General features: G+C 37.6%; 43 protein-coding genes. 17 read left to right on the top strand and 26 right to left on the bottom strand.

The features are described from left to right. Positions 1 to 163: 163 nt before the first annotated feature. The 3 genes from PN497_RS23585 to PN497_RS23575 form a co-directional block, all read right to left on the bottom strand. The gene (locus PN497_RS23585) at positions 164 to 694 is read right to left on the bottom strand and encodes a helix-hairpin-helix domain-containing protein (protein WP_096571860.1); all 531 of its coding nucleotides are present in this window, start codon (positions 692 to 694) and stop codon (positions 164 to 166) included. Between the two features lie 45 nt (positions 695 to 739). Continuing rightward, positions 740 to 1,114, bottom strand: a complete 375-nt coding sequence (locus PN497_RS23580; RefSeq protein ID WP_096572842.1) for an NINE protein — start codon at positions 1,112 to 1,114, stop codon at positions 740 to 742. Positions 1,115 to 1,338: 224 nt separating this feature from the next. Continuing rightward, the gene (locus tag PN497_RS23575; protein ID WP_096571859.1) at positions 1,339 to 3,819 is read right to left on the bottom strand and encodes a vWA domain-containing protein; all 2,481 of its coding nucleotides are present in this window, start codon (positions 3,817 to 3,819) and stop codon (positions 1,339 to 1,341) included. A 396-nt stretch (positions 3,820 to 4,215) separates the two neighbouring features. Here PN497_RS23575 and PN497_RS23570 point away from each other — a divergent pair, with 396 nt between their 5' ends. The 3 genes from PN497_RS23570 (at position 4,216) to PN497_RS23560 (ending at position 6,293) form a co-directional block, all read left to right on the top strand. After that, entirely contained in the window at positions 4,216 to 4,476 is a 261-nt protein-coding gene (locus PN497_RS23570; RefSeq protein ID WP_334310692.1) for a type II toxin-antitoxin system HicB family antitoxin, read from the top strand. Further along, positions 4,374 to 4,667 carry a type II toxin-antitoxin system HicA family toxin gene (locus PN497_RS25815; RefSeq protein WP_322743424.1) on the top strand — a complete coding sequence of 98 codons (294 nt, stop codon included), beginning with the start codon at positions 4,374 to 4,376 and terminating at the stop codon, positions 4,665 to 4,667. The genes PN497_RS23570 and PN497_RS25815 overlap by 103 nt, the downstream gene beginning before the upstream one ends. A 117-nt stretch (positions 4,668 to 4,784) precedes the next feature. Next, positions 4,785 to 6,293 (top strand): UbiD family decarboxylase, encoded by a 1,509-nt coding sequence (locus PN497_RS23560; RefSeq protein WP_096571858.1) that lies wholly within the window; start codon positions 4,785 to 4,787, stop codon positions 6,291 to 6,293. Between the two features lie 87 nt (positions 6,294 to 6,380). Here the strand turns inward: PN497_RS23560 and PN497_RS23555 are convergent, their stop codons facing one another. The 6 genes from PN497_RS23555 to PN497_RS23530 all read right to left on the bottom strand — a co-directional run bounded on the left by PN497_RS23555 (position 6,381) and on the right by PN497_RS23530 (position 13,480). After that, on the bottom strand, positions 6,381 to 7,373 hold the full coding sequence (locus tag PN497_RS23555; protein WP_096571857.1) for a hypothetical protein: 993 nt from the start codon (positions 7,371 to 7,373) through the stop codon (positions 6,381 to 6,383). A 10-nt stretch (positions 7,374 to 7,383) separates the two neighbouring features. Then, complete coding sequence (locus PN497_RS23550; RefSeq protein ID WP_096571856.1) at positions 7,384 to 7,629, bottom strand: hypothetical protein; 246 nt, start codon at positions 7,627 to 7,629, stop codon at positions 7,384 to 7,386. Between the two features lie 629 nt (positions 7,630 to 8,258). Then, entirely contained in the window at positions 8,259 to 10,160 is a 1,902-nt protein-coding gene (dnaK, locus tag PN497_RS23545; protein ID WP_096571855.1) for a molecular chaperone DnaK, read from the bottom strand. A gap of 280 nt (positions 10,161 to 10,440) precedes the next feature. Then, the gene (locus tag PN497_RS23540; protein WP_096571854.1) at positions 10,441 to 10,935 is read right to left on the bottom strand and encodes an Hsp20/alpha crystallin family protein; all 495 of its coding nucleotides are present in this window, start codon (positions 10,933 to 10,935) and stop codon (positions 10,441 to 10,443) included. A 522-nt stretch (positions 10,936 to 11,457) separates the two neighbouring features. Further along, positions 11,458 to 12,186: a thioesterase II family protein gene (locus tag PN497_RS23535; RefSeq protein WP_096571853.1), complete on the bottom strand. Its 729-nt coding sequence runs from the start codon at positions 12,184 to 12,186 to the stop codon at positions 11,458 to 11,460. 157 nt (positions 12,187 to 12,343) lie between these two features. Then, positions 12,344 to 13,480 carry a cob(I)yrinic acid a,c-diamide adenosyltransferase gene (locus PN497_RS23530; RefSeq protein WP_096571852.1) on the bottom strand — a complete coding sequence of 379 codons (1,137 nt, stop codon included), beginning with the start codon at positions 13,478 to 13,480 and terminating at the stop codon, positions 12,344 to 12,346. A gap of 360 nt (positions 13,481 to 13,840) precedes the next feature. Here PN497_RS23530 and fraC point away from each other — a divergent pair, with 360 nt between their 5' ends. The 3 genes from fraC (at position 13,841) to PN497_RS23515 (ending at position 16,285) form a co-directional block, all read left to right on the top strand. Next, positions 13,841 to 14,389, top strand: a complete 549-nt coding sequence (gene fraC, locus PN497_RS23525; protein WP_096571851.1) for a filament integrity protein FraC — start codon at positions 13,841 to 13,843, stop codon at positions 14,387 to 14,389. A 66-nt stretch (positions 14,390 to 14,455) separates the two neighbouring features. After that, the gene (gene fraD, locus PN497_RS23520; protein WP_096571850.1) at positions 14,456 to 15,466 is read left to right on the top strand and encodes a septal junction protein FraD; all 1,011 of its coding nucleotides are present in this window, start codon (positions 14,456 to 14,458) and stop codon (positions 15,464 to 15,466) included. Positions 15,467 to 15,505: 39 nt separating this feature from the next. Further along, on the top strand, positions 15,506 to 16,285 hold the full coding sequence (locus tag PN497_RS23515; protein ID WP_096571849.1) for an ABC transporter permease: 780 nt from the start codon (positions 15,506 to 15,508) through the stop codon (positions 16,283 to 16,285). A gap of 132 nt (positions 16,286 to 16,417) precedes the next feature. Here the strand turns inward: PN497_RS23515 and PN497_RS23510 are convergent, their stop codons facing one another. After that, a complete protein-coding gene (locus tag PN497_RS23510; RefSeq protein WP_096571848.1) occupies positions 16,418 to 17,305 on the bottom strand; it encodes a carbohydrate ABC transporter permease in 888 nt (295 codons plus the stop codon). 46 nt (positions 17,306 to 17,351) lie between these two features. Between PN497_RS23510 and purN the strand changes: the two genes are divergently transcribed. From purN to rdgB, 3 genes are all read left to right on the top strand, one after another. Next, complete coding sequence (gene purN, locus PN497_RS23505) at positions 17,352 to 17,999, top strand: phosphoribosylglycinamide formyltransferase (protein WP_096571847.1); 648 nt, start codon at positions 17,352 to 17,354, stop codon at positions 17,997 to 17,999. A gap of 123 nt (positions 18,000 to 18,122) precedes the next feature. Continuing rightward, positions 18,123 to 19,574: a phosphoglucomutase/phosphomannomutase family protein gene (locus PN497_RS23500; RefSeq protein ID WP_096571846.1), complete on the top strand. Its 1,452-nt coding sequence runs from the start codon at positions 18,123 to 18,125 to the stop codon at positions 19,572 to 19,574. 136 nt (positions 19,575 to 19,710) lie between these two features. Beyond that, the gene (gene rdgB, locus PN497_RS23495; protein WP_096571845.1) at positions 19,711 to 20,289 is read left to right on the top strand and encodes an RdgB/HAM1 family non-canonical purine NTP pyrophosphatase; all 579 of its coding nucleotides are present in this window, start codon (positions 19,711 to 19,713) and stop codon (positions 20,287 to 20,289) included. A 186-nt stretch (positions 20,290 to 20,475) separates the two neighbouring features. Here rdgB and PN497_RS23490 read toward each other — a convergent pair whose 3' ends face one another. The 4 genes from PN497_RS23490 to hetF all read right to left on the bottom strand — a co-directional run bounded on the left by PN497_RS23490 (position 20,476) and on the right by hetF (position 24,289). Further along, positions 20,476 to 20,787 (bottom strand): HigA family addiction module antitoxin, encoded by a 312-nt coding sequence (locus PN497_RS23490; RefSeq protein ID WP_096571844.1) that lies wholly within the window; start codon positions 20,785 to 20,787, stop codon positions 20,476 to 20,478. 11 nt (positions 20,788 to 20,798) lie between these two features. Then, positions 20,799 to 21,098, bottom strand: a complete 300-nt coding sequence (locus PN497_RS23485) for a type II toxin-antitoxin system RelE/ParE family toxin (protein WP_096571843.1) — start codon at positions 21,096 to 21,098, stop codon at positions 20,799 to 20,801. A gap of 137 nt (positions 21,099 to 21,235) precedes the next feature. Continuing rightward, positions 21,236 to 21,574 carry a P-II family nitrogen regulator gene (locus PN497_RS23480; RefSeq protein WP_096571842.1) on the bottom strand — a complete coding sequence of 113 codons (339 nt, stop codon included), beginning with the start codon at positions 21,572 to 21,574 and terminating at the stop codon, positions 21,236 to 21,238. Between the two features lie 222 nt (positions 21,575 to 21,796). After that, positions 21,797 to 24,289 carry a cell division protein HetF gene (hetF, locus tag PN497_RS23475; RefSeq protein ID WP_096571841.1) on the bottom strand — a complete coding sequence of 831 codons (2,493 nt, stop codon included), beginning with the start codon at positions 24,287 to 24,289 and terminating at the stop codon, positions 21,797 to 21,799. A gap of 1,586 nt (positions 24,290 to 25,875) precedes the next feature. Here hetF and PN497_RS23470 point away from each other — a divergent pair. Continuing rightward, entirely contained in the window at positions 25,876 to 26,199 is a 324-nt protein-coding gene (locus PN497_RS23470; RefSeq protein ID WP_096571840.1) for a thioredoxin domain-containing protein, read from the top strand. Here PN497_RS23470 and PN497_RS23465 read toward each other — a convergent pair. Together PN497_RS23465 and PN497_RS23460 are read right to left on the bottom strand one after the other, a co-directional pair. Next, positions 26,186 to 26,416 carry a hypothetical protein gene (locus tag PN497_RS23465; protein WP_096571839.1) on the bottom strand — a complete coding sequence of 77 codons (231 nt, stop codon included), beginning with the start codon at positions 26,414 to 26,416 and terminating at the stop codon, positions 26,186 to 26,188. The genes PN497_RS23470 and PN497_RS23465 overlap by 14 nt on opposite strands. Positions 26,417 to 26,567: 151 nt before the next feature. Then, on the bottom strand, positions 26,568 to 28,418 hold the full coding sequence (locus PN497_RS23460) for a S8 family peptidase (RefSeq protein WP_096571838.1): 1,851 nt from the start codon (positions 28,416 to 28,418) through the stop codon (positions 26,568 to 26,570). 123 nt (positions 28,419 to 28,541) lie between these two features. Here PN497_RS23460 and PN497_RS23455 point away from each other — a divergent pair, with 123 nt between their 5' ends. The 3 genes from PN497_RS23455 (at position 28,542) to PN497_RS23445 (ending at position 30,821) form a co-directional block, all read left to right on the top strand. After that, positions 28,542 to 28,973: a hypothetical protein gene (locus PN497_RS23455; protein WP_096571837.1), complete on the top strand. Its 432-nt coding sequence runs from the start codon at positions 28,542 to 28,544 to the stop codon at positions 28,971 to 28,973. 136 nt (positions 28,974 to 29,109) lie between these two features. Beyond that, a complete protein-coding gene (gene thiD, locus PN497_RS23450; RefSeq protein WP_096571836.1) occupies positions 29,110 to 29,943 on the top strand; it encodes a bifunctional hydroxymethylpyrimidine kinase/phosphomethylpyrimidine kinase in 834 nt (277 codons plus the stop codon). An 89-nt stretch (positions 29,944 to 30,032) separates the two neighbouring features. Further along, positions 30,033 to 30,821, top strand: coding sequence for an FtsB/FtsL family cell division protein (locus tag PN497_RS23445; RefSeq protein ID WP_096571835.1), 789 nt, complete (start codon positions 30,033 to 30,035; stop codon positions 30,819 to 30,821). A gap of 29 nt (positions 30,822 to 30,850) precedes the next feature. On the opposite strand, the gene PN497_RS23440 is transcribed toward PN497_RS23445, so the two are convergent. The 3 genes from PN497_RS23440 to PN497_RS23430 all read right to left on the bottom strand — a co-directional run bounded on the left by PN497_RS23440 (position 30,851) and on the right by PN497_RS23430 (position 32,502). Further along, a complete protein-coding gene (locus PN497_RS23440) occupies positions 30,851 to 31,654 on the bottom strand; it encodes a type 1 glutamine amidotransferase (protein ID WP_096571834.1) in 804 nt (267 codons plus the stop codon). A 156-nt stretch (positions 31,655 to 31,810) separates the two neighbouring features. Continuing rightward, a complete protein-coding gene (locus tag PN497_RS23435; protein WP_096571833.1) occupies positions 31,811 to 32,239 on the bottom strand; it encodes a putative toxin-antitoxin system toxin component, PIN family in 429 nt (142 codons plus the stop codon). Beyond that, positions 32,236 to 32,502 (bottom strand): AbrB/MazE/SpoVT family DNA-binding domain-containing protein, encoded by a 267-nt coding sequence (locus PN497_RS23430; protein WP_096571832.1) that lies wholly within the window; start codon positions 32,500 to 32,502, stop codon positions 32,236 to 32,238. Before PN497_RS23430 ends, PN497_RS23435 begins: the two co-directional genes overlap by 4 nt. Before the next feature lie 406 nt (positions 32,503 to 32,908). Between PN497_RS23430 and PN497_RS23425 the strand changes: the two genes are divergently transcribed. After that, the gene (locus tag PN497_RS23425; RefSeq protein ID WP_096571831.1) at positions 32,909 to 33,688 is read left to right on the top strand and encodes a hypothetical protein; all 780 of its coding nucleotides are present in this window, start codon (positions 32,909 to 32,911) and stop codon (positions 33,686 to 33,688) included. Between the two features lie 90 nt (positions 33,689 to 33,778). Here the strand turns inward: PN497_RS23425 and PN497_RS23420 are convergent, their stop codons facing one another. Then, on the bottom strand, positions 33,779 to 35,116 hold the full coding sequence (locus PN497_RS23420; RefSeq protein ID WP_096571830.1) for a Mur ligase family protein: 1,338 nt from the start codon (positions 35,114 to 35,116) through the stop codon (positions 33,779 to 33,781). Between the two features lie 306 nt (positions 35,117 to 35,422). Here PN497_RS23420 and PN497_RS23415 point away from each other — a divergent pair, with 306 nt between their 5' ends. Both PN497_RS23415 and PN497_RS23410 read left to right on the top strand, forming a co-directional pair. After that, complete coding sequence (locus PN497_RS23415; RefSeq protein ID WP_096571829.1) at positions 35,423 to 36,013, top strand: thylakoid membrane photosystem I accumulation factor; 591 nt, start codon at positions 35,423 to 35,425, stop codon at positions 36,011 to 36,013. 223 nt (positions 36,014 to 36,236) lie between these two features. Further along, positions 36,237 to 36,845 carry a hypothetical protein gene (locus PN497_RS23410; protein WP_096571828.1) on the top strand — a complete coding sequence of 203 codons (609 nt, stop codon included), beginning with the start codon at positions 36,237 to 36,239 and terminating at the stop codon, positions 36,843 to 36,845. A 65-nt stretch (positions 36,846 to 36,910) separates the two neighbouring features. Here the strand turns inward: PN497_RS23410 and PN497_RS23405 are convergent, their stop codons facing one another. Further along, on the bottom strand, positions 36,911 to 37,753 hold the full coding sequence (locus tag PN497_RS23405) for a lysophospholipid acyltransferase family protein (RefSeq protein WP_096571827.1): 843 nt from the start codon (positions 37,751 to 37,753) through the stop codon (positions 36,911 to 36,913). A 91-nt stretch (positions 37,754 to 37,844) separates the two neighbouring features. Then, the gene (locus tag PN497_RS23400; RefSeq protein WP_096571826.1) at positions 37,845 to 39,284 is read right to left on the bottom strand and encodes a carotenoid oxygenase family protein; all 1,440 of its coding nucleotides are present in this window, start codon (positions 39,282 to 39,284) and stop codon (positions 37,845 to 37,847) included. Between the two features lie 341 nt (positions 39,285 to 39,625). Between PN497_RS23400 and PN497_RS23395 the strand changes: the two genes are divergently transcribed. Further along, a complete protein-coding gene (locus tag PN497_RS23395) occupies positions 39,626 to 40,966 on the top strand; it encodes an alkaline phosphatase (protein ID WP_096571825.1) in 1,341 nt (446 codons plus the stop codon). A 97-nt stretch (positions 40,967 to 41,063) separates the two neighbouring features. Here the strand turns inward: PN497_RS23395 and PN497_RS23390 are convergent, their stop codons facing one another. The 4 genes from PN497_RS23390 to PN497_RS23375 all read right to left on the bottom strand — a co-directional run bounded on the left by PN497_RS23390 (position 41,064) and on the right by PN497_RS23375 (position 46,804). After that, on the bottom strand, positions 41,064 to 41,741 hold the full coding sequence (locus PN497_RS23390; RefSeq protein ID WP_272110935.1) for an Eco29kI family restriction endonuclease: 678 nt from the start codon (positions 41,739 to 41,741) through the stop codon (positions 41,064 to 41,066). Then, positions 41,725 to 42,933 (bottom strand): DNA cytosine methyltransferase, encoded by a 1,209-nt coding sequence (locus tag PN497_RS23385; RefSeq protein WP_096571823.1) that lies wholly within the window; start codon positions 42,931 to 42,933, stop codon positions 41,725 to 41,727. The genes PN497_RS23390 and PN497_RS23385 overlap by 17 nt, the downstream gene beginning before the upstream one ends. A gap of 84 nt (positions 42,934 to 43,017) precedes the next feature. Then, positions 43,018 to 45,477, bottom strand: a complete 2,460-nt coding sequence (locus PN497_RS23380) for an NACHT domain-containing protein (protein WP_096571822.1) — start codon at positions 45,475 to 45,477, stop codon at positions 43,018 to 43,020. Then, positions 45,467 to 46,804: a S8 family peptidase gene (locus PN497_RS23375; RefSeq protein WP_096571821.1), complete on the bottom strand. Its 1,338-nt coding sequence runs from the start codon at positions 46,802 to 46,804 to the stop codon at positions 45,467 to 45,469. The genes PN497_RS23380 and PN497_RS23375 overlap by 11 nt, the downstream gene beginning before the upstream one ends. Positions 46,805 to 47,876 lie beyond the last annotated feature (1,072 nt).

Raw genomic sequence — 47,876 nt, 5'->3', positions numbered from 1 at the left:
GGTGACTGGTGACTGGGGACTGGGGACTGGGGACTGGTGACTGGGGAAGAAAATTTTAGATTTTAGATTTTAGATTTTAGATTGGAGATCACAAAAACAATCCAAAATCCAAAATCCAAAATCCAAAATCCAAAATAAAAAACTCCTGCCTCCTACCTCCTACCTAAAACCGCAGATAATACATTAATTGAGCGATCGCCTCACCTGACAGTCCTAACCGTTGCTGAAAATCAACCAAGTTACGGTAATAACCAGCAGTGAGGCGATTTTGCACTACCGCTTCAGCTAGAGACAAATCTATCAATGGAATTTTCGCCAGACTCTCTACCGTTGCGGTATTGGGATTTACTTGCGTAGTATTAGCGAGAGATCCATCATCATAGTAGCTAAAATTTAACAGTGGTTTCAGTGGTTCTAGCCTTTGTACAGGAACACTTAAAGCCGCTGCCATATCTTCAATACAATAAAATTTAACACCTGAACGTGATAGTTCTACGAGCGATCGCCCTTGATGAATAGATAACCCTGGCAAACGTAGCCAATCATCTACAGTCGCTTGATTAGCATCAATACGCATCCCCAGTTGTGCGGCCATCTGAATTTCTGCCCCAGATTGTAGACGATAATAGGGATCATTGAGCAGTTTAGCTCGGAGTTTTTGTAATTTGAGATTTAAAGGTAGCCAGTTTATCATGGTATTGTAAAACTTCGCCGAATTTATAGACAAATATTAATTACATCAAGAAATCTGGTCTAACATCTGACGGCGCTTTTGCTCAAATTCATACTCAGAAATTAAGCCATCTTGGCGCAAAGCATCTAACTCACGTAAGGCATTAGCTACCGATTCTACTTGATTACTGACCTGTGGTGAAACTTTAACTGCCGACTTCCCAAAATTAAAGTTTCGGTCAAAAGCTTCTTCATCTTGCGCTAAATACCAAACCCCTTCTATAGCACTAGCTACTTTGGGAATTGGTGTCCAAGATAACAATACATACAAAATTCCCCATAATGGCTGTCCCAAGTAAAATTTATGTAAACCTGAAATTGTTAGTGTGCCAGAAAAAGCTAAAATAGCAGCAATGCTTCTACTCTTCCGTTTCGTTAATATCATCCTTCTCAAGCTCCAACTACTAAAATTATAAAAATCAGACATCTATAATAGTAAATTACTAAATTCCTGGAATCAATTGATCAAGTTATCTGTGAGGGTCCAGAAGTATGGTTACGCATCCTCAATCCCTTGATTTTTTTCAGATTTATTCAACAACCCCTAATTAGCGATCGCTCTCCCGTTGGAGTCATCCCAGAAAATCGCATTGCTACCGAAATTACCTAACTCACACTCACAGGTTTTTTACTGTAATATTCATTTTCTGCATACACACTAATTACAGTATCACCAACTACGAAAAATGTCCCTTCTTGCTCAGATTTAGAAAACTGCAAATCAGGATATTTACTACTAATTTCATCCGCAGTCATCGCTTGAGTGTTCATGTCATCAGGTAACAAACCCGTCGCACCAATATAAAATACTAAAGGTGAAATTTTCTCTCGATAAACTTTTTCTGTATAACTCTCTAACTTCTGTTTTGCTGTTGTCATCGCGTCGATAATTTCCTGTTTATCCACAGGTGTACCTGCGTGTTTGGCTTGTAGTAATAAAGCCAAAATTCCAGCACCAACCAAGTTTAAAATTTCTGCAAATTTACCCGTTGTTTCTATTCCCAGAAAATCATCAAAAACAGCTTTCATTAAATCATCTGCTTTTGTAAATTTATTCCTAGAAGCAACAGCTTTACTACGAACAGCAATATTTTCCTGAAAAGCTAATTCAAAAGTTGGTTTCTTGAAAATTTCCCCAGTTTCTGAATCATAAACTTCATATCTTTTATCAAGAAATTGATTAGCAGAAGACAATTTATTAAAATTCACAATTTCTAAACTGCCAATATCAATCTTATAACTCACCCTTGAATCTACACTACCATCAGATAAAGCTGCTTTCAAATCTGTATATTCGTTAGTGGTGGGAAAATTCAGATACAGACTTTTAGAAAGATAATGTTTTTTCAATTCTTCAATTTGTGCAGGAATAAATACATCTGACTCTTCCCGTAAATGAGCAGATAAAATACTCGTTAAAGTTTTAATTTCTGCCAGTTGAGTAAATAAACCTTCCACACTGCTATAATTACCTTCAAAACTGACTAAAGGTAAATCTGCTAATTGCAAAGTATATTCTTTTTGAAAATCAAATTCCTCCCTATCAATAACCCCTACCGCTTGCAATTCATCAAATGCTTTTTTACTGCTAATTTTCACTTTTAAAGTCTTAACATTAATTTCTCCATCACTGACAATGGTATAATTATTAAAAGTCGTTAAATCATTTAATAACACACCTGCAACTTCAGTAATAGGGGTTTTATCTTCCGCTTTTACCAGCTTCACTTTTTGCGTAAGCAGCATATTAATAGTTGCGGTATTGCGGTTAATATCAAAAGTTCCCATCTGCACATAATCACCTGGTTCAATATATTCTATTTCTAACCAAGGTTTGATTAATTCTCCATTTTCTCCCCTTGTACCATTAACCCGCTTAATACCCTTTCTTTGATAAGTTTCTTTCAGATGTTTGAGGTTAATAATGATATGTTGATGATGTTTTGATAAAATATCAATCAATGCCAAAATTGAGATTTTATCATTAACTTTGACATAATCTAAAATTTCATGTTCAGCTAAAACATGAGGATAAAAAATGGCAATTTCTAAATCTTTGGTAAAATCAGCAATGTCTTCATTAGTTAAAGCTTTTGCGTGTCTTGCGGTTAAGGTTGCATTGAAGGTACTCGCAAGCGCGTATTTCGCAGTATTCAAATTTCCATCAGCTAAATTTGCTTTGGCAAAAATATAAACAGATGGATCATTTTGTGCCACCGGAACATCTGTTAATTGTTCATAAGCTGCTTTGGTAATTTGCTTATATTTATAGATGTAAGCTTCGTCTTCTGGTTTTAAACCAAAAACTTTTAATGTTTGGTTTGTACCATTAATTTTTTCAGCAGTGGGAGAAAAGAAAACTTGATAACTGTAGTCACTAGCTAAGGTTTCTTCTATGACTATTCCCGTCGCTTCTTTTAACACATTTCCAGTGTTATAAAGAGCATCATAAACTTCCTTAATATTCCCAGCTTGGATACAAACACCAGAAACAGAATTAGCGATTTTAGCGAGGAATTTAAAATCAGAAGAGGAAGAATAAGCAATGGTGTTAACAAAAACTTCCTTGTTTTTCAAATCATTACAAATTTCCTCTATTGCCTTAGATTCAGAATTGAAACTGCTATCATTAGCATAGCCGTCACTGTGTAAAGTAATTGCAGTTAATTCATCAGGATGAATCAATTCATTAGCTAATTTCAAAGATTGAGAAATACAAGTTAAATAAGTAGCACGAATAGCTTTGATATCAGCCATGTAATCTAAATCTGGCTGCATTACCTCCTGAATCGGTACACGCTGAAAATGACAAGTCAAGTCACCTTTGGAAGAATAGGAAATCAGCGTTACCACTAATTCTGAGTTGCTGTATTCATCCAGTGTCAAAAGTTTGATTAATGTTTCTTTTAAAGCCTCAATATCATAATACATTGAACCGGAACGATCAACAATCATGATACTATGAGCAATCATTTTTTTAGGAATTGCATCTGGCTTAATTTCCAGTTTTATTTTCTCAGTTAAATAAAAAGCTTTTTCCTTACCCGCGAGATTATAAACAGCAAACTTGGTTTTTTGACTTGTCATAATTTTCCCGATGGTAATTTTACAAGGAATATTGTCCAGGATCAATCACAGGATAAATTAATTTATACCTGATTGGGGTGATGTTGTAATATGTTGTAAAGAATCTAATTAGAGATGTTTTGATTGTTTCTATCTCATATATAGTACATAAATACTATAAAAATGTCAAGGTCAGGGTAAAAATCTTTATATTTCTTAATTTTTGCTTGTCAGCAAAGTGAGAAATGTTTTACTAAATATCTCAAATGTAATGATGCTAACTAAAACTGCATTTAGATACCCGACTTCTTTGATAAATTAACATTCTTTACCAAAGATTCAATTAGGAAGTCGGGTATCTTTCGTTTGTGTTATAATAAAAATCCGACATAATTAACCTGCCAGAAAACTATAGCAATGACAAACAAAACCATGAAAAATAAAGAATTTTATGTAGTAATTAAAAGAGATGAAGATGGTATGTATATTGGTGAAGTGCCTCAACTGAAAGCCTGTTATAGTCAAGGAGAAACCATTGATGAATTGATCACTAATATTAAAGAAGTAATTAAAATGTGTTTAGAGGAATTAGGAGAAGAGTCAATAACAGAATTTATAGGAGTAAGCAAAGTAGTTTTATCATCACTAAATTACCAGCAATTACAGGAGAAGAATTAATTACCGCATTACAAAAAATAGGTTTTTATATAGTGAGACAAAAAGGTAGTCATGTCAGAATGAAACATCAAGATGATCGAGTTGTTTCTATTCCTCGTCATAGTGGTAAAACCATTGGTAAAGGTCTATTATTAAAAATAATGCGAGATGCAGATTTAACAAAAGATGAACTAATCGAACTTTTAGACTGACACCTAATTAAAGTATCTGCGTTTAATTTTGCCAATCCTAATTTATTCAGTACAAACAAACTACCCAAATATCAAGTTAAGATCAAGGAGACTTTACACTTCTTAACTCTGAGGGATATGGCGCGAGATTTACGGGGATTTATTAAAATTCTGGAAGAAAGAGGACAATTAAAGCGAATTTCGGCTTTAGTAGACTCTGAACTAGAAATTGCGGAAATTTCTAACCGAATGCTGCAAAAAGGTGGTCCAGGTTTAATCTTTGAAAATGTCAAAGGTGCATCTTTCCCCGTTGCAGTAAATTTAATGGGGACGGTAGAAAGGATATGCTGGGCTATGAACATGGAAAAACCAGAGGAGTTGGAAACCTTGGGTAAGAAGTTAAGTATGCTTCAGCAACCTAAACCCCCGAAAAAGATTTCCCAAGCGATAGACTTTGGTAAGGTGCTGTTTGATGTTGTCAAAGCGAAACCGGGAAGGGATTTTTTCCCCGCTTGTCAACAGGTGGTTGTGGAAGGTGATGATTTAGATTTAACTAAGTTACCTTTAATACGTCCTTATCCGGGAGATGCCGGAAAGATAATTACACTGGGATTGGTAATTACCAAAGATTGTGAAACAGGTACGCCAAATGTAGGTGTGTATCGTCTGCAACTGCAATCTAGTAATACTATGACCGTACACTGGTTATCGGTGCGGGGGGGTGCGAGACATTTACGCAAAGCGGCGGAACGTGGTAAAAAATTAGAAGTGGCGATCGCCCTTGGAGTCGATCCTTTAATCATTATGGCAGCAGCCACACCCATTCCCGTAGATTTATCAGAATGGTTATTTGCGGGACTTTATGGCGGTTCTGGGGTACAATTAGCCAAGTGTAAAACAGTAGATTTAGAAGTACCCGCAGATTCAGAATTTGTTTTAGAAGGAACTATCACCCCAGGGGAAGTTTTACCCGACGGTCCCTTTGGCGATCACATGGGATATTATGGCGGTGTGGAAGATTCGCCTTTAGTGCGGTTTCAGTGTATGACACACCGCAAAGACCCGATTTATCTTACCACCTTTAGCGGTCGTCCACCCAAAGAAGAAGCAATGATGGCGATCGCCCTTAACCGCATCTATACCCCAATTTTACGGCAACAAGTATCAGAAATAGTTGACTTCTTCCTGCCAATGGAAGCATTAAGTTACAAAGCAGCAATTATTTCTATTGATAAAGCATACCCTGGACAAGCAAGACGAGCAGCTTTAGCTTTTTGGAGTGCCTTACCCCAATTCACATATACTAAATTTGTGATAGTTGTGGATAAAGATATCAACATTCGTGATCCGCGTCAAGTTGTCTGGGCAATTAGTTCTAAAGTTGACCCAACCCGGGATGTATTTATATTACCAAATACCCCCTTTGACACCTTAGATTTTGCGAGTGAAAAACTCGGTTTAGGGGGGAGAATGGGCATAGATGCAACCACCAAAATTCCCCCAGAAACAGAACATGAATGGGGCGCACCTTTAGAGTCAGATCCTGATATTGCCGCAATGGTAGAAAGACGCTGGGCAGAATACGGATTAGCAGATTTAAAACTAGGAGAAGTTGACCCCAATTTGTTTGGTTACGATATGAGATAGCTGACTGGGGACAGAAGGCAGGAGGCAGGAGGCAGGAGGCAGGGGAAGATGAATAACCCCAATGCCCAATGCCCAATGCCCAATGCCCTACATCCTTCTGGATATCATCCTTGCATCCCAGGTATAGAAACCAATTTGGTTAGGAACTCTAGAAAATCTACCTGTGCGATGACCTCTAGATAATTCATTGAGAACCTTATTTTTTACCTCTCTCATGTCCCGATCATCAAGTTCTCCATAGATACCATTAATGACTTCATTCACACCAAAAACCCGCCCTCTATGTTCACCTAAAAAAGATGTCAAAGCATCAATTAAAAATTGACCCTCATATTTTTTGAGCATGGGAATATCATTGGAGTGTGTTACAGCCACAGGCTTTTTTCTTCTACTTTTACTACGAGTAGATGAGCCATTATGATGATTGGGATCTAACAAACTTAAAGCCAGAGTATAACAACCAGGTTCGTTAGGAATAGCCGACCAATAACCCCTTTCTCTACCTTGAGTCAGAGAAGATTGAACCCTACCTTTGACGATTTTAAAGATAGTAGATTCTAACTCACCATAGAGCGATCGCACAATAAAATCTATATGGCATACAGTACCAGCATATTCATGCAATAAAATTCTCAAAGCTTCCATCCGAGTCAGAGATTGATATTCAGGAAGCATGGGAATTTCCGCCCCCTTCGTAAAATGTTCATAACTATCCAAAGAGGTATTTCTCGCATGAGAAACTGCTGCTTTTGTAGACGCAGCACTTGAACCATTTGTTTTCCATTCTTGAGAGTGAGAAGGTTCTGACTCTACAGACTCCAACAAGTCTAAATCAGACTGATGATCTGATGCCAAAAACAAACGGGAACCTTGTGGATCACCAGTTGCTAATTCTGAAACTTCATGTTCATCAGGACAGGACCAAGGAGACAACAAAGCTTCCACATGATCCAATTGCGATCGCGCTTCAATAAATAGCCGTTGGTACTCTTGTGCCAGACCAGCATAATAGTCTCGTAATTCCAACAATGGTCTAATAAATACCTCTGAAGGAGGTTGTAATTGTTCTTGGGTGTTCATATTACTTCAATTATTCTAATTCAATGTCACTTTTGTAATTCATCGCATGAGGCTTCAGTTTTCTAGGATCATGAGCAGATTTTTTCGGAGGTTGAGGAGGACGGCAACTTTCACAATATAAAGGTCTAGGTCCAAAGGTTTCCCGTTTTGTTGCTTGATTACATTCTTTACAAACAAAATGAAAAACACGAGTGTGAATCTGTCTTTTATGCGCTCTAACAGTATATTCTCTCACATCAATGATCTTGGTAGCCATAATTTAAGAATTGCCCAGTTCTGTACTCTTAATATAGCTATTCAAGCAAACAAAACAATTTCAGTGTGTGTTTTACTGCAAGTTTTATTCAAATCCTTAAAATAAAGTCAAATAGGATAAACATTTGTATAGTTAAGAATAAACAGCAAAGCCATCTCAACTTCTGAGATTTTGCCGCTAATCTCCCCTTTCCTGAAGATGACATTTGATATTTAATTTAAATCTTTCTATTTGTTCATCTCTATCTACTGATCATCTGGATAACTTTGCATAAATTTGATAGTCAAACCATCCTCCTCATGGATGAAATCACCTAATGAATTTGTTCATCTGTTGTAATTTATGATTCATTATTTAGGGCTTGCTGAATAAATGTGAAAATATTACAAGTAAAGGGTCTTAGCCTGCTGGAAGTTAAAAAAGTGCAAGACTTTACGAGGTGGGATCTCAAAAACCTTGCATTTAATTTCTACACAAAGGAAAAATCGCTCTCATCGAACTCTTCAAACTGTTCCCTGTCTCCGCGACAAGACTTTTTCAGCAAACCCTATTTATTTTGTTTGAGAAATAGATCCCTGACTTGTGGTCGGGGATCTCCTTGATCTTCTGACTCCTGACTCCTTGATATCCTATGATTGGGACTCCACAAAATCAGCATCAATCACATCTTCACCCCGACCACCTTGTGCTTCTCGACTGCTTCCATCAGGACTTACATCTGGTCTTCCCGCTTGGGCATAAACTGCACTACCAATTTGCATCAAAGTTTGCTGTAAGTCACTGCTAAGAGACTTGATCCGATCAAAATTATCTTGATTGATAGCTTCCCGCAAATCTTTGACTAACTCATCAACTCGACTTCTATCACCAGCACTGACTTTATCACCCAAGTCTCTGAGTTCTTTTTCAGCTTGATAAACTAAAGAATCAGCTAAATTCTTAGTATCAATTTGTTCACGTCTTTTTCTATCTTCCTGTGCATGAGCTTCCGCATCCCGCACCATTTTTTCTACATCTCGTTTATCAAGAGTAGAAGCACCAGTAATAGAAATTGACTGCTGTTTATTAGTGGCTTTATCCTTAGCAGTCACGGAAAGAATACCATTAGCATCAATATCAAAGGTAACTTCAATTTGTGGTACACCTCTGGGTGCTGGAGGAATACCATCTAAACGGAAAGTACCCAAACTTTTATTATCTTTTGCTAACTCTCTTTCACCTTGTAAAACGTGAATTTCCACATTACTTTGACCATCAGCCGCAGTAGAAAAAATCTCCGATTTCTTCACAGGAATAGTTGTATTACGGCCAATGATTTTAGTCATCACACCGCCCAGAGTTTCCACGCCTAAAGATAAAGGAGTGACATCAAGCAGTAAAATATCTTTAACTTCACCTGATAAAACACCCGCTTGAATAGCAGCACCTACCGCTACAACTTCATCAGGATTCACACCTTGACAGGGGTCTTTTCCTGTTATTCTTCTCACTAATTCTTGCACAGCGGGAATACGAGTAGAACCACCAACTAAAACAATTTCATCAAGTTGGGCATTTGTCAGTTTTGCGTCTTGCAATGCTTGTTGTACTGGTTTACGACAACGATCTAAAAGATCCGCCGTCATCTCCTCAAACTTAGCCCTTGTTAATGTCATATCCAAATGTTTAGGACCTGCTTGGGTAGCCGTAATAAAGGGCAAATTGATATTAGTTTGAGTGGCGCTAGAAAGTTCAATTTTTGCCTTTTCTGCTGCTTCCGTTAATCTTTGTAATGCCTGTTTATCTTTCCTTAAATCAATACCTTCATTAGTTTGAAATTCATGTGCTAACCAATCAACAATCTTTTTATCAAAGTCATCACCACCTAAATGAGTATCCCCACTGGTAGATTTAACTTCAAACACACCATCCCCAACTTCCAAAATAGAAACATCAAAAGTACCGCCACCAAGGTCAAATACTAAAATAGTTTCATTTTGTTTTTTATCCAAACCATAAGCCAATGCTGCTGCTGTTGGTTCATTGATAATGCGGAGAACTTCTAAACCAGCAATTTTACCTGCATCTTTAGTAGCTTGGCGTTGGGAATCATTAAAATAAGCAGGAACAGTAATTACTGCTTGAGTAACTTTTTCTCCTAAATATTTACTAGCATCATCAACTAACTTTCTCAGAACTTGGGCAGAAATTTCTTCTGGTGCAAATTGTTTATTAACTGCGGGACAACTGAGTTTTACATTACCATTACTATCACGCAGTGTCCTATAGGAAACTTCCGTTGCTTCATGGGTAATTTCTTCATGTTTGCGACCAATGAACCTTTTCACAGAATAAAAAGTATTTTCTGGGTTCATTACCGCTTGTCGTCTAGCAATTTGACCTACCAAACGTTCACCAGTTTTAGTGTAAGCTACCACAGAAGGAGTGATGCGTTGACCTTCAGAATTAGCTATTACTAAAGGTTGCCCACCTTCCATCACAGCAACACAAGAATTAGTAGTTCCTAAATCAATTCCTACTACCTTTGCCATATCTTCCCCCTGGACTTGAGTAGAAGTTTTTCAGAAGTGCTATTCTCTCGTTCCCAGTCTCAGTCTGGGAATACTATTACAGAGTCTCTGACTCTGCTATCACTAAAGGCAGAAATTTCAATAATTCATTCCCATACAGAGTATGGGAACGAGAAAATGAGATGTAAACTGAATGTGGGATGGGCATCTTGCCAGTCACAGGCTAGAAGCCTGTGCCACAGGTGTTCATATCTCAAATGAAAATGCTATAGCTGACGGCTGATAGCTAATAGCTTAAAAATTAACCGAGATTAACTTTGAAAGCTTTTTGTTTTTCTGGTTCTGTTTTCGGCAAGTTCAACCGCAAAATACCATCTTTATATTCAGCCTGAACTTGTTCATGTTGCACAGTAGAAGGTAAAGGAATTATCCTTTGAAACTTACCATAACGAAATTCTGAACGAGTGTAACCTTCTCTTTCAGTTGTGGTTTCAGACTTCCTTTCACCAGTAATAGAAACAGCTTCAGGAGTGACTTCAACATTCACATCTTTGGCTTCTAAACCAGGTAGTTCTAATTTCAATTTATAGGCATCATCAGTTTCTTCGAGTTCAGCAGCAGGGATAAAAGTTAACCCTGCTCTTTCACCTCCATCACCTGGTATCATTCTTTCAAACAAACGATTCATCCGCCTTTGTAAAGTATCAATTTCGCGGAAAGGGTCCCAACGTTCAAGTTCGCGGAAAGGTTCTAAGCGTTCAAGATCGCGGATAGGGTCCCAACGAACTAATGCCATAACTATCTCCTATACAATGCTGTATTTGGCTTGCGGAGGCTTAATTTTCAGCTTCACATATGGCAAACAATACTCGTATATTTTTTAAATTTTTTATTGCGTGAAGCTTTATCTTTTGCTTCCTAATTCAACAATAACACCAAGATTTAAATTTAGTAGGTTCGGTTTTATAGCTATAGAAATCGCAATAGCCGTACCTGCTACATTGTTTCACACTTTGTTACAAGTATGGCTATAAAAAATGCACCTTATGTTAGTTGTAAATATCTCAACATTACCCTCAGTTATCAATGGACAATTGACAATTGATAATTGATAATTAATTGTTTAATTCCAGCTTTAAAACCTCTCTTTTCCAGGGAAAAAGCCAAAAATGCCGCTTTTTTAAGCCTCTTCCTTAAAGGAAGAGGTAATTGTCCATTATTGAAGGCTATGCAGCAGTGAAATTTCTATCAAAAAAACAAAAAATAAAAATCCCTCTTAGGTAGAGTTATAAAGTAAAAAAAATATATTTATTCTAACTTATGAGATATATTGAGATATATATTGTAGTAAAACTTTTTCATGTTCACGAATAAAAAAGTGATTACCAGAAAACTTATGTAAAGAAAAAGCTGCTGTCGTCTGTTCTTGCCATGCTTCTAATTCATAATCAGTAAATGCGGGATCTTGCAGTCCACCAAAAACACTAATGGGAAAATCAAAAGGTGGTTGATGGGTGTAAACATAAGTTTCTAAAACTGTAAAATCAGCCCGGAGAATAGGCAGAAAAATTTGGATCAGTTCTTCATTTCCTATGACACCATCAGGAGTACCATTAAAATTGCAAATTGCTTGCCAAAATTCATCATCTGGTAAATTGTAAATTTTTCTTTTTGTGGGTGTAACTTGGGGAGCATTGCGAGCAGAAACAAATAAATGTAATGGTGTTAAATTATAATCTGAGCGCAGTAAACGAGCTAATTCAAAACCAACGAGTCCACCCATACTATGTCCAAAAATAGCAAAGGGTTTATCTAAAAATGGGATGAGATTTTTCGCTATTTCTTCAACTAAAGGCTGCATTTTTGTGTAGGGAGGAAATTTCATTTGTTTTCCCCTACCAGGAATTTCTATAGGACAGACTTCAATGGTTGGGGGTAAATGACTAGGCCAGGTACGAAATATCATGGCGCTACCTCCTGCGTAGGGTAAGCAAAATAGGCGCATTTTTGCTTGGGGGTTGGGTTGGGGAAAGGTTGTTGTTCCCATTTTCCTGTATTGTTATTTTTCTCGGTTTTAGGATATCAGGAAAGGGATGTTTTTTCTCACGCAGAGGCGCAGAGGCGCTGAGGAGGAGGAAAAATACACAAAAATATAATTTTATGTAGGGGTAATTCATGAATTATCCCTACATGAATAAAACTTCTTAAAAATCAACCCCCCGCTTCAATTCCACACCTTGATTAGCGTAATGTTTATGACAATAAACCTCAGAATGAATACTTGCTAAATCAAAATAAGCAGGTTGATTTTGACAACGACCAGTAATAATAACTTCCGTATCTTTTGGTTTACGCAGCAAAGCCTGTACAATCGGTTCAACAGGCAATAATTCTAAATCAACGGTGGGGTTCAGTTCATCGAGGATGATAGTTTTATACACACCAGAAGCGATCGCTGTTTTGGCAATTTCCCAACCTCTTTCCGCTTCTACATAATCTAATTCTTGCCGAGAATTACGCCACACGATCGCATCCCTTCCACAGCGTAAATGATCCACTACTTCAGGATAAGACTGCTGCAAAGCGGCGATCGCTGCATCTTCAGTATATCCACTACCGCCCTTCAACCACTGCATAATTAATACACGGGTAGAACCAGGATGATTAATCCCCCTACCTATTGCCTGTAAAGCCTTGCCTAAAGCACTAGTAGATTTACCTTTGCCAGCGCCAGTATAAATTTCTATACCTTCAATCAATAATTCTTTGGCTGTGGGGTGGTGTTGGGGTTTCATTTCCGAGTGCAGATCGGCAATATCCAGTAATTGTTGCGGTGCTGCCCGACCTGTGGTAATAATTTCTAATTCCTGGGGTTTAGATTTTAAAGTGTTTACCACCTCATCCACAGGAAGCAAACCCAAATCTAAAACCGGGTTAATTTCATCTAAAACCACAACAGAATATAAACCAGAGGCGATCGCACCTTTAGCTACATCCCAACCCCGTGCTGCTTCTGCGCGATCAAAAGGGGTAATTTCATCATGGCCGAAATATTCCGCTCTACCAGTGCGAACCTGATCAATTAAATGGGGAAAACCACGCTGCAAAGCGGCGATCGCTCCATCCTCATCATAATCACGTTCTGGACCCTTCAAAAACCGCAACAGTAACACACGATCAAAATTACTCTCAGCATTGATACCTAGCCCAATAGAGCGCAGAACCACCCCTAAAGCCGCTTGGGACTTACCTTTACCCACACCATCATAAACATGAATTTGACCCGTGAGGCGTTCAGAACGCGCTTGTGCTGTGCGAATACCGATGCCATTTCTTGTCATTTTTGGAAAACTTTAGAAAAGCTGTAACGTGGCTGTTTCTGATCTTACCGAACCTCAGGAAGTATTACCAACTAATTCACCAACAGTCAGCAGTCAGTACTCAAAACCTAAAACCCACGTAGGTAAATTTTGTCTGTGTAGCCATGACTTCGACTCCCTGGCACAATTAGAGAAAAAATGGTCAAAAAAATGAGATAATTTCCCCCATCATCCGTATAATCTCAGTTATCTTTCATGGTACATCAAGAAATTGATTCATTCAATGTTATACTCAATCCTACGTTTTTAAACGTGGTTTCCTCCTGCCTCCTATCTCCTGCGTCCTGAAAAATTTCAAACTTTATCATTTATAGAAGCTTTATGTCAGACGAATTAACATTACCGAGAATTTTACCCCTTGGGGCAATTTTGTTTGAAACTTTATTTTTACTAATTGCCATTCCCCTAGAAGGGTACGTTCTCAATAGATCACTCAAATTTGACAAAAAAACCAGCATTTTTTACGCCATAGCTATGAACGTTTTTTCCAGTGTCATTGGCTGGAATGTATTTTTTATGGTCGAACCAATATTAGCTGTAGGTATCAAGTCAGAATTGATTAGTTATATATTTTTTAATACCTTTAAAAGCGCCAGCATACAGAATTCTCTAATTCTCATTGGCTTTCTGGTTTTCTTTGGTACATTTTTAGTCAAGTTTGCATTGTTAAAACTGTTGATTATTACCTTAGATGAAGGGGGTAAAAAACAAGAAAGCACAGACACTACTCAGCGCCAAAAAATCCTTATTAGCGAAAGAATTAAATTACAAAATACCAGCTTAATTACTACTACTTTAATCGCCAATTCCTTGAGTTATACCGCTATTTCATTAATTTTAGTCATTCGTGGTTTTGTGATTAGGAATTAAATTGAGAAATTGAGAAACTAAGTGAAAACATCAGCCAGGTAAAAATAGCTAAAAATAGGTGCAAATATGAATTCATCATTGTTTAAAGAAGTAATACAGCTATTTAAATTTGTTCAAGATTTATTTTTGGGCATTCAAAAACTTGTCATGCCTCCCAAAGCTTTTTCTTGGCAGACATTTATCTATTTAAGCCTTTTCGCGTGGGTAAATTCATATTTTGCCACAGGACTAATCAAAGATATAATTGCCTTAACAGGTTGGGGATTTTTAATTGCAGGTACAGCTTGGTATACCACCGATGGTCCTGCAAGAGTTCCAGGAACTTTTATGCCAGTAGGTGCATTAATCACTGGGTTTTTAGTCAGTATATTTGCTTTTGGACATCAGGAAAATGTAGTTACACCTAGAACTATAGTTCTTTGTCCGACAATTGCAGCTATAATTACCGCCATCCCAGAATTTTTCTCAGGAACAGGTACATCAACAAAAGCTACCCTTCCCAAGTTAGAAGCACGCCAAAAAATCATTATTTTACTTGCTTGGTCGATGTTGATAAGTTGCTGGATTCAGTTTTACTTTGTTATAGATAAATGGTTAAAAGAATATCCCAGTTTATCCGCAGATAATTTTCAACGCAGCGCCTTTGTAATTAAACTAGAACCAAAATCAAAAAGACCAGAAAACGGTAATATGATTTTAAATAAAATTCAACCGCTAATAGAAGAACAAATATCCAGAAGAACTTGGTCAGAAGTAGAAAGATGGTTACTAGAAGCTAACCAACAAGTAGGCAATTTGGGTAAAAGAATGATTAACCAAAACCTCGGCGAATACGAAGAAAAAGGACTATGGAAAATAGAACCGCGTGTAGTCAATATCAAATCTGGTTATAGATTAGATATCCTCAGTATTTGGCAAGGACCAACTGCTAATGGTAGGGGATTTTATCTGCAAAAATCTTGTCAAATTCAGCCAGTATCAACTGTTAAAAGTCTAGAAAATAAAAATGCGGTAGCAGCAATTAAATGCGAACGCAACAGCAGATTTTTCCTTGGTTCACCACCACCACAACAGTAGATTTAGTTATCACTTACCAATTACCAATTACCAAAAAATATGAACGCAGTCAGAACATTTGTAATGGCAAAAAACGTATTTCAGGAAGTGATACGCGATCGCATCCTCTACATTATCGGTTTTTATGCAATTATCCTTGCTGTTGCTAACCGGGCAATTTTTGAATTTGCAGCTACAACCCAAGACAAAATCTTTTTAGATGTGGGTTTAGCAGTAATGAATATCATTGGTTTAATTGTTGCAGTCTTTATTGGCACAGGACTTGTCAACAAAGAAATTGAAAAACGGACTATTTTCATGTTAATTGCTAAACCTATCAGCCGCAGTGAATTTATCACCAGTAAATACTTAGGTTTATCAGGTGTGTTGGGTGTACTTCTAGCATCCATGACATTTATTTATTTGGTATTTTTGCAACTTGGTAAAATGTCCTATCCCCTACCCAGCATTCTTTTAGCCATACTTTTCTTATTTTTACAATTAACTTTAATTACGGCTGTAGCTGTCACATTAGGAGTTTTTACCAGTTCCTTAATAGCCACAGCTTTAACATTTGCCGTCTATTTAATGGGCAATATTACCAAAGATTTAGTCGCATTAGGTCGCCTCAGTGAAAACCCTGCGGTAGAAAGAATTACCCAAGGTTTATATCTCATACTCCCAGATTTATCTCGCTTAGATTTAAAAAATGATGCCGTTTATGGACTGCAAGCAATACCGGATACTATAACACTATTAAGTAATGCTGGTTATGGCTTACTTTACAGTTTCATGTTGTTGGCGATCGCCATTTTGATCTTCTTGAAAAAAGAGTTTTAAAGGTGACTGGTGATTGGTGACTGGTGATTGGTGATTGGTGATTGGTGATTGGGTAGTAATTGATAATCATGAATTATGAATCATCAATTATCAATTGTCAATTGTCAATTGTCAATTGTCAATTATCAATTATCAATTATCTCCCCAGGTTTGTAACTGCAAATAAACTAACACCAAAGTCACCACTAATAACACAGTAGCAACTGCGGCGGCGTAACCAAAATCAAATTGACCAAAAGCTTCTTGATAAGTGTAATAAACTAACAAATTAGTAGAATTTAAAGGACCGCCTCCTGTAATCACATAAACAGGTTCAAAACTTCGTAATGTAAAAATTCCCGTGGTGACAGTCGCAAAGATTAAAGTAGGTCTTAATCCTGGTAAAGTAATATGCCAAAATTTCTGCCAACCATTTGCACCATCTAATTCTGCTGCTTCATAAAGACTGGGAGGAATAGCTTGCAACCCAGCCAAAAAAACCACCATATTAAACCCGATTTGTTTCCAAATACTAAATAAAATTATCACAGGCATTGCCCAAAAAGTATCACCTAACCAAGATATGGGTGCAACACCAAAAAAATCTAAAAATCCATTCACAGGACCAGTATTTTGAAACAACCAACGAAAACCTAAACCAGCCGCAACCAGTGAGATAATAGAAGGGAGAAAATAGGCACTTCGCAAAAGTCCCCGCAAAGCTAAAGAACGATCTAATAATACCGCTAATCCCAAAGGAATCACCAAACTGGGAATAAGACTACCAAAAGTAAAATAAACGGTATTAAACAGAACTTGCCAAAAATCAGAGTTTAGCAACAACCGCCAATAATTTTTAAAACCTACCCAATAAATACCAGATGAAGTAAAACTACCAGCAGTAAAACTGAGATAAAACAAATAGGCAATAGGCCAAATTATAAATAAACCTAACAAAATCAGTGCTGGTGTGAGAAAAACCCAAGCCGCAGCAGTATCATTATCTAGTAGTTCCGAAGGAGAAAAACGGGATGGTTTCATGATAATCTTAGACATTCACAGTATATTCATAATTTTATGAGAGTTTATGAGTCAATATTACCCCATTTATGGCACACCTAGTCTAGTTTCTCCTGATATTTCTCTGGAAAATTCACAACCTAGCAACGTTTTGAAACTGGGAGTAATGGCTTCAGGAAATGGTAGCAATTTTGAAGTAGTTGCCCAAGCTATCCAAGCAGGGAAACTCAACGCCCAAATTCAAGTTTTAATTTACAATAATCCCACAGCAAAAGCCGCAGAAAGGGCAGCAAATCACGGAGTAAAGGCTGTATTATTAAATCATCGTGACTATAAAAAGCGCGAAGATTTAGACAGAGAAATTGTCAAAACTTTTAATCAACATGATGTAGAATTAGTGATTATGGCTGGCTGGATGCGTTTGGTAACACAGGAATTAATTGACGCTTTTCCTGATAAAATTATTAATATTCATCCCAGCTTGTTACCGAGTTTCAAAGGTGTGCGGGCTGTAGAACAAGCATTAGAAACCGGAGTGAAAATAACTGGTTGTACTGTACATTTACTGCGTTTAGAAATGGATAGCGGACCAATTATCATGCAGGCCGCAGTCCCAGTATTACCAGATGATACAGCAGAAACCCTACACGCCAGAATCCAAATTCAGGAACACCGTATTTTACCATTAGCTATAGCTTCCCTCGCTGACAGGTGACAGGTGACAGTTGACAGTTGACAGTTGACAGGTGACAGGGGGAATTATATTTTACCAATTACCAATCACCAATCACCGCTATAAATGCTACAATCCTCTGTTAGAAATTTTTAGGATATATCCATGCCCATTTTAACTAACCCCATAAAGTTTGGTACTGATGGCTGGCGGGGTGTTATCGGTGATGAATTTACCTTTGAACGCCTAGCTATAGTTGCCCCAGTCGCAGCTAAAGTATTATATAATACCTACTATTCCACAGTCAGTAGCCGTACCATCATTGTCGGTTACGATCGCCGTTTTATGGCAGAAAATTTTGCCCGTGTTGTCGCTGATGCTGTCAAATCCGTTGGTTTTGATGTCCTGTTTAGCGAAACCTACGCACCCACTCCCGCTTTTAGTTGGGCTGCAAAAGACCTCAATGCTTTAGGCGCTTTAGTCATCACCGCTAGTCATAATCCTGGTGCATATTTAGGTTTAAAAGTCAAGAGTGCTTTTGGTGGTTCTGTGCCTCCAGAAGTTACCAAAGAAATAGAAGCACTATTAACAGAAGCAGTACCAACCGCAACAACTCCGGGCAAAGAAGAGACATTTGATCCCTGGCCTAGTTATTGTCAAGCATTAGAAAAAAAAGTAAATATTGACAAAATTCGTCAAGCAATATCATCAGGTAAATTAACATTATTTGCCGATGTCATGCACGGTGCGGCTGCTAGTGGTTTGGGTAGATTATTAGGTGAAAAAGTTAAAGAAATTAACAGCAACCGAGATCCTTTATTTGCAGGAGGTGCGCCCGAACCTTTACCAAAATATCTTTCCCTTTTATTTACAGAAATCAAAAATCATGGGGAAGAAAATAACAATAATAACTCAGGTTTAACAGTAGGTTTAGTATTTGATGGAGATTGCGATCGCATTGCCGCAGTAGATAAAAATGCTAATTTCCTCAGTTCGCAAATCTTAATTCCCATCTTAATAGATCACCTCAAAACCAGACGCAATTTTACAGGGGAAATCGTTAAAACCGTTAGCGGTTCTGATTTAATTCCCCGTGTTGCGAACTTATTGAATTTACCTGTATTTGAAACCGCCGTTGGTTATAAATACATTGCCGATAGAATGTTAGCCACAGAAGTATTATTAGGTGGTGAAGAATCAGGTGGTATTGGTTATGGTAGCCATATTCCTGAAAGAGATGCTTTACTATCAGCATTGTATGTATTAGAAGCAGTAGTAGAATCGGGTTTAGATTTAGGTGATTATTATCAACAATTGCAGAAAAGAACTAATTTTTCCTCAGCTTATGATCGGATAGATTTACCCTTAGCGAGTATGGAAGTAAGAGGAAAATTATTACAACAATTACAAACCCAACCTTTAACAGAAATAGCAGGTAAAAAAGTCATTGATTGTAATACAATAGATGGTTATAAATTCCGTCTTGCTGATCAAAGTTGGTTAATGATTAGGTTTAGTGGCACTGAACCAGTATTACGCCTTTATTGCGAAGCACCAACTTTAGAACAAGTCCATCAAACCCTAAATTGGGCTAAAACTTGGGCAGAATCAAATTAGGGGACTGGGGACTGGGGACTGGTGACTGGGAAGAATCAAGTCAAAAGTCAAAAGTCAAAAACTCTGTTCCCTATTCCCTATTCCCTATTCCCTATTCCCCATTCCCTATTCCCCATTCCCTATTCCCTAATAACCAATGACTAAAACACTCGTAGTAGCTACAGGAAACCCCGGTAAATTGCGGGAAATGCAAGCTTATTTAGCTGATTCTGGTTGGGAATTAACCTTAAAACCAGCAGATTTAGATGTTGATGAAACTGGAGAAACTTTTGCAGAAAATGCTTGTTTAAAAGCTTCAGAAATTGCCAAAGCTACAGGAAAATGGGCGATCGCTGATGATTCTGGTTTAGCTGTAGATACACTCAATGGCGCACCCGGTGTATATTCTGCCCGTTATGGTAATAGTGACGCAGAAAGAATTGGGCGATTATTACGGGAATTAGGAGATACCAAAAATCGTCAAGCTCAGTTTATCTGTGCAATAGCAGTTGCGAATCCTCAAGGAGAAATAGTTTTACAATCTGAGGGTATTTGTAAAGGTGAAATTCTCTATGAAATTCGTGGAGAAGGTGGTTTTGGTTATGATCCGATTTTTTATGTCCCAGAAAAACAGTTGACTTTTGCCGAAATGTCACCAGAATTAAAAAAGTCAATTAGTCATCGGGGTAATGCTTTGAAAAATTTAGTTCCTCAGTTGATGAAGTTGGTCGAGTAAGGATTTTTTTGGGTTATTCGTTTTCTATTGAGGATAATTTTAACGAACCACGTTCACTAAAGGTGTTCCCGTTCGCGTAACTTGCCGAAGGCATAGGGTAGAAACGAAGGAAGCGAAGACAAGAGATTTTCAGAGAGTTTTTGGTGTTGCTGCGGTTATTGTTTCAAAATTGGAATGTTCCAAGTTTTACGCTATAACTTGCATACTCCCAGTGGATATCCAAGGAGAAATAGTTGCTTTAATTTCTTGACCAATTTTTTGTTCAGCTAGTTTGAGTTCATAATTTTTCTGCAAATTCATCCAAAATTCAGCACTCATCCCAAAAAATTGTCCTAAGCGTAAAGCGGTATCAGCAGTAATTGATCTTTTACCATTAATTATTTCGGTAATTCTATTTTTTGGGACATGAAGCAAACGAGCTAATTCACTTGCACTTATTCCTAATTCATGCAGTTCGTCAGCTAAAATTTCTCCAGGATGAATGGGTGGACGTGCCATATAATTCTCCTTCAGTGATAATCTGTAATTTCTATATTGAAAGGTTTTGGTTCATCGTCTGGCCAGTTAAAACAAATTCGCCATTGGTTATTAATGCGAATACTGTATTGACCTTTTCTATCACCTTCTAAGGACTCAAAATGATTACTGGTTAGTAACATTAGATCCTTTTTGCTAGTTGCTGCCTCTAAAATATCAAGCCGTTTATATGCTTGTTTAGCAAAAGCTTGAAACTCTTTTACCCTTTCACCCAAAACAAATTGTTCCGTCTTTTTATCTCGATATTTAGGATAATTTTCTGACGGAGACATATTGTAAACAAAGGTAGATGTTATGCGTTACGTAATCTATAACTTTCTCAGTATAGCACAACCAAACAATAAAAGGCAATAAAAGGCGCTGCTGAACAATAAAATTCAACAACGCCCAATTTATACACCTTCAAAACTTACACAGCTTCGGTGTTCTTTTCCCCAGTCCGAATCCGTACAACCTGTTCAACAGGGGAAATGAAGATTTTACCATCACCGATTTCACCAGTACGGGCGGCGGAGATAATTTTATCAACCACCATATCGACTTGGTTATCTTCTACAACAATTTCCAACTTCAGTTTTTGTAAGAACTCAACGGTATATTCCGAACCCCGATAGCGTTCAGTTTGACCTTTTTGCCGTCCAAAACCACGGACTTCCGAAATTGTCATTCCCACAATTCCCGCATTAACCAAGGCAATTTTGACCTCATCCAGCTTAAATGGACGAATAATGGCTTCTACTTTTTTCATTTTTTTCAATTCCTAACTTCTCAGAGCGTTGTTTATATATCTAACCAGATTCGTTGTCTAAAGCTGTAAATCAAGCTCTACTTGTTTCCGATGAGTATTATGTATTTTATAGCAACGGACAAGACGGTAGTTCACTAACTGTTAGGGCAGCTTGACGCAAGCTACTTATCAAACTTAGACACCAAAAAGCCTTCTGTCCTATCACCAATCACCAATCACCAATCACCTCTTTTCCTGTTCTTGCAGCAGCGATCGCCAATCTGCGATCGCCTGATCTGTCCACAGCCAATTTTGCGCTAATTTATCCACTGTAAACTTAACAGGTTCATTCTGAATTACCATTTGACGCAGTTTAATTGCTTCTTTAATATATTGTCCTTGTTTATCAGCAGATTGATTATTTGCAGATTTATATAAACCCAAAGCTAATCCTGCATAAGCTGTTAAAGCCTCTGAAGGCATGACAGTATTAGCGTCTGGAGTTGCAATCAAGGTTGTATTCTGATCTTTAAGTGCTAAATTCACAGACTTAAACCACGCATCATTAGCCCGATTCAAATTTCCCTCTGCATAGTAAGCAAATCCCAAAGCATTGTTATACAGAACCGAATCAGGGCGATCCCGCACAGCAATTTCCCAATAACGACGGGCATCATCAATACTGTATTTTGTATTTCTCGTTTGGGCAAATTGCCAAGCCAATCGTCCACGGAAAAAATTCACAGACGGATCTTCGCTTTGTTTAGTAGGAATCAGTGCTAAAGCCATATCTGCTGATTCTAAAGCCCCACGATGGAGTAATTCTGCCACAGCGTCTAGCCCAGCCTGTAAATTACCTTGGCTCAATTCTGCTGTAGCTTTAGCAGTAACAATACCTGTTGATGATTTTTTTAAATCAAAGGGTGTTGTTTTTGGCTCAAGAACAGTCGGAGTAGGAATAACTGGAATTTTAGGAACTACAGACTGGCGCTGATTCCACCACCAACTTAAACCAATGATCACAGCCAAAGCACTTGCGCCCAAAATGCCTAAAATTGGCCATGGCCGACGGCGACGTGGTTGCCGAAAAGATGGTAAAGGTATCTGTTGATAATTTACCTGATTACCTTCAACATTATTGGGCGCATTATTGGGCGCATTATTGGGCGTTGTTGGAGTTGGTTTATCTCCCCAAAAATCAAATTCCTCTTCCTCTTTTGCAGGTTGCTGTTCATGAAGATGATTTTCGGAGACTGGTGTCTCTAGTTCCGCCTTCATGGGCGTTTCGTCAGTTGGCGCTTGTTGATTCCCCAACTGGCGAAATAAATCCGCAACAATCGTTGAATCCTCATCATAACCGGGGTGATCATAATCTATTTCATCCATGAGATCCCCCCAAGTATCATCCTCCAGCCAATCTAACTCAGAAGGCTCTCTTGCCAACTCAGAGGACATCATCTCTTCCAGAGTTAAAGGTATTTCCAAATCATCTATCGCCGCCGCATACATGGCATTAGTAGATGCTCCCACAGGAGGCTGATAGTCGTTGAGGAACTCCGAACTAGCAGATAAACCTAGTTGCGGTCTCAGAAAACCCTCAAATTCCCGATGCAAATACAACATCGGTAATACCCAGTACATCTGGTGAGAACCATAGGCAGAAATTAAGCCCTGACGCACCCGACTCACACACAGATCCAAAGGATAGCCTTGGCTTAAGTTGCGGTAAAACAACTGTGTCAGCGTCAGCGCCACTTCATCGGGAATCCGTTCTGACATTGCCAAAACGCTACTAATCCCTCTTTTCACCAAACTTTCCGTTAAGTTACGTTCTCCTGTATCCCCAGAACCATCAGACTTTGCTCTATATGCTCCCAAACAAGAGTTAAACACTGCCATTTGGATATTATTATTCACCAGCAACCCGGCTAAATCATCACCACTGAGAGTTTCTGTTAACCCAGTTCTGCGACTAACTAAATATATTTCCCCCCCATTAGCACCCACATTACTATGACCAGAGTAGTGAAGAACATGATATCTTCCCTGTTCTAAAGCTTGGGTTAACTCTTCTCTTCCTGGTTGATCCAAGACAGTCAATTCAATTTCTGGCAGATAAATACCATTTTCCACAGAGCGGGGGACTTGGCGATGCATTTCTTCTTGTAGTTTGATTGCTTCTTGTTTGAGCAAATCCAGACGGACTTGATCTGTAGGAGAAGAAATCACCATTAACACTCTTATTCCGCTTTCGTCCTGTGGTGTGGGTAGGTTGCGTGTTGGTAATCTTGATGTGGAAGGAATTCCACTTTGATAACGGGAAAAAGCGATATAAGGACCGGTGGCTAAGGGGCGATCGCCTGCGTGCATCACTTCCCACGGCAACCGCGCTAACCGAGTATCTTTTAATCCCAAACGCAAGCGCAGTACCTGTTGTTGGTTCTGGGCAATGCCTTGGGCAGTAATCCAACTATCTCTGAGAGTGCCTTGAAACAGTGCATTATATAATTGTTGACCCAGTGCCACCAAGTTTACAGAGTTTCTGGCTATAGCATCCCCCTGTAGCACTGACTGTAAAGGGTCATTCATTAAATGTCCTGCGGCCGCTAACCACTCAGCCACAGGCCAACTCACCAGTTCTTCTGCCAATGGCACCCCAGGTGCGACTTGTTCCGTCCGCACCAAGTAGTCATTTTGCCCTACTGGAGTCACGGAAATGTGAAATTCCTGGGTCACAACTTCTCCTGTTTGCCTCCTAAAATCCGGTTTTCACCGTAAAAGTTTCTAGTGTTTTCTCTCTAACTGATACTTTAGAAGCATCTTGCCGAGCAATGTTTCTGTTTTCGGGTTGTTTCGCCTTAAAGTGCTGGTACAACTTTATCCGGATTGGATTACTTCCAACTAGAACACTTTATTGGTAGATGCACCTTGATCTTCAACTCCCCTGGTAGGTTAACACCTACTGGGGGTTTTCTTTTCAATTTTGGCAAAAAAAGCAATGTTTGACCCAAGAATTTCTGCTCAACTGTATAGAAAATCAAATCCTGATAACTAACTCCCCTACCCAGCTACTAGCCTTATGGATTTTTTCGGTAAGTGACAAGCACCTACATTTGTTGAAATTTATCCGGAGCATAGTGCATTAAATGAGAACGTTTAGATGGTAGATGCACCCTGATAATTAATCTCCCCTATTTGGTTCACACCAATGGGGGTTTTTTATTTGGTTGACAAGGATCAATCATGTAAATACAACCCAATTTTCCGGAAATAATATTAAAACCAATGAACATTTAACCAGTAGATGCACCCTGATAACTAATCTCCCCTGGTTGGCTAACACCGCTAGGGGTTTTTTATTTAATTACCAAATATCAATCATGAAAAACCAACCAAATTTTCCGGAGTCTGACATGAAAACCAAGAAGATACAAATTAGTAGATGCACCCTGATAACTAATTTCCCCTGGTTGGCTAACATCAATTGGGGGTTTTTTATTGGTTTCACAACCCATCAAACCAGAATTTATAAACAATAATAATGATGCACTTCAATTGTTCCGGAGGGTGGTGTGAAAACCAAGAAGAACCAAATTAGTAGATGCACCCTGATAAATAATCTCCCCTAGTTGGCTAACACCACTGGGGGTTTTTTATTCAAAAATAAAAACAAACTTCCAGGAACAAATTTATCCGGACGATGGTTCTGTACCTGGGAACATTAAATTGGTAGATGCACCCTGATAACTAATCGCCCCTAGTTGGTTAACACCGATTGGGGGTTTTTTGTAGACAAAAGCGAGTTGGCCGCCACAAGTGCTTTTCTCTTCTTTTGTCTACTCAGTGTTGGCTTCCAGTTTACTCCTGTTTGCTGCCAAATGCCAAGCCTAATTTTGTAATTCCTGTGATTTTATTTTCAGCTTCAGCCCAAGTTCAGAATGATTATAGCGATATATAATAGGAATCTTAATAATTTTTATATAATTCATGCCTGTGTGATTTTCTAGATATCTGTTAACATTTTATGACATAAGAGCAATCCGGTTTGATTGCCAACATGATCGGTAGAGGCAGTGAACAGGGAACAGGGAACAGGGAACAGTTGTACTGATTTTCTTCAAACATCAAATGGGACAAGTTTTGCCCAAAATAACCAAGCTTGACGAAAAACCTGATTCATACTGTATTCTAAGATCTCATTAAGTTGTACTTATAGCAAGATTCAGTAGGGGCAAACCCCCGGTGGTTGCCCTCTTTCATGATAAATTGATGTCCTAACCACTCTGTCCACGGCTATAACATTAAGAAAATCCCAGAGACCAATGAGTTTAGCAGTGATTAAGTTCTCTTCTGAAGATTGCGGCATCTGCCACAAAATGTCTTTTTATGACAAAAAGGTGTCAGAGGAACTAGGTTTGCAATTTATTGATGTGAAAATGCAGGATACGGCAACTTATCGTAAATATCGGAAAATTCTCCTCACCCAGTATCCTGATAAATCGGAGATGGGATGGCCTACCTATATTATATGCAATTCTCCCGAAGGTGAATTTCAAATAGTTGGTGAAGTCAAAGGTGGACATCCCAAAGGCGAGTTTAGAAGTCGTCTTCAGGCGGTTTTGGACACAGCAGCTAGTCAGAATTAATTATTTCAAAAGATTCTACCTGTAAAACAGAACCAATCATAGCGGTGGTCATGATGTCATCGCGTATTTTTCCTGTAATTGAAACTTTTTGACCTGACTTGAGCAAATTTTTGTCAGCACTTTTAGGAATTTCGTAAGTAACACCATCATCTGTAACAAAAGCCCAAGCGCCGAGACCAATATTTCGGCGTTCTATTTTGCCTGTAATTGTGATCATAGGAGTCAGGAGATCAAGGAGTCAGGAGATCAAGGAGTCAGGAGATCAAGGAGTCAGGAGATCAAGGAGTCAGGAGTCAGAAATCATAGAAAGTTTTTCTTCACTGTCACCTGTCACCTGTCACCTGTCACCTGTCACCTGTCACCTCTTCCTAAGCTGGTTGTTCGTCGTTTTTCAATGCTAAACGGGCTAGTCCGTAGCACAGTAGGGCATTGACAAGTAAGAAAATGCGGGCTAATGTACCATCTCCTAGACCCCAAACTGCGGGGTCATAAATGGCACTGACTATTAAACAGGCTGCTACACCAAGGCTAGAACCTATGGCAAACCATTTCCAGTTGGGATGTCCTAATAGCAATGCTATTAAAAGCATGGGAATTAATACACTGGCAAAGAGGGGATTTAAAGCACCTGTTCCTTGTATACTGTTGCCTAGTTCGGGAATAGAACTACCCAAAACCCGGAATAGCCACTGGGGAAGGTCAAAGATATAAATTCCTTTGAGGAAGAATAAACCAGAACTACCAAATATTAAACCACTGGATAAAGACCAACTCCAGGTGAAGGGGAAGTAAACCCGTAAAAACCAAGCGAGGAGATAAGAACCTACTACCATTAAAATTTTCGGTACTAGGGCAACAACGCCACCATCTATCCAAAAGCCGGGGTTGATGTAGCCGTTATCCCTTAACCACCGGAAAAAGTCGTTAAAGCTAATTTGTCCTTCACTAGCAAGTTTAACTGCGGCTTCGGCGTTAAGTTGTCCAGCGCCATAATAGTTTAATGCGTCCTCTGGTATGACTCTAGCTGACTGTTTGAGGACTTTTAAAATTTCCTCTGGGTCTGTAACTCCGGCTGCTTTGACTAATGCTGCTACCCCTGCGACGTGGGGGGCGGCCATACTTGTACCTTGCAGTCCTAAAAATACGCCTTCGCCATTTTCGTTGATGGTTTCTTGGAGTATTGCACCTGCATCACTGCCACCAGGGGCGGAAATGTCTACTCCTGCACCAAAGTTAGAATAGTCTGCTTTTTCCCCGTCGGGTCCAAAGGCGGAAACACCAATGACGTGAGGATAACGGGCGGGATAACTAGAACCGTCGGTGCTTTCGTTACCTGCGGCGGCAACGATTACCACACCTTTTCTGTGGGCGTATTCGATGGCTTCTTTCATTAACTGGCTTTCGCCACCACCACCTAAGCTCATGTTAATGACATCTGCGCCGTTGTTGGCGGCAAATTTGATGGCTTCGGCAATGTCGGCTACTGTTCCACCACCATCAGCACCTAATACTTTTAAGGGCATGAGACTTGCTTCGTAGGCAACTCCAGCTACACCATATTTATTGTTGGTGGCTTGGGCGACTGTACCGGCTACATGAGTTCCATGTCCGTTGTCGTCTTGGGCGGTTTCGGTGTCGTTTACAAAGTCGTAACCTTTGACTATTTTGGTTTCATACAAGTCCCGGACTTTGGTGATACCTGTGTCAATGACTGCAACTGTTACACCGCTGCCTTTGGTGCGTGTCCATGCACCTTCTACGCCAATTTTGTGCAAATTCCATTGTTTGCTGTAATATTGGTCGTTGGGACCTGTTAAGGAGGTGCTTGGTTCTTCATCGCCATCTTGAGGACGGAGAAAGTCTCCTAACCAGGCTGTTTCACCAATGGGAACTGCTTGATAAATATAGTTAGGCTCGATAAATTCTGTGTTTTGGGCATAAGCTGATTTTCTCAGGTCTTTTAACCGTTGGCGATCGCCTTTGATAATATACACATTATCAGCCTCTGAAAATTGGTTATCCAGTTGGGGTGTAACGTTATATTGTTGAGCGATCGCTTGTAAGTCTTGCTTTATGACTGTTGCTGGTAAATCTTCCCGAAAATCCAGTAATATTGTCTCAAATTCACCTTTGGTTGCCAATCCCTGAAAATTCAGGTATCCGAATACGGCAGCAACCAAGCCGATGACAAACAAGCACAATAATATAAGTCTTCTCATATCAACTCATCGCTTTTTGTCAGTTTGCACACTACGATAACTCATATAGTGGTATTTTTGGGACAGTGGAGACTAGAAAAAATCTAGAAAAAATTACGAATTACTAATTACCAATTACGAATTATGGAACGTGGTCTTTTATGGTTGCCTTTGTTAGGCGCATTTTTCTGGTTAGCCTGGCAAGGTTCCCAGGAATATCAGAAACTAGAAGCTTATAAAATTTGGGCAGAACAGTTTGAACGGGCTAAGTATGATATTTATGCTGTACTCGCTCAAAAAGGTAATGATATCACTTGGGGAAAACCTACTACTAAAGGACCTATTCAACTGCAAACTTTTAGTTTATTAGATGTTGAAAAAATCAGCTTGTTGGTAAATGATAAACAAGTGGAAATGGAAAATCCTCCCTTAAAAGGTCGTGTGATTGAGTTAGAATTTGTATTTTCTGAATCTGCTAAATCAGTACGAGTTCCCTTTACAGAAATTCCTTTAGCAGCAGAATGGGCTAAATTTTTGCAGGGATTTCTGGGAAATTTACATTCTGCAAATGAGTAAATTTTTATATTGTTAATAGACTTGTCCGAAAAAGATGTAGGGACAATTCATGAGTTGTCCCTACGAATGGGTTTCAGGTTATGTATATTTAATTTCCGGAGATGTCTAATGTTGTTAAAATTGAGAGTTAATGTTAATGACTACCAATAAAAAAACAAATCAAAAATTTATACCTGTAGCTTTAACTATAGCTGGTTCGGATAGTGGTGGTGGTGCGGGTATTCAAACAGATTTAAGAACTTTTGCTTTTCACTGTGTTCACGGTACAAGTGCTATTACTTGTATTACAGCCCAAAATACTCTAGATGTGATCCGGGTTGATGCCATGCCTTCAGAGGCTGTTATAGCACAAATTCGGGCGGTAGTTGAAGATATTGGTGTGCAAGCTGCAAAAACAGGAATGTTGCTAAATCAAGAAATTATTTCAACTGTAGCGCAGGAAGTCAGAACTTTACAAATTAATAATTTGGTGGTAGATCCTGTCATGGTATCACGGACAGGAGCGCAGTTGATTGATGATGATGCGGTGAAAACTTTACGTGATGAATTGATTCCCCAAGCGGCTATTATTACACCAAATCGTTATGAAGCGCAGATTTTAAGCGGGTTGGAAATTGTTTCTTTGGAGGATATGCAAACTGCTGCCGAAATTATACATAAAAATTTAGGTACAAAAGCGGTTTTAGTCAAGGGTGGGGGAATGTCTGGAGAGTTGAGAGGGGTGGATGTTTGGTTTGATGGGGAAAGGTTGGAAGTTTTGAGGACGAAACAGGTAGAAACGAAAAATACTCATGGTACTGGTTGTACTTTATCTGCTGCGATTACTGCTAATTTAGCTTTGGGTAAAGATTTATGGAATGCAGTACAAGAAGCTAAGGAATATGTGACAACTGCACTTACTTATTCTTTGGATATTGGGAAGGGAAGTGGACCTGTGGGACATTTTTTCCCGTTGTTGGAAAAACGTTAAAAATTGGTTGAAACTTCCTCTCCGGGATAACTTTACTCTGATAGTATATTTTGTGAATCTAAAAACCTAATTTTTATACCAATATGCAGATGAGAGCAACTACCCCTAATGTTCATACTAAACCACCGACTCCCAGATATTCCCCGTCTGTACCTGTTTCGGTATACCGGGAATTAGTTGCAGAGTTACAAGCAGTACAAGCTAAGTTAGATGTAGTCACTAACCACAATCAAAAATTATCTCAGGAAAATCAACAACTGCGTCAAGAAATTAACAAACTTGTTCAGTCTTGTTTAGAACTGCAAAAGTTAATTGACTCTTCTGCACCAAGTTCTCATGCACCAAGTTCTCATGCACCAAGTTCTCATGCACCAAGTTCTCATGCACCAAGTTCTCAAACTCAACCTAGTACACCAATTTCTCACTCTACTCCTCAAAATCATGCTTATGTAAACAATACACAAAATAATGCACAAAACAATAAACCAAATAATCAAACTATACCTATAGCTAATGCAAATGTAAAAAATACTTCTAAACCTCAACCCAAAGGCCGTAAAAAAATTGAGGGAAAATTACCTAAAAAGAAGATGGTGAAAACAGCACCTTCCCCACGTCAACCAACTCCTAAACCACCGAAAAAAGTCCGTCGTGAAGTTATTTCTGTACCTGTGATGGATATGAATTTTCCGGTATCAGAACCAATGTATATAGAAGAACAAGAAGTACATTATTATTTACCCCTAGAGTCTGAGTCTAGGGGGTTGAATGGTTGGTGGTTGTTTTTTACTATTGTGTTTATTATGATTGGTGGGTTTAGTGCGGGTTATTTGATTGTGCGTCCTTTGTTACAAAACCAAACCCAAAACAACCGTTAGTAGTCTTTAATCATTAGTCATTAATGATATTAAACTTTAAGTTTAGCAACAGTTGGTAAATTTACTTTCAACCGATTAAACATTGCTTCTCTACCTTGCATTGCTAAGGTATCATTTAAAGGTGTCAGTGTAATTTCTTGTTGATATTTCAACTTTAACGCTGTTTGAATTAACCAATCTGCAACAAAAGGATTTTTTGGTAATAAAGGACCATGTGAATAGGTAGCGATCGCATTTTTATAAAATGCTCCTTCTGTACCATCTTCTCCATTATTACCTAAACCATAAACTACTTTTCCTAAAGCTTCTACTTTCCCTAATTTTGTTCTTCCTCCGTGGTTTTCAAACCCGACTAAATAAGGTTTTGTCCCTATCATTGCTTCTAGTTCTTGCGCGAGTCGGGAAGCGGTAACTTCTATAACTAAGTTACCTATACAACGTTTAGTATTTTCTCCTGGATGAATGGAAACTAAGTCTAATATTCCTAAACCTTCTATTCTTTGTCCAAAACCAGGTTCGTAATAATGTCCTAAAAGTTGGGGAGAACCACAGGTGAAAACTCCTGGTGTACCGTTTTCAATTTGATCTCGCATTGCGTCAGCTTTTGCACCTTGTAAGTCACGCATGACTATTTCTTGTTGACGATCTTGCGCTCCTCCACCAACAATTATATCTACTGATTTTATATCATCTGCGGTAGCATTTTGATCTAATGGTAATACTTTAACATCATATCCCCGCCATTGAGCGCGTTTTTCTATGGTAATGACGTTTCCTCTGTCTCCGTAGGTACTCATTAATTTGGGATATAACCAACCAATTATTATTTCCATTGTTTTACAGTTATGTTTATTTTGCGTTTTATGTTAACTCATTTTTGGGAGTTTTCAATATTTTTTAGATAATTTGTTTGGTGTTTATAGGGTATGATAGGAACGAACCGATCCAGACGCAGAGGAGGCAGAGGAATTAAGTTTGATTTTTCTTATTCATGAAGATGTGAAATAAGTATTTAGAAAATCCGCAGGTGTCATAATTAATATTTCTGCAAATTTATTCAATACTAATAAGTCTTGATCACCTGTAATTAAAACTTCAGCTTGAGCAGATACAGCAGCAGATAAGATATGATAGTCTTTCATATCTCTTAGTTGGGATATATCTATATCTAGGGAAATATTAGGACACGTTTGTAAAACCTCTGTAGTAGCATCTAATATATCTTCTACAGTTAATCCCAGTGATTTTATTTTGGCTTGAAATTTAGTCCGTTTTAAAGTAGTTTCTAATTCTTGAAACAAGTCTGGAGACGCAAAAATTGAAATTTGATTATTTTGTGCTAAAATAAGAGTTTTGCGAGGTGTTCCTCCCCATAATAAAGCTGATATCAAAACATTAACATCTACGACGACTTTCATTTTTTACCCCACAGTTCTTTTCTCACCTCTTTAACTATTTCACTAATTTCTTCTAAGGTTGGTTGTTCTGGATCAGGTTCAGATTCATCAACTATTTGAAATAACTCATCTAGTGTTAGCTTTTTCTGGGTTTTTATCAACTTAATTTCATTTTCTGTGACAGAAATTTCATATTCTGAATTAGGTTGCAACTGCTGTAAGATTTCTGGGGGAATTTCTAGTTTTCCTTCTGAGGTGACTTTTGCAATAAGTTTAGTAGTCATTATTTACTCCTTTGCTTTTATTTTGTTTAGCTTCTATTTTGATTAATAATATTATTGTTCTAGACTTGAAAAATTATAACATAAATATTGCATGATTGGGTAAAAATTCATATTCAGTGGTTAATTTAATTTACAATATGACCTTTTTTATTGTTTTACACCCTGTCATAATTAGTATTTGGGTGAATTTAGTATTTTACGTAACAGTTTTTTTGAGCATTTTGTCACCATAATCACAAATCATCTTGGTAAGTATTCAGGAATAGAGTGATAAGATCCCCGACTTCTTTTATAATCTTGTCAATAAATTGTGAATTGATCGCAGAAGTCGGGGATCTGGATATCAACAGTTACTATAGCTGAATACTTACTTATCTTGTTAATTCTCCTCAAAGGTAAATCATCCATGAAACTAATTGAAACTCCCAATTTAACTGTAATTGCTGGTGAAAATGCGGTTTCTGTTTCTCAACTACCTCCTATTTGGCAAAATATCGCTGCTAGAAAAGCAAATATAGGTTTTAAAAATCCAGATGTTTATGTAAAAATGGCGCAGTTATTTCAATATAAACTAGAACAAGGAGATGTTGATTTATTTCATGAACGTCCAGAATTAGCTAGTTTTAAATCTGCGTTTTCTCAATTGTTTGGAAAGTTAGCTTATGAAACTTTGGAATTTTACGGAAATGATTTTTTAAAGGATCAATATCCAGATTTTCAACAAATTCTCAAAGATGTAAAATCGAAAGGTTTAGAATACAGCAATGAAGTGAAGGTTGCTTTAATTGGAATTGACCTTTTTAATGAGTTTGGATATGATTTACCTGCGAGTTTTTATCATGTGCATTTAGCACCAATTTACAGAGATCATGTATTTGAAGAACGCGCTTTAAGATTTGATCAACGAGATATTGAACATAAACGTTCTTGGGATGCAATTTTACACTCAGGTAAAGTTTTTGCTGTGCAAATGAAGGTACAAAGTATTGCTTCAAAATACGGTTTTACCTATCATCACGGTTGCGGTTGTAATTCTCATTTATCTTCTATTGATATTTCTGAGGGAGAGTTTAATTATGAATTATCTCCTGAAAAATATCAACGTTGGATTAGAAGTTTTATTTGGACTGCTTGGTATGAATATGCTTTCTTTCAAATTGTGCCAAATACCAGTTATTTAGTGTAAATTTATTTAGATCCCCGACTTTATTCAATAAGTTGGGGATCTATTTTATTTGATGTAAACCTTCAATTGTCAATTGTCAATTGTCAATTGTTAAAGTATTTTCCTCCCAGTCAAAACTTCCCGCACTTCTAACATTGCTGAATAGGTAGGAAGAATGTGCAAAGTTTCATTTTTCGGTGTATGTTCTAAAGCAATGGTGATAGCTTTCTTTAAATCTGATTCAACAATTAAGTTAATTTTACTATCAATAGATTTCTCGCTATAACGCAATCTTAACGCCATATCATACACGCGATCGCCACTCACTATCAATGTTCCACCTCTTTCTACTAATTTTTCTGTATCCACATCCCAGATCCAAGATACATCTGTTCCGTCAGGTGTGCGATCGTTCAAAACCATCAATGTAGTTTTATCTGTACTTTGGGTAACTACCCTAATAGTTTCATTTGTTCCTACAGGGTTTTTAGATAACAAAATCCTCACTTTTTTACCATCTATTACCAAATCTTCTGCACGTCCAAAAGCTGCTTGAAAATTATTAATTGTTTCTCTAATTTTGGTTTCCTCAACTCCTAATTCTTTTGCAGCAGTAGCAGCAGCTAAGGTATTATATTTATTGTATAAACCTACGAGAATTTGTGACCATTCACTACTTTCTAAACTGGGTTGACTCTTACTAAACCCACAACTAGGACAGGAGAAATCTCCTAAATGGGATAAATAAACCCCTTGATAATCTAAAGAATGTCCACATCTGGGACAATAAATAGAATCTACTGCATGAGGAATTGATTCTAAATAATTCTCTGGTTCATTTAATCCAAAAAATAGCACTTTTTGATTTAACTGTTGACCCAAATAAGATAAAGTTGGATCATCAGCATTGGGAATAACTACAGTTTCTTCTGGTAAGGTTGAAATTACCTGTGTCCATTTTTTACTGATAATGTCCACTTCTCCATATCTATCAAGTTGATCCCGGAATAAATTTAAACAGATAATAATTTTTGGTTGTAAAGGTTTTAAAACCTTGGGAACGATATTTTCATCAACTTCTAAAATTGCATAGTCAACATTTAAAGCACCTAATAAACTGGAATTTTCTATTAAAGCAGTCGCTAAACCATTCTCTAAATTTGCACCAGTAGAATTATGGGCAATTTTGTAACCTGTGCGTTCTAAAATTGTGCATAATAACAGGGCGGTTGTGGTTTTTCCGTTTGTACCTGCAATTAAAATTACACCGTTTTTAACTTGTTGACTCAATAATTGTAAAAGTCTGGGTTCGATGCGTCGCGCAATAGAACCTGGTAATACACTAGCAGCACCAAGACGTAAAGAACGTACTAAAAATGTCACACTTTTAGCAATGGATACTGCTAAACCCAGTTTGACTCTATCTATAAGTTGTATTTTCTTTCCCACAGCAGTTGTTAAGTAATGTCTTTATTTACAAAATTAATTTTGTCAGTTTAGCTAATATTGGTAAAAAATACCAGTCATTTATAGCTATCAGTAGTTAGTTAGCAGTATTCAGCTTTATAACGAACCGCAAAGTACGCAAAGAACGCAAAGTTAAGAGGGTTTAAGAGTGATTTTTTTGTGTAGTTTAGAATTTTCAATTGTTGCTAAAGTTAATACTACTAAAAGTTATGGTGAAAAAATAGCACTCAGATGTAATTATATATCTAGGATAAATCTAGGCAAAAGTGTTAAGTAAGGTTTTTGTTGATGAGTAGCATAAATTGGCTTTTTTTACAAACTAACATAACTGCTAACTGGCGACGGTTGCTGTCAAAATGCCTATTATTGCTGCTTTGCCTATTTATTGTAGGTATACAACCAGCTTTTGCAGGTATGAAGGATGACAGATACGAAGGTAATATTTTCGTGGTTTTTGCGGGGAATGGTTCTCTTGTTCCTTCCAAACTAACCTTAGGACAGACTTTAGCAGAACATAAACCCGCAATGCTGGCTTTTTATGTGGATGATAGCAGCGATTGTAAACAGTATGCGGTGTATATTTCCCAGACTCAAGCATTTTATGGACGTGCTGCGGAAATTATTCCTGTAAGTGTTGATACTATTCCTGTGAAAGACAGTTATGAACCCACAGAACCAGGATATTATTATTCTGGTGTTGTACCGCAGGTTGTTCTTTTTGATCAGTCGGGAAAAGTTGTTTTGAATAAAAAAGGTCAAGTACCTTTTGAAGAAATAGATGATAAATTTAGGGAGGTATTTAATTTGTTACCTCGTGATCAGTCTATTGAGTTCAAACAGCGTTCATTTAATGAGTATAGCAGTGAGTTGAGCCAGTAAACTCTAGACATTTTGTAATTGTACCACGGTCTGAGAATTAATTCTCAGGCTAATATCAAAAGTTGTCTCAAGACTACTCTGTAAAAATTTCGATATACTTGTTTTATATTCAGATTTGGATTTTTAGTTGGTTCTGATACTGCATTTTTATTTTTACCAAGACATAATAGTTAAATTACTAATGACTAATAATTAATGACCAATAACTAATAACCAATAACTAATGAACAAAGTTTATACTACGCTGGAACTCATTCAAATTTTAGCAGCAGAACGGCAAGCTTGCTTGAAAGGAGAACGCCTAAAGTTGGATGTGACGGTTTCAGGTAATCCAGTTATAGACCAGTTTATCCCAACGGAAGGGCTACAAAAATTCACTGCCTATCAAGATTTTAAAGCTTCTATTCATGAATATCAACGCGAAAATCAAGTTTCTGGAATTGTTTGGAAAGATTTGACTGTGAAGGGTAAAACTTTCCATTATCCAGAGGTTGACGCGCAGTTAATAGCGTTAAATACTGATTTGAAAATATTGAAAGCTGCGAAAAATTCTATGTTGGAATTTTGGGATCAAGTTACAACAGATATGGATTTATATTTAAGTTTGAGTAATGGTAGACAACACGAAAAAATTAATACTTTAGATGTAGAAAGAATAGCCCAAAGGACAGAATGGGCAAGTTTTTTAAAGTGGGAAAATGCGAATTTTTTGGAATTAATTTTACAGATGGGTTGGGGAAAACCAGAAGAAGCAGCCTATAAAAGAGGTAGACCACATTCTGGTAGTGAGTTTATTCATGCTGTTAACCCTGGAAATTATCCTATAGGGTGACTGGTAACTGGTGACTGGTGACTGGTGACTGGGGAAGAAATATTTATCTTCTGACTCCTGACTCCTTATTTATTTGCTTCTTTGATTAAATTATCTAGTTCTTCCTGCATTTTGCTTCTGACTAATTCATAGCATTCATTCACATATTTGCGATCGCTTGCTGCTTCTTTTCCATAGCGTTCAAAGACAATAGGTGGACAAACTCTGGTATGAATACGCGCTGGCAAAGGAATATTCGGCAATGGTCCTACTGCTAAACCCCAAGGTAAACCTAAATAAACAGGAAATACCAACGGATCAACATCAAACAACCAAGGCATTCCCCATTGATGGAATTGCTGCATAATTTTATACAAATCAGCCAAAACTATCAGGGTATCATGCGCCCCCCAGGAAATAGCGGGAACAATAGGCACATTTTCCCGCAGTGCTAACTTAATAAAACCGCGACGTTCTGCAAAATAGATTTTATCCCGCATTTGATGGGGTCGAAACACATCTTCCGCACCACCAGGATAAACTAACACACTCGCACCAGCCTTAAAAGCAGCATAAGCCATTTTTGGATGTGCCATAATAGCACCACCTTTCATGGCCATTTCCGCTGCTGGGGGAAAAACTTCCCAAACTTTGGGGTGCATCAAACCGTAAATAGGTCTTTGTGTACCAAAGCGACGTAACCAGTCGTACAGCATCATGGATGTATCCGGGGATGCCAAACCGCCATTGTGAGAACCGACAAACAGAACTTTTCCCTCTGGAATATTTTCCCAGCCACTGGTTTGGACGCGAAAATAGTAGTTGTATAAAATGCCCAATATAGGCATGATATTTTCGATGAACTTTGGATCTCGTTCATCCAAAGACCATCCTGGTTTTGTGTTTTGGGTGTGTTGTAGTTGAAACATTGAATTTTCAGGAGTTCAAGGAGGCAGGAGGCAGAGGGCAGGAGGCAGAAGGCAGGAGGTAAATATTTCTTCCCCAGTCACCAGTCACCAGTCACCAGTCACCAGGTTTCCAAGTACCGTGGAAACTATGGGGGATAACGCTGGGTAAACCAAGTTGACAAACAGGTTCTTCATTGAGGCGATCGCCATCAAATATCCAAACTTCGCTACTATCACTATTACCATCATAAACCACTGTCAACACCCAACTTTGCTGAGAGTTTTGAGTATCTTCAATATAAAGAGGTTCAGAAGGATAAAAATTTTCACCTAAGTTTGCTTCTGTTAAATTTCCATTTTCATGATCAAAACGAGCAATACTATTTAATATCTCACCTTCTGTATCTGTTCCTTCCCGAAAAATAGACATATAGCTATAACGAGAGAAATTACCGACATTTTTAACTGGAACATTAGGAAATTCACAAGTTCTATTTAATAAAGTTGCAATTTCTTGTACTTTGCCAGTTTGCGGATTTAGTTTTACCCGTGTCAAGGAAGTTTTAGCAAAGGTGTGAGTTTCTCCTGTCGCTACTTCTCGCAAATATTCGTTAGTTTGAAAATCATCATATTTAGCAAAATCAACAATTACAGTACCACTATCATCAACATATCCATTACTAAAATGCCACTGAAACCAAGGTTCTGTTTCTCCCCGACTGACTAAAGATAAATTTTCTCTATCAATAACTATAATCTGATTTCCCTTTTCTGGTTGCCACGTTAAAGAATCACTGTAGCTACTCAACCCAAATAAAACAGGCCAAATATTTAACCGTACCGCCGGAGCAAAAAATATTAAATATTGTCCTGCTAAAACAAAATCATGGATAATCGGAAAACCTGCTAACGTAAACTTTGCTTGTTGAATAATTCTACCAGTAAAATCACTTTTATAAATATGCAATATGGCATTAAGTCCAGGAGTCATGCCAAAATTAAATATTTCTCCCGTTTGATAGTCAACTTTAGGATGAGCAGAATAAGGTTGTCCTTTAGTTAAACCACCTAAATTATTTAAACCTTTGGTTTCTAAAGTTTCTAAATCTAAAGCATAGGGGTTATCACCTTCCCAAAGTGCTAAAAGTTGCTCCGGTAATGCCAAAACCGAAGTATTTGCAGCGTTTTTCACTGGTTTTTGCCATTGATTCCAAATCGGACCCGGTGCAGTCATGCCATAATTACCATATAGGTATTTACCCGCAGTGGTTTCTTCTTGATAACCAGCAGTCTGCACATAGCGATAAATTCCCGTAGCACCTGCATCGGTAAAATGAACTGCTAAAATAGCCCCATCTCCATCAAACCAATGTCCTACGGATACACCCCCCCGTTGTAATCTTGCTGCACCATTGCGGTAAAGTGTACCACGTAACCCTTCAGGAATTTTACCCGCAATTATTGGTAATTGAGTGGGGGGAAATTCTTTTGCCGGTTGGGATATGGCTTTTGCCCAGGTTTTTTTACTTGACTTTTTTTCAATTGTCTGCATTTTAATTTTAGATAGTATGTAAGTTAAATGTCCAACAGCTTAATTACCATTTCTTAACAATTACCGATTAAAGTATGTATTGTCAAAAGACCTGTACGGGCGACGTAGGGGCGAAGCATTCGGAAAATAGCCTGGTCAGAAAATTGATAATTTGTTGCCCGAATGCTTCGCCCTTACAGGAAAATAGCCTGGTCAGAAAATTGATAATTTCTTGCCCGAATGCTTCGCCCTTAAAGGAAAATAGCCTGGTCAGAAAATTGATAATTTGTTGCCCGAATGCTTCGCCCTTACGATTTCTGACTTCTTACGTTTGATTGTACCTATACTTTAAATGTAAAGCAATGTTACGACGATTGAATCAAAAAGTTATTGGTTTCTTACTTTTGGCTGTGATATCTGTCCTCAGTTATACACCACATATCTTAGCCAATAATACCTCTAGCCAAGGTAATGTGATCTTTATCCATCCAGATGGTACGAGTGCAGCGCACTGGGGCGCAACTAGAATACTCTACACTGGACCAGATGGCAGATTAAATTGGGATCAAATGTCAAATTTGGCTGTTTACCTGGGACACATGAAAAATCAATTATCTGGAACTTCCAATGGTGGGGCGGTAACTCATGCTACTGGGGTAAAGGTAAATGCTGACTCTTTTGGGTTGGATGAAAACGGTAAACCAGTGGTGGCGCTTTCTGGAAAACCACAAACAATTATGGAAGAAGCCATAAAAGCGGGCAAAGGAACGGCTATTATTAATTCTGGGATGATTCATGAACCGGGAACAGGTGCATTTTTAGCAAAATCTTCCAGTCGTCGCAATTTTGCAGATATTACTAAACAAATAGTAGAATCTGGTGCAGATGTAATTTTAGGTGGTGGGGAAATGTGGTATCTTCCCAAAGGAGTAGCGGGAAGACATTCTACCGCATCCCAAAGTCAAAGAACTGATGGGTTAAATTTAGTAGAAATAGCGAAAAAGAAAGGTTACACCGTTGTTTACACTCGTGATGAATTATTGAAGTTACCAACAAATACTAAAAAGGTGTTGGGAATTTTTGCGGCTGATGATACCTACAATGATGAAACAGAAGAAAACTTGAAACAACGTAATTTACCGTTATATGTTGCTACTGCACCGACGGTAGGGGAACAGTTGGATGTAACGTTAAAGATTTTATCGCAAAAGGGTAAAAATTTCTTGATTGTTTTAGAGGAAGAAGGCAGCGATAATTTCGGTAATTATAATAATGCCATTGGTTGTCTCACTGCCTTAAAACGTGCTGATGATGCTGTTGGTGTGGCAATGAAATTTATTGAGAAAAACCCGAATACTTTATTAGTAACTGCGGCTGATAGTGATGCTGGTGGGTTAGAATTGGTGGGAGCAACAGAAAAAGATTTTCCTTTTAATAAACCATTACCAGAAAAAGGTAAAAATGGCGCACCTTGGGATGGGAAAGAAGGAACAAGTACGTTACCTTTTATTTCTGCACCTGATAAACAGGGTAGACGTTTTCCCTTTGCTATATCATGGTCTGGTTTTGGTGATAATGCTGGAGGAATAATAGCGAAAGCGCATGGTTTTAATGCTGGGTTGTTAAATGGAACGGTGGATAATACAGATATTTATCGGTTGATGTATAGAACTTTATTTGGTAAGGAATTAGGGAAAAATTAAGACCTCTTTCAAAACCTCTCTCATCGTAGGAGAGAGGCTTTAATTTTCTCACCTTCACTTGCAGGGAAGGATGTTAGGTATTTATAGGAGCAACTTTCTATCCCCTTTCACCTAAACATGGACATCCCAAGCGCAAACAAAGATTTTGACAATGTTGATTTACCTGTGGTTGTAGACTAGAAATAGTAATAGGATTAGGTGGTAAGGTTGTAGCAAAGGATCTTCCTGAGTGTATTTCATCCCAAAGCGATCGCATTTGTAAACCCCTTCCTTTACCGGGTGCATGAATGCCAAAACCAGAAATGATACTGCACCAAACAGGTTGAAAATGTCTAATCAAAACAGACTCACCCCAAGCTACTAAATCTACAGACATTGCTACTACTGTAAAATTAAAATCAGCAACATCCAAATTATTAACTTGACGAATAGAATTTCTATGTTCTCTTAAACGACCAATTAAACCACCTGTAATAGTTCCTTTTCCAGTACGCTTTCCTGGATTTTCCGCTTTGCCAATATAAATAGGTAGACAACAAGAATTTTGATTGGCGTAACTTATGATTGAGTAGAGGGGAAATTCTCTTCTGTAATAAAGTAAATAAACACCAACATAACCAGCTAATTCTTCTTTGAGTTCTTCCAGTTCAGTTAGTGGATAACAATGCTGTCTAGCTTGAAACTCAATTAATTGATCCCGTAGAGTTGGAGGTGCTTGAAAAACTTCTAATGGCATGAATACTTGTAAATAAACATAACTAGACAGCAGTTTCAATTTTCCATTGAGAGTCAACAGTTTGTAAATTGGTGCGGATGCTAGTAGCGATAATCTCAGCGAGTTTAACAGGTACAGCATTACCTATTTGACGCATGGACTCACCCCAAGCGCAAGGAAAGTAGTAATCATCAGGGAAAGTTTGTAATCTTGCTGCCTCACGTACTGTAACATAACGGACTTGTCCATCAGGAAAAGCAAGCATATTTTCACCACCAGGAACACCATGTACACCTGCTTTGAGGGTTTTGGCTGGTTCATCCCAAGGACTACCAGTGTGACCTGGATAACTTTTAGCACCTGGGATATAAATATGATTAGGGATTTCTACTGCTAAATTAGTATTTTCAGGTGGTGGTAAGTCGGCTATAGCATCTCGCACAGTAAGCCAAGGTGAAGTTATACTACCAAGTAAACTTGCTCCTTTCCGTTGATAGCTACTGCGTATTTTTTTGGGCATTTCTGGGCGATATAATTTAGCAATACCATGACGTTCCCAATATTCACCTGTCACCCATTTATCCCAAATTAACGCTTCTTCTGTATGAGTTGCTTCAGGAAAAGACCAGTTAATTTTTAAATCAGAACGGAAACCAACAATAAACACTCGTTCCCGTTTCTGTGGTACACCATAATCAGCCGCATTTAATAACTGCCACGTCACCTGATAACTAAGTTTATTCTTGATATTACTGCGCTGATGTTGTTGAAGTCTGAGGAAATGATCATTCCAAGATTCATCAGATTTTGGTTGCAGTTCAGGATAATTTAACTGTAAAAGAATATATTCAAAATAATTAATAAAATTACGCCGTACTAAACCACGGACATTTTCTATTAAAAAAGCTTTGGGACGTAATTCTCGCACAGCGCGGAAAAATTCAGGGAACATATCCCGTTTATCTAAATAACCATTATGGTTGCCACCAATAGAAAAAGGTTGACAAGGTGGACCACCTGCTAAAAGGTCTATTTCTCCTCTCACATTAGAGTAGTCAAAATCAGCCACATCCATTTGATGGATACACCAGTCACTCACAAGTTGCATCCCTCGTTGTTGATTTTCGCGGATGGTGTAACAACTATGTTTATCTCGTTCCACAAGTGCTTGATGATGGAAGCCAGCGCGATCGCATCCCATCGCCAAACCTCCAGCACCTGTAAATAATTCTAGTGATTTGAATTTAGACACAGATTATACATTTGCAAAACATATTGATCATATCTCTAACTTGCTGTTGAGGGATAGTAAGGCTAAGAATTCTATGATTGTGACTCAATTACCAGGAGGTAACAACATCCGCCCCTCTATTGCTTCCCAGGTTTCACGGGACACCCTCACCGCAGCATCTTTACATTGAATAATTAGATAATTAGCGTAGAAATAATATTCTAGTGCTGTTATTTCTTCCTTAGATAAATCAACAATTTCTGATGTAAAATTAAAACCATCCAGCATGGTTTCTATAAACTTGTCAGCAAAGGCTCGATGTATCTTTCTGGTTTTTTTTTCATCAGGAATTTTAGCTTTTAGTGCTTCTAGTCGAGTAAGTAATACACTTAAATTGATACTTTGATTGTAAATTTCCAACTTTTTTAACTCGTATATATACTCAATAAAGTAGGCATAACTGTAAGTTAGGGTGTAGGCGTAGATAAGTGTGTTTACTAAATCATAGTTGTTAGCGTAGGTGTTGGCGATATCGTAGACAAGGGCGTGGGAGAGATCGTAAAAGTTGATGTTGGCATGAGTAAGAGCATTGGCATTGGCAAGTGTATTGGCGTTGGCAAGGGCGTTGGCGATCGCAACTGCACGTTTACCTACTGGTTTATAATTACCTTGAGAACCTACAGTGACTTGTTCCGCCCAATTTAATAAACCTTCTAATTTTGGGGTGTTGATGTATTTTTGTGCTTGCTTTTCCATTAATAACAACAAATCATCAGCACCACCACGCATAACCCCAGCCACTAATAAAAACACCTCTTTCCAGCGTTTATCTGTCAGATGTTCAGTGACTAATTTTTCAACTAAACCATGATCATCAATATATTGGGCTGTTAAATATTCCTGTAGGGTCAGATGAGAAAATGAAAATACATTTCTAGCTCGTTCTACTAAAATGCCCTGTTCAATAGCAATAGCATCCAATACTTTACTTGCATCTAAATATTTAGGTGCATTATCATTACTAGATAGGAATTTTTTTATATGAATTAAAACCTTTTGTCGAGAAAAGAAAAGTTTATCTGCTGCAAAATTATGATAAGCAATCTCAGCTAACATAAGTTTTTCTAAATCAATCCCCAGTTGACGATAAATCTGCTCAGTTGGTAATCTTTTTTCAGATGCCCATCTTCTCAATAAAATATCTAAAGCATTACCATATAATGTAGATCGTTTTTTCGGTAAATCTTGAGATTCATCATATTCTAAGCAAAGAAAAGTTAATAATAAGGGAGTTCTTGCTAATTCCTTAGTAGTATCTTCACTTTTAATTTTATTCCAGCATTTTTGGGGAGTTACTAATTTTTTATCTACTTCCGAATAAAACCAGTTATTAATAAATTGTTGAATTTGTTGCTCATTAAAATCCGCAATAATAAATTCTTTGAAGTTAGTGAACTTCTGTCGATAAGCAGCAGTACGACAAGAAATCACAAATTTATTTTGCTTGTATTGCTTAACAAAATTTTGTATCCCATCAATCACTAATTCAAAATTTCTATTTGGTACTTCGTCTAAACCATCTAACAGTAGTAATAATTGACCTTGCCTTAATAATTGATTAGTAAATTCTTTTGCTAGTGGTAAATTACAAGATACAAATTCTTGCTGAATAATATTGTAAATATCAACTTTATCTGTAGTGAATTGTTTCAGTTCTATTAAAACAGGAATAATTTCTCCCTGAATTTGTCCAGATTTACCTTTAAGTGCTTCTAGTCCTATTTTCCTTAAAAAAGTAGATTTACCTGCACCCGGTTGTCCCAAAATCATTAAATGTGCATATTGATTAGCAATTATCATTCCATCTTGTCTTGCAGATTTTTCATTAGTCAATCTATGACTACCATTTTGACGATAATTTTTTTCTAATGCTGTTAATGATTCAAATTTTCCAATCTCATCAGGTTGTAAACATTGAACTTCTGTATAAATATCATCTAAATTAACAGGTTGCGACATTCCCAAAACTCGCAACCGATTATATCGCTTTTGATAGTTAAGAATGTACTGTTTAGAAGCTTGATAAATTAATTTTTTGGTTTTTTCATCTAACTCAATTCTTAAAATTTTTATATACAATTCTGCAAAATGATTAACTGCTTCATCTGGGGCAATTTCTGGTAATCCTATTAATTGATCTAAACTAACATGATTAACTCCAGATAATTCTAATGAGCGTAATATATCCGTTGCTGAACCTTCAACAACTAAAACACGGCTCATTGTGCCGCCTTGGGTCGTTAAAGATATTTTTTGTAGTTCTTGAACTGTGTCACCTATAACTTGAGAAATTTGAATTTTACGCTGTTCAATTAACGCATTTCTGTAGGCTGTAGATGATGGAAAATCAGCAGGTTTTAAATTTAAAACACCTTGATTATTCCTGAGTTGATTGTCATCACCCAAGGTCATAACTACCCGCATTTTTTCATCACCCCTTGCATTCATTAAAGCTTCTTCTAGCAAAGGGTCAATTTTAGCAATGTGGTGTTCTTTAAGGTTCATATAGTGCTTTTGGTACTTGAACTAAACCTTTACCTTGGCGTTCTTTATCCAGTCCTAAATCTTTACAATTCGTCAAAATTTCATCTAATAAATTTAGCACTGAGATATTTTTATTATACTTCTCTAATACTAAAGCCGCTACACCAGAAACAATCGGTGTGGCCATAGATGTACCATTCCACGCTTCATAACCTCCACCCAAGACAGATGAATAAACGCTTTCTCCCGGTGCAACTACATAAGGAACATTATAAGATTGGGAGTCATTTGTGATGGTAATGGTAGTGTTACCGCTAAAGTATGCAACTTTATTTTTATTATTGATAGCACCTACCGAAAGTGAACCTTTACAGTTACCAGGTGTACGAGAACGGTTAAATCCTTCATTACCTACAGCACAAATGGGAAGTAAACCTACAGCTATTAAATCATCAATTAAAGAATTAAATAGCTCAAAATAACCTGCTGGTAAAGAAAGTTCACCCGCAGAAATATTCACTATATTGATTTCTGGTTGTAATGCTAACCAATTAAACCAAGATATCCAATCTGAGAGATTACATACACCATTAGGAAACATAATACTGTTGATGATTTGCGCTTCTGGTGCAACACCAACTTGATTTCCACAAATTAAACCTGCAACATGAGTACCATGTCCAACTGTATCTTCAAATGGTACGGTTTGAATTTCCTGTGTTCTGGGATTTAAACGATAAGATTCAATTATTTTATCTCTGATTTCTGGATGGTTGGCATCTATACCAGAATCAAGAACAGCAACAGTTATTCCTTTACCTGTACCTGTAAATCCTTGCTGACGTGCGGTAATCAGAGATATAGCTTCTAAATGCCAAAGATCATCTACATTTATTGTATCTTTTTTACCTGTTAAATTTCTTTCTGGCTGAATTAACCCTATTGGGAAATCGCGTAAAATTAAAGCATTAGGTAAATCTTGACTTACTTTGTCAATTTCTTGATCAGGGATATCAACTATTTTTGTACCTGTAATACTGATCCGATTTTGATACTCCATGAGTGTATCTGCATCTTTTGAGGAGGATATTATTTCTCTAATTACACCGCCACTGCCACAGAAGGGATCTAAATAAGAATTTATTTCTTGATATACAGGGTCTTGTTGCCAAAAATTCACCACTTCTGCAACTTGTGAAGGACGACTTTCAGCCGTAAATTTTCTCGATGCTAATTTTAAAGAACGCGCTACTGATGTTGTCTTAGGACGAATAATGTAAACACCCATCAAATACTCCTCACACCAACCTGAATGATAAACACTGGTATTAGCCCATAGTATAGTCATTTTATGGGATTATCAGTTAATATGTTTAAAAAATATTATTTAACAGCACCCAAACCCTATTATGACCAACAAAACCAGCTTTTGATTTTCCTATTAGTGTTTTTGGCGGTTTACAAGATCCAGCATTTGCTGATTATGAATTAGAATCATGGCAAGAACATACAAATGCTGGGTTTTCTTTACATAAATTTCCAGGTAATCATTTTTTTATTCGTAACTATGATTTTTTTCTACAATTAAGAAAATTCTTAACTACAGCTATAATTGCCTTTTTACAATTACCCATTACCAATTACCACCTCCAACAGATATGATAAGTATTTCACAAGATATGATATAATTGCATTTGTAAAAATAGTAATTTACTCAGAAAATTACAGTAAATTTTTAGTAAATTTTTAGTAAATTTGGGAGTGATTAAACAATGAACATAGATAATAATACGTTAGATTTGCTCACAGGAGGATTGGCGATCGCTATTCTTTTAGGTGGTATGGTGATGATGTTTACAACTGTATTCACTACCAAAAGATAAGAAAATTTACCTCACAACTTCCTCACAAACTAATGATAAATTCTCAATAAGATGGGTTGAAACAGTCTTTTTGTGAAGCGTAAGTCTTTAGACATCGTTCAATCCTCTTGATTTATCAATAGGTAAAACTTTCAACTTTTGAACGCATGAATTTTGACTTGTAATTTGATTTGTAAACTGTCACCTGCTATATCAATAGCGGATATTGTTGCCGTTAAACTGGATGCTGTTTCAATACTGTTCGGTTAAGGATTTTTGTAGGTTGGGTTGAACGAAGTGAAACCCAACAAACCCTTGTAAATGTTGGGTTTCGTTCCTCAACCCAACCTACGTTATTTCGTTGTTTTGGGCTTAACCGAAAAGTATTGGATGCTGTTTCGTCAAATAAACTACAGCAAATTAATCGTCCTCTAGAGACAATTGATTTACCAAATATTATTGAAGGAATTACACAATTTAGACAAGAATATCAGGGAAGAATGGCAATACAAACGGTGACTGGGGACTGGGGACTGGGGACTGGTGACTGGGGACTGG

Origin of the sequence: Sphaerospermopsis kisseleviana CS-549 (assembly GCF_028329225.1) — a bacterium.
Lineage (GTDB): Bacteria > Cyanobacteriota > Cyanobacteriia > Cyanobacteriales > Nostocaceae > Sphaerospermopsis > Sphaerospermopsis kisseleviana.
This window is presented reverse-complemented; position numbering and strand designations above follow the sequence as displayed.

Coding starts and splice junctions, on each gene's coding strand:
- PN497_RS23585 (WP_096571860.1), bottom strand. CDS start 694: ATGATAAACTGGCTACCTTTAAATCTCAAATTACAAAAACTCCGAGCT.
- PN497_RS23575 (WP_096571859.1), bottom strand. CDS start 3,819: ATGACAAGTCAAAAAACCAAGTTTGCTGTTTATAATCTCGCGGGTAAG.
- PN497_RS23570 (WP_334310692.1), top strand. CDS start 4,216: ATGACAAACAAAACCATGAAAAATAAAGAATTTTATGTAGTAATTAAA.
- PN497_RS23560 (WP_096571858.1), top strand. CDS start 4,785: ATGGCGCGAGATTTACGGGGATTTATTAAAATTCTGGAAGAAAGAGGA.
- PN497_RS23555 (WP_096571857.1), bottom strand. CDS start 7,373: ATGAACACCCAAGAACAATTACAACCTCCTTCAGAGGTATTTATTAGA.
- PN497_RS23550 (WP_096571856.1), bottom strand. CDS start 7,629: ATGGCTACCAAGATCATTGATGTGAGAGAATATACTGTTAGAGCGCAT.
- dnaK (WP_096571855.1), bottom strand. CDS start 10,160: ATGGCAAAGGTAGTAGGAATTGATTTAGGAACTACTAATTCTTGTGTT.
- PN497_RS23540 (WP_096571854.1), bottom strand. CDS start 10,935: ATGGCATTAGTTCGTTGGGACCCTATCCGCGATCTTGAACGCTTAGAA.
- PN497_RS23535 (WP_096571853.1), bottom strand. CDS start 12,186: ATGGGAACAACAACCTTTCCCCAACCCAACCCCCAAGCAAAAATGCGC.
- PN497_RS23530 (WP_096571852.1), bottom strand. CDS start 13,480: ATGACAAGAAATGGCATCGGTATTCGCACAGCACAAGCGCGTTCTGAA.
- fraC (WP_096571851.1), top strand. CDS start 13,841: ATGTCAGACGAATTAACATTACCGAGAATTTTACCCCTTGGGGCAATT.
- fraD (WP_096571850.1), top strand. CDS start 14,456: ATGAATTCATCATTGTTTAAAGAAGTAATACAGCTATTTAAATTTGTT.
- PN497_RS23515 (WP_096571849.1), top strand. CDS start 15,506: ATGAACGCAGTCAGAACATTTGTAATGGCAAAAAACGTATTTCAGGAA.
- PN497_RS23510 (WP_096571848.1), bottom strand. CDS start 17,305: ATGAAACCATCCCGTTTTTCTCCTTCGGAACTACTAGATAATGATACT.
- purN (WP_096571847.1), top strand. CDS start 17,352: ATGAGTCAATATTACCCCATTTATGGCACACCTAGTCTAGTTTCTCCT.
- PN497_RS23500 (WP_096571846.1), top strand. CDS start 18,123: ATGCCCATTTTAACTAACCCCATAAAGTTTGGTACTGATGGCTGGCGG.
- rdgB (WP_096571845.1), top strand. CDS start 19,711: ATGACTAAAACACTCGTAGTAGCTACAGGAAACCCCGGTAAATTGCGG.
- PN497_RS23490 (WP_096571844.1), bottom strand. CDS start 20,787: ATGGCACGTCCACCCATTCATCCTGGAGAAATTTTAGCTGACGAACTG.
- PN497_RS23485 (WP_096571843.1), bottom strand. CDS start 21,098: ATGTCTCCGTCAGAAAATTATCCTAAATATCGAGATAAAAAGACGGAA.
- PN497_RS23480 (WP_096571842.1), bottom strand. CDS start 21,574: ATGAAAAAAGTAGAAGCCATTATTCGTCCATTTAAGCTGGATGAGGTC.
- PN497_RS23470 (WP_096571840.1), top strand. CDS start 25,876: ATGAGTTTAGCAGTGATTAAGTTCTCTTCTGAAGATTGCGGCATCTGC.
- PN497_RS23465 (WP_096571839.1), bottom strand. CDS start 26,416: ATGATCACAATTACAGGCAAAATAGAACGCCGAAATATTGGTCTCGGC.
- PN497_RS23460 (WP_096571838.1), bottom strand. CDS start 28,418: ATGAGAAGACTTATATTATTGTGCTTGTTTGTCATCGGCTTGGTTGCT.
- PN497_RS23455 (WP_096571837.1), top strand. CDS start 28,542: ATGGAACGTGGTCTTTTATGGTTGCCTTTGTTAGGCGCATTTTTCTGG.
- thiD (WP_096571836.1), top strand. CDS start 29,110: ATGACTACCAATAAAAAAACAAATCAAAAATTTATACCTGTAGCTTTA.
- PN497_RS23445 (WP_096571835.1), top strand. CDS start 30,033: ATGAGAGCAACTACCCCTAATGTTCATACTAAACCACCGACTCCCAGA.
- PN497_RS23440 (WP_096571834.1), bottom strand. CDS start 31,654: ATGGAAATAATAATTGGTTGGTTATATCCCAAATTAATGAGTACCTAC.
- PN497_RS23435 (WP_096571833.1), bottom strand. CDS start 32,239: ATGAAAGTCGTCGTAGATGTTAATGTTTTGATATCAGCTTTATTATGG.
- PN497_RS23430 (WP_096571832.1), bottom strand. CDS start 32,502: ATGACTACTAAACTTATTGCAAAAGTCACCTCAGAAGGAAAACTAGAA.
- PN497_RS23425 (WP_096571831.1), top strand. CDS start 32,909: ATGAAACTAATTGAAACTCCCAATTTAACTGTAATTGCTGGTGAAAAT.
- PN497_RS23415 (WP_096571829.1), top strand. CDS start 35,423: ATGAGTAGCATAAATTGGCTTTTTTTACAAACTAACATAACTGCTAAC.
- PN497_RS23410 (WP_096571828.1), top strand. CDS start 36,237: ATGAACAAAGTTTATACTACGCTGGAACTCATTCAAATTTTAGCAGCA.
- PN497_RS23405 (WP_096571827.1), bottom strand. CDS start 37,753: ATGTTTCAACTACAACACACCCAAAACACAAAACCAGGATGGTCTTTG.
- PN497_RS23400 (WP_096571826.1), bottom strand. CDS start 39,284: ATGCAGACAATTGAAAAAAAGTCAAGTAAAAAAACCTGGGCAAAAGCC.
- PN497_RS23395 (WP_096571825.1), top strand. CDS start 39,626: ATGTTACGACGATTGAATCAAAAAGTTATTGGTTTCTTACTTTTGGCT.
- PN497_RS23380 (WP_096571822.1), bottom strand. CDS start 45,477: ATGAACCTTAAAGAACACCACATTGCTAAAATTGACCCTTTGCTAGAA.
- PN497_RS23375 (WP_096571821.1), bottom strand. CDS start 46,804: ATGACTATACTATGGGCTAATACCAGTGTTTATCATTCAGGTTGGTGT.